Source organism: Sphingomonas sp. Leaf208 (assembly GCF_001421415.1).
Taxonomy (GTDB): Bacteria; Pseudomonadota; Alphaproteobacteria; order Sphingomonadales; family Sphingomonadaceae; genus Sphingomonas.
Window position 1 is genome coordinate 1 of the sequence record NZ_LMKH01000038.1, and the last position, 57671, is coordinate 57671.

The 57671-nt window shown below is 56.6% G+C and carries 45 protein-coding genes and 1 pseudogene; 31 read left to right on the plus strand and 15 right to left on the minus strand.

What is annotated here, in order from left to right; translation table 11 throughout:
• Together ASE69_RS20170 and ASE69_RS20175 are read left to right on the plus strand one after the other, a co-directional pair.
• Positions 1 to 385: transposase domain-containing protein (locus ASE69_RS20170; protein ID WP_156362436.1), on the plus strand; the 385-nt coding region annotated here is incomplete at its 5' end.
• Positions 386 to 417: 32 nt separating this feature from the next.
• Complete coding sequence (locus ASE69_RS20175) at positions 418 to 1035, plus strand: IS3 family transposase (RefSeq protein ID WP_056490763.1); 618 nt, start codon at positions 418 to 420, stop codon at positions 1033 to 1035.
• Positions 1036 to 1231: 196 nt separating this feature from the next.
• Here the strand turns inward: ASE69_RS20175 and ASE69_RS20180 are convergent, their stop codons facing one another.
• Positions 1232 to 2791 (minus strand): TolC family outer membrane protein, encoded by a 1560-nt coding sequence (locus tag ASE69_RS20180; RefSeq protein WP_056490766.1) that lies wholly within the window; start codon positions 2789 to 2791, stop codon positions 1232 to 1234.
• A 144-nt stretch (positions 2792 to 2935) separates the two neighbouring features.
• Here ASE69_RS20180 and ASE69_RS20185 point away from each other — a divergent pair, with 144 nt between their 5' ends.
• Together ASE69_RS20185 and ASE69_RS20190 are read left to right on the plus strand one after the other, a co-directional pair.
• Entirely contained in the window at positions 2936 to 3511 is a 576-nt protein-coding gene (locus ASE69_RS20185) for a polysaccharide biosynthesis/export family protein (protein ID WP_056490768.1), read from the plus strand.
• Positions 3459 to 4955, plus strand: coding sequence for an outer membrane beta-barrel protein (locus ASE69_RS20190; protein WP_162236901.1), 1497 nt, complete (start codon positions 3459 to 3461; stop codon positions 4953 to 4955). The genes ASE69_RS20185 and ASE69_RS20190 overlap by 53 nt, the downstream gene beginning before the upstream one ends.
• 124 nt (positions 4956 to 5079) lie before the next feature.
• On the opposite strand, the gene ASE69_RS20195 is transcribed toward ASE69_RS20190, so the two are convergent.
• From ASE69_RS20195 to murB, 5 genes are all read right to left on the minus strand, one after another.
• Positions 5080 to 7209, minus strand: coding sequence for a GumC family protein (locus ASE69_RS20195; RefSeq protein WP_156362437.1), 2130 nt, complete (start codon positions 7207 to 7209; stop codon positions 5080 to 5082).
• A 50-nt stretch (positions 7210 to 7259) separates the two neighbouring features.
• Positions 7260 to 8570, minus strand: coding sequence for an HlyD family type I secretion periplasmic adaptor subunit (locus ASE69_RS20200; RefSeq protein WP_056490777.1), 1311 nt, complete (start codon positions 8568 to 8570; stop codon positions 7260 to 7262).
• Between the two features lie 68 nt (positions 8571 to 8638).
• A complete protein-coding gene (locus ASE69_RS20205; RefSeq protein WP_162236903.1) occupies positions 8639 to 10438 on the minus strand; it encodes a type I secretion system permease/ATPase in 1800 nt (599 codons plus the stop codon).
• A gap of 62 nt (positions 10439 to 10500) precedes the next feature.
• Positions 10501 to 11817: a UDP-N-acetylglucosamine 1-carboxyvinyltransferase gene (locus ASE69_RS20210; protein ID WP_082453281.1), complete on the minus strand. Its 1317-nt coding sequence runs from the start codon at positions 11815 to 11817 to the stop codon at positions 10501 to 10503.
• Positions 11817 to 12854, minus strand: a complete 1038-nt coding sequence (murB, locus tag ASE69_RS21610; protein WP_200924213.1) for a UDP-N-acetylmuramate dehydrogenase — start codon at positions 12852 to 12854, stop codon at positions 11817 to 11819. Before murB ends, ASE69_RS20210 begins: the two co-directional genes overlap by 1 nt.
• A 1424-nt stretch (positions 12855 to 14278) precedes the next feature.
• Between murB and ASE69_RS23110 the strand changes: the two genes are divergently transcribed.
• The 4 genes from ASE69_RS23110 (at position 14279) to ASE69_RS20235 (ending at position 18965) form a co-directional block, all read left to right on the plus strand.
• On the plus strand, positions 14279 to 15733 hold the full coding sequence (locus ASE69_RS23110; protein ID WP_056490790.1) for a sugar transferase: 1455 nt from the start codon (positions 14279 to 14281) through the stop codon (positions 15731 to 15733).
• Between the two features lie 313 nt (positions 15734 to 16046).
• On the plus strand, positions 16047 to 16526 hold the full coding sequence (locus tag ASE69_RS23525) for a PilZ domain-containing protein (protein ID WP_082453283.1): 480 nt from the start codon (positions 16047 to 16049) through the stop codon (positions 16524 to 16526).
• Between the two features lie 157 nt (positions 16527 to 16683).
• Positions 16684 to 17985: a UDP-glucose dehydrogenase family protein gene (locus tag ASE69_RS20230; RefSeq protein WP_056490793.1), complete on the plus strand. Its 1302-nt coding sequence runs from the start codon at positions 16684 to 16686 to the stop codon at positions 17983 to 17985.
• Positions 17982 to 18965, plus strand: coding sequence for an NAD-dependent epimerase/dehydratase family protein (locus ASE69_RS20235; protein WP_056490795.1), 984 nt, complete (start codon positions 17982 to 17984; stop codon positions 18963 to 18965). Before ASE69_RS20230 ends, ASE69_RS20235 begins: the two co-directional genes overlap by 4 nt.
• Positions 18966 to 19033: 68 nt before the next feature.
• Here the strand turns inward: ASE69_RS20235 and ASE69_RS20240 are convergent, their stop codons facing one another.
• Together ASE69_RS20240 and ASE69_RS22290 are read right to left on the minus strand one after the other, a co-directional pair.
• Positions 19034 to 20956, minus strand: a complete 1923-nt coding sequence (locus ASE69_RS20240; protein WP_056490800.1) for a M10 family metallopeptidase C-terminal domain-containing protein — start codon at positions 20954 to 20956, stop codon at positions 19034 to 19036.
• Positions 20957 to 21090: 134 nt separating this feature from the next.
• The gene (locus ASE69_RS22290; protein WP_156362438.1) at positions 21091 to 21447 is read right to left on the minus strand and encodes a hypothetical protein; all 357 of its coding nucleotides are present in this window, start codon (positions 21445 to 21447) and stop codon (positions 21091 to 21093) included.
• Between the two features lie 386 nt (positions 21448 to 21833).
• Here ASE69_RS22290 and ASE69_RS23115 point away from each other — a divergent pair, with 386 nt between their 5' ends.
• The 4 genes from ASE69_RS23115 to ASE69_RS20265 all read left to right on the plus strand — a co-directional run bounded on the left by ASE69_RS23115 (position 21834) and on the right by ASE69_RS20265 (position 25760).
• A complete protein-coding gene (locus tag ASE69_RS23115) occupies positions 21834 to 22766 on the plus strand; it encodes a hypothetical protein (protein WP_235519012.1) in 933 nt (310 codons plus the stop codon).
• A gap of 25 nt (positions 22767 to 22791) precedes the next feature.
• Positions 22792 to 23631, plus strand: coding sequence for a metallophosphoesterase family protein (locus tag ASE69_RS21625; protein ID WP_235519014.1), 840 nt, complete (start codon positions 22792 to 22794; stop codon positions 23629 to 23631).
• A gap of 909 nt (positions 23632 to 24540) precedes the next feature.
• On the plus strand, positions 24541 to 24804 hold the full coding sequence (locus tag ASE69_RS20260) for a hypothetical protein (protein ID WP_056490811.1): 264 nt from the start codon (positions 24541 to 24543) through the stop codon (positions 24802 to 24804).
• Between the two features lie 185 nt (positions 24805 to 24989).
• Positions 24990 to 25760 carry a hypothetical protein gene (locus tag ASE69_RS20265; RefSeq protein WP_056490814.1) on the plus strand — a complete coding sequence of 257 codons (771 nt, stop codon included), beginning with the start codon at positions 24990 to 24992 and terminating at the stop codon, positions 25758 to 25760.
• Between the two features lie 59 nt (positions 25761 to 25819).
• Here the strand turns inward: ASE69_RS20265 and ASE69_RS20270 are convergent, their stop codons facing one another.
• A complete protein-coding gene (locus tag ASE69_RS20270; protein ID WP_235519016.1) occupies positions 25820 to 26854 on the minus strand; it encodes a site-specific integrase in 1035 nt (344 codons plus the stop codon).
• A 551-nt stretch (positions 26855 to 27405) separates the two neighbouring features.
• On the opposite strand from ASE69_RS20270, the gene ASE69_RS20275 reads away from it, so the two are divergent.
• The gene (locus ASE69_RS20275) at positions 27406 to 28671 is read left to right on the plus strand and encodes a sugar transferase (RefSeq protein WP_156362439.1); all 1266 of its coding nucleotides are present in this window, start codon (positions 27406 to 27408) and stop codon (positions 28669 to 28671) included.
• A 16-nt stretch (positions 28672 to 28687) separates the two neighbouring features.
• Here ASE69_RS20275 and ASE69_RS20280 read toward each other — a convergent pair whose 3' ends face one another.
• A complete protein-coding gene (locus tag ASE69_RS20280; RefSeq protein ID WP_056490819.1) occupies positions 28688 to 30220 on the minus strand; it encodes a glycosyl hydrolase family 28-related protein in 1533 nt (510 codons plus the stop codon).
• Between the two features lie 156 nt (positions 30221 to 30376).
• Here ASE69_RS20280 and ASE69_RS20285 point away from each other — a divergent pair, with 156 nt between their 5' ends.
• A complete protein-coding gene (locus tag ASE69_RS20285) occupies positions 30377 to 31507 on the plus strand; it encodes a glycosyltransferase (RefSeq protein WP_056490822.1) in 1131 nt (376 codons plus the stop codon).
• Positions 31508 to 31539: 32 nt separating this feature from the next.
• Here the strand turns inward: ASE69_RS20285 and ASE69_RS20290 are convergent, their stop codons facing one another.
• From ASE69_RS20290 to gmd, 4 genes are read right to left on the minus strand one after another with little or no spacing between them, the layout of a single operon-like run.
• Positions 31540 to 32634, minus strand: a complete 1095-nt coding sequence (locus ASE69_RS20290) for a glycosyltransferase family 4 protein (protein WP_162236904.1) — start codon at positions 32632 to 32634, stop codon at positions 31540 to 31542.
• A 20-nt stretch (positions 32635 to 32654) separates the two neighbouring features.
• Positions 32655 to 33914, minus strand: a complete 1260-nt coding sequence (locus ASE69_RS22450; RefSeq protein ID WP_162236905.1) for a hypothetical protein — start codon at positions 33912 to 33914, stop codon at positions 32655 to 32657.
• A gap of 58 nt (positions 33915 to 33972) precedes the next feature.
• A complete protein-coding gene (locus ASE69_RS20300) occupies positions 33973 to 34824 on the minus strand; it encodes a GDP-mannose 4,6-dehydratase (RefSeq protein ID WP_056490832.1) in 852 nt (283 codons plus the stop codon).
• A complete protein-coding gene (gene gmd / locus ASE69_RS20305) occupies positions 34824 to 35861 on the minus strand; it encodes a GDP-mannose 4,6-dehydratase (protein WP_056490836.1) in 1038 nt (345 codons plus the stop codon). The genes ASE69_RS20300 and gmd overlap by 1 nt, the downstream gene beginning before the upstream one ends.
• A gap of 261 nt (positions 35862 to 36122) precedes the next feature.
• Here gmd and ASE69_RS20310 point away from each other — a divergent pair, with 261 nt between their 5' ends.
• The 15 genes from ASE69_RS20310 to ASE69_RS20370 all read left to right on the plus strand — a co-directional run bounded on the left by ASE69_RS20310 (position 36123) and on the right by ASE69_RS20370 (position 52694).
• Entirely contained in the window at positions 36123 to 37616 is a 1494-nt protein-coding gene (locus tag ASE69_RS20310) for an oligosaccharide flippase family protein (protein WP_056490839.1), read from the plus strand.
• 53 nt (positions 37617 to 37669) lie between these two features.
• Complete coding sequence (locus ASE69_RS23290; protein WP_156362440.1) at positions 37670 to 38233, plus strand: acyltransferase; 564 nt, start codon at positions 37670 to 37672, stop codon at positions 38231 to 38233.
• Positions 38234 to 38506: 273 nt separating this feature from the next.
• Entirely contained in the window at positions 38507 to 39436 is a 930-nt protein-coding gene (locus ASE69_RS20315) for a glycosyltransferase family 2 protein (RefSeq protein WP_056490842.1), read from the plus strand.
• Positions 39437 to 39448: 12 nt separating this feature from the next.
• Positions 39449 to 40594 carry an NAD-dependent epimerase/dehydratase family protein gene (locus ASE69_RS20320; RefSeq protein WP_200924214.1) on the plus strand — a complete coding sequence of 382 codons (1146 nt, stop codon included), beginning with the start codon at positions 39449 to 39451 and terminating at the stop codon, positions 40592 to 40594.
• Between the two features lie 286 nt (positions 40595 to 40880).
• Complete coding sequence (locus ASE69_RS20325) at positions 40881 to 41171, plus strand: hypothetical protein (protein ID WP_056490849.1); 291 nt, start codon at positions 40881 to 40883, stop codon at positions 41169 to 41171.
• A 110-nt stretch (positions 41172 to 41281) separates the two neighbouring features.
• Positions 41282 to 42649 (plus strand): O-antigen ligase family protein, encoded by a 1368-nt coding sequence (locus ASE69_RS20330; protein WP_056490851.1) that lies wholly within the window; start codon positions 41282 to 41284, stop codon positions 42647 to 42649.
• Positions 42650 to 42681: 32 nt separating this feature from the next.
• Positions 42682 to 43398: a polysaccharide biosynthesis/export family protein gene (locus ASE69_RS20335; RefSeq protein ID WP_235519018.1), complete on the plus strand. Its 717-nt coding sequence runs from the start codon at positions 42682 to 42684 to the stop codon at positions 43396 to 43398.
• 14 nt (positions 43399 to 43412) lie between these two features.
• Complete coding sequence (locus tag ASE69_RS20340) at positions 43413 to 45638, plus strand: GumC family protein (protein WP_056490858.1); 2226 nt, start codon at positions 43413 to 43415, stop codon at positions 45636 to 45638.
• A 9-nt stretch (positions 45639 to 45647) separates the two neighbouring features.
• The gene (locus tag ASE69_RS22300; protein ID WP_156362441.1) at positions 45648 to 46907 is read left to right on the plus strand and encodes a hypothetical protein; all 1260 of its coding nucleotides are present in this window, start codon (positions 45648 to 45650) and stop codon (positions 46905 to 46907) included.
• 332 nt (positions 46908 to 47239) lie between these two features.
• A complete protein-coding gene (rfbC, locus tag ASE69_RS20345) occupies positions 47240 to 47815 on the plus strand; it encodes a dTDP-4-dehydrorhamnose 3,5-epimerase (RefSeq protein ID WP_056490861.1) in 576 nt (191 codons plus the stop codon).
• An 11-nt stretch (positions 47816 to 47826) separates the two neighbouring features.
• Positions 47827 to 48882: a dTDP-glucose 4,6-dehydratase gene (gene rfbB, locus ASE69_RS20350; RefSeq protein ID WP_056490864.1), complete on the plus strand. Its 1056-nt coding sequence runs from the start codon at positions 47827 to 47829 to the stop codon at positions 48880 to 48882.
• The gene (rfbD, locus tag ASE69_RS20355; RefSeq protein WP_200924215.1) at positions 48879 to 49802 is read left to right on the plus strand and encodes a dTDP-4-dehydrorhamnose reductase; all 924 of its coding nucleotides are present in this window, start codon (positions 48879 to 48881) and stop codon (positions 49800 to 49802) included. The genes rfbB and rfbD overlap by 4 nt, the downstream gene beginning before the upstream one ends.
• Entirely contained in the window at positions 49799 to 50668 is an 870-nt protein-coding gene (gene rfbA / locus ASE69_RS20360) for a glucose-1-phosphate thymidylyltransferase RfbA (protein WP_056490867.1), read from the plus strand. Before rfbD ends, rfbA begins: the two co-directional genes overlap by 4 nt.
• 182 nt (positions 50669 to 50850) lie before the next feature.
• Positions 50851 to 51918 (plus strand): mannose-1-phosphate guanylyltransferase/mannose-6-phosphate isomerase, encoded by a 1068-nt coding sequence (locus tag ASE69_RS20365; protein ID WP_082453291.1) that lies wholly within the window; start codon positions 50851 to 50853, stop codon positions 51916 to 51918.
• Positions 51919 to 52256: 338 nt separating this feature from the next.
• On the plus strand, positions 52257 to 52694 hold the full coding sequence (locus tag ASE69_RS20370) for a hypothetical protein (protein WP_056490871.1): 438 nt from the start codon (positions 52257 to 52259) through the stop codon (positions 52692 to 52694).
• A 43-nt stretch (positions 52695 to 52737) separates the two neighbouring features.
• On the opposite strand, the gene ASE69_RS23245 is transcribed toward ASE69_RS20370, so the two are convergent.
• Positions 52738 to 54120 carry a DUF4214 domain-containing protein gene (locus ASE69_RS23245; protein WP_082453292.1) on the minus strand — a complete coding sequence of 461 codons (1383 nt, stop codon included), beginning with the start codon at positions 54118 to 54120 and terminating at the stop codon, positions 52738 to 52740.
• Positions 54121 to 54285: 165 nt separating this feature from the next.
• Here ASE69_RS23245 and ASE69_RS21640 point away from each other — a divergent pair.
• Together ASE69_RS21640 and ASE69_RS22305 are read left to right on the plus strand one after the other, a co-directional pair.
• A pseudogene (locus ASE69_RS21640) lies at positions 54286 to 54485 on the plus strand (transposase); the annotation flags it as partial.
• A 562-nt stretch (positions 54486 to 55047) separates the two neighbouring features.
• Positions 55048 to 57669: a M57 family metalloprotease gene (locus ASE69_RS22305; RefSeq protein WP_156362442.1), complete on the plus strand. Its 2622-nt coding sequence runs from the start codon at positions 55048 to 55050 to the stop codon at positions 57667 to 57669.
• Positions 57670 to 57671: the final 2 nt, after the last annotated feature.

The window sequence follows — 57671 nt, forward strand, 5'->3', positions numbered from 1 at the left end:
GCGCAAGGGCGATCTGGCCAAGGCCATCAACTACATGCTGTCACGCTGGGACAGCTTTGCCCGCTTCGTGTCTGACGGCAGGATCTGCATGACCAACAATCCTGTCCTGAGCGAAGCCGAAGGGGCCGCGGAACGCCGGGTGAGAACCGTCGCGGTCGGGCGCCGGAACTGGACCTTCTGCGGCTCTGACCGCGGCGGTGACCGTGCGGCCGCCATGTACACGCTGATCCAGACCTGCCGCCTCAACGATGTCGACCCACATGCTTGGCTGCGCGAGGTCATCGCGCAGATCTCCGACCATCCGCAGAACCGACTTCACGAGCTATTGCCGTGGGAATGGAAAGCTTGGCAGCAGCGCCCCGAAGCCATCGCGCAAGCCGCGTAGCATCAGTCGCGCCAAACTAGCACGCTCACCGAATGCATACCATGAAAGTGCATAGGCGGCTGCTACAGCGGAAAGGCGAAAGCCGCGAGGAACGGCGTCACGATGGCCGGGTCGCCGACGACCTGCGCAACACCCGCCAGTGCTCCGTCGGGTTGGAGATCACCTGCAACAATGATGAGAAGGAGCGTGTCGCCTTCGCGCCCGTCTTTTGCGACCGCGGGGCGATGGGCCACGTCGCAACAACGGGCGGCATTACTGCCGAGGACGGCCAGGACCTGATGGTCGCCATGGTCAAGCATCGCTACGGACAGGTGTACCGCGTGTCCGGACCAATTGAGTGGCTTACCGATAACGGCAGCTGCTACACCGCTCGCAACACTCACGCCTTCGCCCGGGGCATTGGACTGATCCCGCGTACGATACCGGTTGGCAGTCCTCAATCGAACGGCATGGCGGAGGCGTTCGATCGCACCCTCACTCGAGATTATGTCCGCGTGAACCCCAGGCCAGATGCGCAGAGTTTTACCAACCAACTGCCCGGCTGGTTCGCGAGGTGCATCCGCATCGTGTTGCTCGCTATCGTTCACCCCGCGAGTTCATCGCGCAAACCTGCGAGCCCGTGTCAGGCCTATGGGGGAGCATCATCTTGAACGACGTCCCACAATGGAAGCTAACACATTCAATTCCACCAGAAGTCGTGAAATTGTTCGCCATTCGACATGCCTATAAGAGTGATTACAGTAACACAATGATACCAGCGCACTTTGACGGCCCCCGCCGCCCGCAACTATGGCGGACAGAGCGACGGCAGCGTTCTTCACCCAAACCGCGGCTTCTCCATTACCTTCACCGGCGAATGCTGGGTGGCTCCGTATCGGGGATCGGCGCCCGCCCGCTGGGATCGACGGGATAGGACGTCGCCAGCGCCCCTTGCGGAGGCGCGGCTGTTGCAGGCGCAAACTGCGGTGTGCCGGGGGGGGCGGAAAGCACCGGCGCTGCACGAGTGTCGCCGTTTGGTTTCTGGAGCTTGTCGAGTGGTTGCAGGATTAGTTGAAACGGCCCGATCTGACTACGTCGCTGGCGCTCCAGATTGTTTGCGGGATCATAGGCTGCGGGTACGTTGGTGAGCGCAGCTGCCTGCAGTCTGCCAAGATAGGCGAGTAAGTTTGCCTGACCAGCGTAGTGGTTGTACTCGGCATTAGCGACGATGAGCTGGGCATTGAGAAGCCGCTGTTCGGAATCTAGCACCTCAAAATTTGATCGGAATCCCTCTGCAAACCCGCGACGCACGCCTTCTAACGCACTTTGTGCCGCAATGGATGCTGCGCGCCCGGCATCCAGCTGCTCCTGCGCAGTAATCGTTTGATTCCAGCTCGTTAGCACGGCCTGATTGACCTGCCGGCGGGTATCCTCAATCTGGAAGCCGAGTTGCTGTGCCTGTGCTGTCGCCGCCCGTACCCGCGATCCGATCACGCCCGACGATAGGAGCGGCATGCTGAAGTTTACCGCACCTGACACGGCACGCCCTAGATCACCGGTTTGGTAAGTTACTGGGCTAATATAGCCGTAGCTACCCTGCAACGAGATCGTTGGCGCACGTTCCGCCCGCGCCGCAGCGACGCGCTGCCGTCCGGCGCGTTCGTTGAGAATAGTCTGCCAAAGGGACGGGCTTTCGGCATTAGCTGTTCGATAGGCTGCGTCGATTGTCGGGGGGAGACCAGGGAGCGGAGCTTCCACGTCTAATACACCTGGCGTCCGTCCGACGACCGTGGTGAACCGCGCGCGGCTCTGCTCGAGACTGGCGCGCGCTTGCGCCAGCGAAGATCGGATGATCAGCAACTGTGCTTCCGCTTGCGCGATGTCGGTACGCGTCAGATCACCGCCCCGTTCACGCGCCCGCGCTTGGGCAGCCTGACGTTCGTAGGATTGGACCGACCGCTCCTGGATGCCAACGATGGCAGCGTCGCGTCGCACCGAGACGTACGAGTCTACCACTTCCAGCAGGATAAAGTTTTCAACCTCGCGCAACCGCTCGCGACCGGAAAGGATGTCCGCTTCGGCCGCCGAAACCTGCGCTGCAGTGCGCCCACCGTTAAGTAGGATCTGTTGAGCACTGACGGCAAAACCCATAGTCTTACGGGTGTTGGTACCGAACCCTTGGGCAAACAGGCTGCGCTGACGCTGTTCGTCGTAAGCAAAATTGCCGACAAGCGTTGCGTTCAGACGATACGGCGATGCCGCTTGGATAAGTTGCTCGTCAATTGACCGAAGTTCGGCGCGCTGCGCTTCAAGCCGAGGGTTGTTGCGATACGCATCCGCAATCGCCTGTGCCAAGCTATCCGCCTGTGCGGCGGTCGCCATCATGCACGCAGAGGCGGCAAGCGCCCCGAACCATGCCCGTTTCATTGATGCCCCGATCCTATTCCCTGTCTATTCTGACACGTTTACCATCGCCAACCGCACTTGCCAACGAGTGTTGAGAGCAGGAAGCCCGTGCTGGCGCGGGCGTGATACTCTCGATATAGGCACATGACAGGGTAGGAGACGGCAATGACGGGTAAATTTGGACCGGCAGCGATTCTGACGGGCAGTTTCGTGCTGATCCTCTCAAGCTGTTCGGCATCCCGACCGCCAGCGCTGCCAAGTGACTTGGCGGCGAAGCCTGCCGATGTCTATCGTCTGGGACTGGGCGATAAATTGCGTGTGAACGTTTACGGTGAGCCCGCGCTTAGCGGCGAATATCAAATTGGCGGCAGTGGCGCGGTGACCATGCCGTTGATCGGCGATGTTCGCGCGGTCGGATTGAGCGCTCGGGAACTTGAGAGTGCGCTCATCCAACGTTATACGGCGGGTTATCTTAAATCGCCGAAAATCGCGGTTGAGGTATACGATTTCCGACCTTATTTCATTCTTGGGGAGGTTCAGCGCCCCGGTCGCTTCCCGTCGACCGAAGCGACCACGGTGCTCGGTGCGATCGCAACTGCGGGCGGGTTTAGCTATCGCGCGAACAAGAAGCGCGCATTCCTGCGCCGAGCTGGCACCGACCAGGAATATGAGATTGATCTGGCCAAGGATGTCCGAATTCTTCCAGGTGATGTGCTTCGAATCGGCGAGCGCTATTTTTAATCGGCCGCCACATCAGGGGGAAAGAATTACGATGTGTAAGCCGATCGCAATCTCGGCGGCAGTCGCCCTGATCGGGCTACCGACCGTCGCCTTGGGCCAGACCGCCGATTCAAGCCCGGGCGCACTGACACTTCCAGATCCCGGCACGCCCGTAGCGACCGACCGCAGTTCCGACACGCTGATCGGCATTCCATCGCTACGCCTGCCCCGCGGTGATACATTGACCAACGGAGGCGACGGTCCTGTCGTCGGTGTCAGTTCCGGTCGTCGTGGTTCCACAGTAGCAACTCGCGCACGACCTGATTTCGATGCCGCCGGCATACCGGTTGGAGGCTTCACTTTGTTCCCGGTGGGAAGCTTGGCCCTGACGTATGACGGCAACGTCTTCAATGGCCGGCAGAACCAAGTCAGCGATATCGCAGCAAATGCGAGGCTTGCAGCAGTGATGCGGTCCAACTGGTCGCGCCATCAAGTCCTCCTCAGCGGGTTTATCAACGAGCGTGCCTATGCAACCTATACGTCCGAAAGCGGTGTTACTTATCGCGCTCGCGCGCTGGGGCGTTACGACATTGGCATCGATACTAAGGTGACAGCCGAAATAGGCCGCGAACGAATATTTTTGCAACGGACTGCGCTAACCGAGGTTCTATCGACTCGCCAACCGATTCGCTATGACTTGACGTCAGGCGCTCTTGGTATAAGCCGTGAATTGGGACGATTGCGTGCATCAGCGCAAGGTTACGCCGCTCGCTATGACTATAACGATGCTGAGCGCATCGACGGCACCCCTATCGCACAGCAATTTCGCTCCTACGATTTGTACCGCGGTTCGCTACAACTAGGCTACGCTTTGGATACAGGGCCGGTTGTTTTCATTCAAGGCATCGCGGATGCTCGCCGCTACCGTTTCCCGGCACCCCCGATTGATCGGGATTCTAATACGACCGAAATTTTAATCGGCCTGTCGAGCGACATCACGCCGCTGCTACGGGGCCGCATCGGAATCGGTTATATTCACGCCGATTTTAAGCAAGCGACCATCGCAAGTAGGGGGGCGCCGAGCTTCGACGTCGACTTGGATTATCTCGCTACAGAATTAACCACGGTTCACCTGTCAGGACGCCGCTACTTCCAGAACGTGTCGCTAGCGGTGTCGCCAGGTGTGCTAAATACCGAGGCTACGCTTGGCGTAGATCATGAGTTGTTGCGCAATCTGATCCTTTCAGGCGAGATTTTATACAGACAGACCGACTTCATCGCGTCGGGTGGCAAAGGCTCTGCCCTAGGCGCAGAAGGGAAAAGTCAGCTCTACATCAATCGTCGGTTGCGGGCCAACGCAGGGTTAGGCTATTTCTACAGTCGTCGCAGCAATATCATTGCCAGCGAGATTCCGCGCAACGTCGGCCAAGTTCAAGCTACCATCGGCCTTTCGTTTGCTATGTAGACTTTAATAAGTGATGTATTTTATCGCTCGAGTCGCTCTTCAGCCCTAACAGATTGTAATCTCTGCTATCAATTCGAAGCAATGCCGGAATGGCCGACACGTATGGCTATGTCGGCCTATTTCCTTAAGCGTAATACTGTTTAAATTTGTTGTAATACATCATTTCGTCACCGTAACCGGAACGCGCCTGCTCTTTCATGTTAACTAGGGTCAGCGCTGCGCCCTGAACATGGGCACCGGCACGCCCCAGCATATCTAGCGCCAGTCGCGATGCATTGGCCGGGGTATGCCGCCAGCGGGTAACGAACAGTACGCCATCAGCCATAGCTGCGACCACACGCGCTTCGGCGAGGGGCAGGACTGGTGCGGTGTCGAGCACAACCAGATCGAACTGATTACAAAGGTCGGTAACGAGCTTTTGCATTACCGGTGCGACCAGTAGATCATAATCAGACGTCTTGGACGTGCCTTGGGCCAGAATATAGGCACCGGAGACTGTGTCGCGTATCAGAGCTGCATCTAAAGCTATCTCGCCCTTCAGAACCTCTGTCAGACCGCTGTTGACTTGGCCAACCATTGTACGGCTCGATGCACGACGACGTACGTCGCAATCCACCAGCACGACGCGTTGCCCTGCCAACGCAGCAGATCTGGCGAGGCAGATCGCTGTTGTAGTCTTTCCCTCTCCCGGCAAAGCGGATGTAACCGCCAGAGAGCGGATGATCTGGTCAGCGTGACCAATGCGCAAGGCACCGCGGATCGACCGGAATGCCTCTCCAAAAACGGATCCGCCGTGCTCAACGAGGTAATTTGCCGGACCCATTGGATCGTTCCGGGGCATTGATACACCAGGAACGGTCTTGAGGTCAGGTACGCTGCCCATCACTGGAACACCTAGCTCCGTCTCGACATCCTGTCGCGACTTCAAGCCGTTTTCAAAAAACTCTAATACGAGCACTAACAGAGCTGCGGCGAGTATGGCCGCTAATAGGCCACCGCCAGCGAATAGCGTTAGCATGGGCGAGGTTGCTGAATTGGGCACCGTTGCGCGTGAGATGACATAGGCATTGCTCTGATCGGTGCCTTGACCGGCAACCGATTGACGGTAACGATCTAGCAGCGTCTGATAGAGACCGCGCACCGAGTCCGCGTTGCGCTGAAGCTCTGCAAGCTGAACAGATGCCGCATTGCCGGCGGCCAAACCACCCTCCGCACGGCTCAACGACGAACGAATGGCAGAAGACCTGCCGCTCGCGACTTGGACGTCACTTTGTGCACCCGAGCGCACCCTGCTGGTTTCCGCAGCTATGCTGCGGTCGATATCTGCAAGCTGCCGCTCGATTTTGGCGAGGTCGGGGTGAAGCGAACCATAGCGACCAGCCAGATCAGCGCGCTGCGCACTCAACTGAGCCTGCTGGCTCCGCAATTCACGAAGCAGGTTGCTGGCCTCACTTTGTGTCGAGGAAGACCTCAGCGCGGATAAACGTGCCTGGGCAGCCGCTTGATCGGCCTGTGCGCCGGCAAGCTGGGTATTAAGTACCGAAATCTCCTGCTGGACGGCGGTGCTGTCCTTTTGCACGTCGATCAGATTGGTCGCTGCACGGTATCGCGCGACCGCCGATTCCGCCTGTATCACCTGGCCGCGCAACTGAGAGATGCGATCGGCAAGCAATTTGCCTTCTCTCCCGCGCGCGCCTTCCTTATCCCCGCGCTGGTCGAGAATATACTGGTCGACTACCGCGTTCGGAATGCTCGCCGCAAGCTGCGGATCGGTGGAATCGAAACCAACCGTTATCGCATAGGACAGACCGGTACGTTTGACCTGCAAGCCACCACGCACCTTGCTAATGGCAGCACTCCGTGCACCAACGGTAGTCACCGGCTGACCGCCCGTAGGACGCGCGACTGTTGACACTCCAAGTCGATCAACGACTTCTTCGGCAAGACGTGTCGATGTAAGAACCTGTACTGCCGTATCGACGGTAGGCGAATCCGTGGGCAGTGAAGCTTGCGTATCCTGCCCAGCCATGAGCTCATCGACACGCCGGTCAAGCGCCAATACGGCGCTTGCCGTAAATCGCCGTGGTGCTGCGACATATGCGATAGCGGTGAGCGCTAGAACAACCAGCATCGCCCCGACGATCCACCATTGGCGACGGCGGATCGTAGCGAAAATCCGCTTCAGATCTATCAGCTTGGCGCCGGTTTCCCGGTCAAACTGTTCGTCTGTCACATGTGAACCCGCCATATCCATCTTGCTTCCCTTACGCTTTGGCACCAGCCCAGACACACTCGCGCTCACTCTTAGCGCTCGTGCAGCGACCGAGAGAAGGTTTCGGTCAACGGATCAAGCATATATTGCAGCGCAGTACGTTTGCGCAGCTTGATCAAGACCGCCACCGGTACACCTGCCCGAATGCCGGTATCGTTACCACGTACCGCCTCCAACTGAGCGAGCTGGTCCTTTGGAACGACAATCTCGGCAGTGAAAAAGTTTCGGCCGCTCTGCTCGTCATGAAGACTGTCAGCAGAGACGTTCTGCACGCGCCCTAGCAAGATAGGAAGATCACGCTCATGCAACGACAGGAAACGGACTTCCGCTTCGACACCCTCGGTAACGCCGTCGATATCGCTTGGCTGAAAATTGGCCTTGATGATGAGCGGTGCGGCATCTGGAACAATGTCCATGATCGGTTGCCCAGCCTGAACTACCCCTCCGCGCGAGAAAATCCGCAGGCCAACAACTCTACCGGAAACGGGGGCGCGGATGACCGTTCGCTCCAGTTGTTCCTTAGCCGCGATCAACTTGGGCATCGCTTCGTTCAGCTGAAACTGCGTGTCACGCAGCAGGGCAGCGCTGTCCTCGACATATTTACGCGACGTGGCGATCACCTGTTCGCGTGTCTGACCGATCTGCTGGCGCGCCGCAGCTGCACGTGACGCATAATCGGCGTCGGCACCCTGCAACTGTTGAATCGATCGTTCAATTGCCCGCACCGAGTTACGTGATACATAGCCTTCGTCGGCCAACTTACGGGTGCTTTCGAGCTGTTGCTGAAGCGACTCGCGTTGGGCGATACTAGCCCGCGATTGCGCGGTGTAACCGACCGACTGGCTAGCAACCTCGGCCTCTTGCTGCCGCAATACCGCACGGTTCGATGCAAGCGAATTACCGCGCGCGTTGACCTGCGCTAACTGAATGCGCTTGGCTCGGTCGACCAGTTGCACATCGTCTCCCGTGGCCTGCGCGAACGTCGCAGGCCATTGAATGGCGCCCCCACGGATGTCGGCTTCTAATCGGGCCCGCTGCGCCTGAAGGTCGATCACGCTACCTGCCAACGCACGCTCAGTCGCAGCGACCTCAGCCCCCTGCAAGCGGATCAAGACTTGGCCGTCCTTGACGTGCTGTCCCTCGCGCACGTCAAGCGCCTGGACAATCCCGCCGTCCCGGTGTTGAACGGTCTGACGATTGCCCGATACCGATACTTGGCCTTCGCCTTGTGCCGCTGCGTCGAGCCGCGCGAAGGCAGCCCATCCGCCTAGTATAACGAAAAAAACAATTGCAACGATCCAACCAATCCATAGCGCATCTCGCGGCGAGTCCTCGAGAGCCATTCGCTCACGGATCGTCTGTCCTATCGGGGCGACACCGCCCTGAACATGCGGAATAATGGTACCCGAACTCACTGCTGCACTCCTTCGGACTTGGGCGCATCGCTTTCATTACTTATTTCAGGCACACCTTCGGTTTGGCGGCCTGATGGCGCATTAGCGTCCTCAACGCCGGCGGGACGGGGTCGCGTCAGCTCATCCTTCGGACCGAACATCTGCACCTTGCCATCGCGCAACAACAGGATCTTGTCGACGGCCTGGAGCAATCCGGTGCGGTGGGTGGACACCACTACTGTCGCACCTGCCTCTTTAAGAGTACGCAGTGTCGCCATGAGACGTGTTTCGCCGCTCGCGTCGAGGTGCGCATTGGGCTCATCGAGAAACAAAATCTTGGGGGCCCCGAACAACGCGCGGGCTAGCGCCACGACCTGGCGTTGTCCCGCCGAAAGCCCACCCCCTTCACGCACGCTGAGCTGCGTCTCGTAGCCTTGGGGAAATTGTAGGATCAGTTCGTGTGCGCCGGCGAGCATGGCCGCATGAACGACTTTCTGGTCGAGGTGCTCGGTCGGCGTTTCGGAGAACATCGAGAAGCGTGAGATGTTGGAGTGGACGTTGGCAGGAAACAAGGTTGGGGTCTGCGGCATATAACCAACGTTGCGACCTAGTTCGTCGCCGTTCCAATCCGACAGGCGCGCGCCGTCAATCCGGACTTCGCCGCGATCCGGTTCGAGTGCCCCCGCTAGAACGCGCAGCAGGGTCGATTTGCCAGCACCGCTAGGCCCGACTAACGCGACGATTTCTCCAGGCTGTACAGTGAACCGGATATCAGACAGTAGTTCGCGATCGCTTCCCGGCGCGCGCACCGAGATGCCGTCCACCTCTATTAGACCAACTGGCGCGGGAAGGGTGGTACGCGGCACCGTTATGTCAGGTAGACGACAAAAGTCGTCCAGTCCGCGATAGGCGTTGCGCGCCGACAGAACGCTTTTCATCGCCCCTAAAATCTGTTCGACCGGCTGCAGCGCACGACCAAGGATTAGCGAGGCGGCAAAGATCGAGCCTGCAGAAATACTCTGATGAATCGCTAGATATGCGCCGAGCGCCAGGGCCAACGACTGGAACAGCATTCGCAAGAATTTGGTTGTGGCAAGGAACAAGCCCGAACTCGACGCAAGATCACCCTGTCTCCGGACAAGGTCGGCACGTTCGAGCAAGTGGCGGGTGACAAGAGAACCCCGCATTCCGAGCGCTCGGACCGTTTCGGAAGCGGTAATCGAATAATCCTGGCTTCTATACGCCGCACTGGACCGCACCGTCGTTTCTGCGACAGCCTTGCGTGTGGCGAAATCACTGGCAAGCGCCACCGCAACCAGCAAGATCGACGCTACGAGCGCCAGCAAGCCAATCAGCGGGTGCAAAAGGTATGATATAATAATATAAATTGGTGCCCAGGGGGCATCAAATATTGCTACGATTGCGGGGCCAGTCATCACGCCGCGAAGGGTATCAAAGTCGCGCATGGCCTGCGCCCGTTGAATTGGGGTCGCACCGCTGGCCCCCATGATCCGGTGAAGAATATTGGGGGCGGCCTGTTTCTCAAGCCGGACGCTTGCGCGTAATAGCAACCGCATGCGCACCGCATCCAGCAACGCAAAAACGATTAGCGATACCGCTAGGATCAGCGTCAGCACCAGTAAGGTCGCATCACCTCGGGTCGGCACCACTCGATCGTAAACCTGAAGCATATAAATCGACGGCACCAAATACAGGACGTTAATTAGTCCCGAAAATAGTCCCGCCTGGATGAAATGCCGCCGGCACGCCCGCAGCGCGGCTCGCAACGGATTGGAATGAATAAGATAGTCCGACACCGTAATGCAGGCCTTTGCTAAAGAAACGGGGTTGTTAGAACTGTATTTGGAACCGTTGACGATCAGCCGCCGTATTGCATATTGGCTCCGAGTGCCTTGGCCTTTGCCAGGAACTGGTCATAGCCGCGTTCGATCTGCCAGGCGTCAGTAATACGGGTCGATCCGTTCGCGACCATCCCAAGCAACGACAGCGCGGACCCGGCCCGCAGATCGAGCGCACGCACATCTGCACCGTGGATAGCGCTGGTACCCTGAATATGAGCTGTTCCGCTGCGGACATCGCTAGCGATGCCCATCTTCGCGAACTCCTCTAAATAGGCATAGCGATTTATGAAGCGGAGATCGACGATCCGAGACTCACCGCGTGCGCAGGCCCCCATAGCCGCGAACAGCGGCTGCATGTCAGAATTGATGCCGGGGTAGGGACCGGTAGAAATCTCGACGGGGTAAGCGCGCCCCGAACGGACGATCGCGGTGTCACCAGCGCAGAAAACCTTGGCACCGCTCTCGCGTAAGAAGATCAGTGGTACTTCCAGATCACTAGCCGGGAAGTCGTGGATCTCGATGTCGCCGCCCGTAATAACCGAACCGATCAGCCAAGTCATTGCCTCCATATTGTCGGGCATTACGCGATGAACGATGCCATCAAGCTGTTCGGCCCCAACGATTTCTATCGATTCTTGACCATAGACGGTGATCTTCGCACCCATCCGCTCGAGAAACCGGGCAAGATCTAGAATCTCGGGACGAATATGCGGGTTCCACAACCGTGTCGTGCCGCGAGCGAGGCTTGCAGCAATCAGGGCGTTTTCGGTCGCCCCGGTCGACCGCATCGGCAGCACGATATCTGCGCCGGTCAGCCCGTTCGGTGCTTCCGCGAACAGACGTTCACCCTCATACCATACTCGAGCTCCAAGCCGGGTCAGTACCATTTCATGAAGATCAGTCTTGCGGTCGCCTAGGTCGCAGCCGCCAGGCATAGGTACGCTGCCCGCACCCGTGCGAGCAACCAGTGCGCCCAAGATGAGCAACGTGTTGCGAATCGACCTGCCCTGCCATTCGAGATCGCTGGGCGGAACGGTTGCCTCCTCGATGGTCAGCGTGTCACCGTTCACCACGCACGTCTTGCCCAACGCCTCAAGCATTCCGACGTGCACGATCGCATCAAGCAGACTGGCGGGATAATTGTGGAGCACGATCCGCTCCGACGTCAGCAGCGATGCCGCCAGCAAGCGCAGTACACTGTTCTTGGCCCCGCTGACACGCACTTCACCGACCAGACGAGAGCGCTCGACACGCAGAATGCTGGAAAGCGATGCACTATCGTCGGTAATGACATCGTCAGAAGCTAGGTTCAGGCTAGCAATATTAGTATTCATCAGGATGTTCCCTGTGTTGTTTCGATAGCGAGCATGTCAGCAATTTCGTGCGCGGGACGCATTGTTCCGTCGGGCGCGAGGTGACGGACTTCTGCGATCATTGCTATGCCGGTTAATTCCTGTACCCGCCTGCGAGCAAGAGCGATCAATTCGAGCACGTCTCTAGAGCGTGCTCCCCCGTTATTGACAATGAAATTGGCGTGATCGGGTGACATCTGCGCGCCTCCTACCGACGCGCCCTTCAGGCCGGCACGCTCTATCGCCAGTCCAGGAGGGCCAATCAAGTTGTAGAGGGCCGGGTCGCTTACGAACACCGAGCCGCAATTGGCGCGCACACGTGGAAACTTGGCACGCCGAGCTGCTAGGATTGCAATTGCCTCTCGTCGCAGCGCATGGCGATCGCCAGGTTGAAAACGCAAGCGCGCTGACACTACCGTTCCGCCACTCGCCTGTAGCGTGGAACTTCGATAGGCGTAGCCCAGATCGGCATGCAGGATCCGCAACAGCGTCCCGTCGCGGGCAATGACGTCGGCGGACACGACGTTTTCGCCAATACCCCGACGCTGACTGCCGCCGTTCATCGTGACCAAGCCACCCAGCGTACCGGGAATACCTATTGCATGCGTGGCACCCGCCATGCCGCCTGCGATTACCTTACGCACGAAGGAGGGCACCCACAAACCCGCGCCCGCCTCAACGATGCCGTCGGCGTCAATAACGAAATTACCGAACGCACGACCGATGCGTACCACAACACCACGAAAACCGGCATCATCATATAACAAATTCGAACCATCGCCCACGATGACATGTGGAACCCCCGCCTGCGCGATAGCGGCAAGCACCCCGCGAAGCGTAGCGACATCGGGTGGCGTGACGACAACATCCGCCGGACCGCCAATTCGCCAGCGACCCAGCGTGGCCAACGGAACCCCGAACGCAATCGCATCGTCCGGCAGAAGCACCCTTAACGCGATCGACAATGGCGATTGCGGCGTGACGGTAGCGGTATTTGAGATTTCAGCCGCAATAATCACGAGCGCAACGTCTTAATATTCATGCCGATGCGCTCCCAAGAACAAAATTTTCCGACCGCATAGTCAGATGATACCCCTTACCGGTCTTGTCATTGTATCAGTTAATTTACTCCCAATATCACAGCCGCGGGCCGATTGTAATCGATCACGGTAGAGATTTTGTTGCGCTGCAGCACCTATTTTCATGCAGATTATGTCGTATCGGGGCTATACGGCGTCTACCATATCGGATAGTACCGTAATGGGACACTCGCCTGCTGCCAGTACTGGTAAGAGGGTCAGGCCCAGCGCAGTGAGAGGATGCACGATGAGCAGAACTGACGTTAACGGTCTTCATTCGGATGATATTATGACCGCCAAGGGCACCTACGCATTGGTCGGATCACTTCTGGTTGGTTTGATCCTCTGGGGTAGTATGCTCGCAATGGTCATCTGACAATCGGTGTGGCTGCGCGTCGGGTTTGCGCGCCTGCCATATCAATTGAGCATCTCAACTCTGAGTAAGGCTCATCTTGTGTAGCGAGCGGTGGGCGTCGGTTGGGCCACGGCAGGGAATGAAAAGCCGTCGTAGAACGATCAAATCGTCAGGCCGGAACGTGCGATGATCTCGATCGTCAGATAATCAAGGCGCGCGACCGATGCGTTAAGCTTTTGACCAGCATAGCCAACATCGGCGTTCAGCGTAGCGGGCGCGGTACGCGTCGCAGGATCGTTCGATCAAGCCGTACACCCGGTCGCGATCCTGAACATCGGCTTCATGTACCACGCCTTGGACCATATTGCCGACCGCGTCGTTCACGACGGCGTTTGTGTGCCCTCATCTTCTTACAGGCGTCGTATTCGCGAGGCCCACTTATCTTAGCGGTCATTCGCCAACTAGCTATCGATGACGCTTAGTAGCCCCCGGCATATGGCCTTCTGATATTCGCACCATGCCGCGATCACTGTGTCGATGACATCAAGCAGGCCGTCGTCGCGCTTCCAGTAGAAACGGTACCGCACGGTCGTGAAGGACGGAAAGTCCTTGGACAACTGCGCTCATCGACACCCCGTCGTCTCAATATACTGGATCGCATCCAACAGGCCCGCGCCTTGTGCTTGCGGGGCGCCCAACCCCGGAGGTGGGCCTCAGGACGGTCAGACGACAGACCATTCCTGGTGGGCGCAGTCGCTTACACAGCGAAACCTGCTTCTGTCATGCTGGGATCGGGCAAGCGATTTCTGTCGAGCTCATGCGATCATCGTGGTGTTCGCAACCCAAAGGCTGAACCACACGCTATTGAAATCGCTCAACTCAATTTTCGGCAAAGCCGTGACTCGGCATCTATCGGCATTCGGAACCGGTTGATCGTCAATCTGTTGGCCGTATCTCAACACTTAATATACGTACCCACGATAGTTTGTCCTGGTCGCATCAACCGCATATGGCGGGTGAGGTCGCTTCTCATGCGAACGTTAGGCAAGCGGAAGGCAAGGGGCGGGATTTTTTGAAAACCAATGGGGGGGTCATGCAGGATTTCACTGTCCTGCCGCGTCAGGCAGTGCCAGCACGACGTGAAGATATTCGCTTTCTGCTTTACGCCTCGCTGCTAGTGCTCGATGTGCTAGCGGTGGTCGGTGCATTCGAGCTCGGCCTGCTCGTGCGTTACGGTACCTTCTACTGGTATTCCGCGATGGACGTCGTGGTTGTAACCTTGCCGATCTACATACTCGCCGCTGCCAACAACGGCGCGTATTCGATCGAGGCCTTGCACCGGACACGAGTTGGCATCCTTCGCTCAGCCTCGGCGCTTGCCTTCGCCTTCGCCAGCTTTCTGTTTATATCTTATTACTTCCATCTTTTGCGATTCGAACCGCGCAGTGTGACTAGTATCGGTATGATGGGCAGCTTCGTCCTTCTCATCGTGCTTCGCCTCCTGCTGGCGTGCGTGATCAAATTTACGGTAGGTCACCAACTGACTGCGGACGTCATCCTTATGGACGACGTATCGATTACTGTTCCGCCGCATTACCACGTTATCGACATGACGAAGGCGGATCTTCACCCCAATATCCAAGATCCAATGATGCTGGATCGTCTTGCCCGCCACATTCGTCGGGCCGATCGGGTCATCGTTGCCTGCCGCCCGGAAAAGAAGCGTGAATGGGCGATGCTCCTCAAGGGGGTAGGCATTCATGGCGAAATCATCTCTAATGAATTCGACGAAGTCGGAGCGATCGGGATCGGTGCATTCGACGGTCATTCGACGCTGATCGTCGCAGCGGGGCCGCTGAGCACGCGTAACCGCATTATCAAGCGCTGCTTTGATCTCGCGTTCGCGATACCGGCCCTCTTGGTCCTTCTACCGATTTTCGTGCTGACCGCGCTTGTTATAAAATGCGACAGTCGTGGCCCGATCTTCTTCCGCCAACAGCGTGTCGGTCGCGGCAACGCGCTATTCGAGGTGTTCAAATTCCGCTCAATGCGCGTTGAGCAGTCAGATGCATCCGGCACAGTTTCCGCATCACGAGACGATGTTCGGATCACGCGGGTTGGTCGCGTCATCCGGGCGACCAGCATCGATGAACTTCCTCAGCTTCTCAATGTTCTATTTGGATCGATGAGCATCGTCGGGCCACGACCCCACGCCCTTGGGTCGCTTGCAGGGCAACAGCTCTTTTGGGAAGTTGACGAGCGTTATTGGCACCGTCACGCTCTCAAGCCGGGTATTACGGGTCTTGCTCAAGTGCGCGGCTTCCGTGGCGCGACACACGAACGGAGTGACCTCACTCGGCGGCTTCAGGCCGACCTCGAATATATTATTGGCTGGTCGGTATTACGCGATTTTGCTATCCTCATTTCTACCGTTCGCGTTGTCGTGCACCGCAACGCCTTTTAGGAATAAGCTTTGTAATGCCCTATTGTGATAGGGTGTATGTCATTTTAACTAATAGGCGGCACAGTGATTTAACGATCTTCCTGCATAGGAATCGTTATGGCACGCCCTTCAACTCTGGTCCGATTACCGGATCCACCGCCGCCGGATGGTAACGCCCTTCCTGGCGACCGCATCGACTTCGATGCTTGGCTTCTACCGCCGGAGCAGCCAACGCGAATGGGACAGGGGATGCACCTTGTTTCGGCTGCTGCCGGACCTGTGTTGTTCATAATAGCCCTTGCCTGTACCGTTGCGTGGATTGCCTAAGCCACCGATGCAGCATTCTGCATCGGCGCAGGACGCCGTTCCCTGTCGACGCGAAGACGATCGCGCCCCGATCCTGCAACCTAGCACCTTACGCATTTCGGACGCACCGCATGATGTGAGAGTGGAGGATCTTTCTCCTAACGGATTCGCCTTCTCAAGCACCGTTCCAATACCAATCGACACGATCGTCCATGTCGGACTTGCCGGCGCCGGGCGGGCCAGTGCGCGAATAGTTCGGCGAGCCGACACGGTTTATGGATGCATCTTTGAACCAGGCCTAACCTCGGCCCAAATCGAGGACGCCTTTACCCGATCGCCCAGCGATACCGTTACTACGCTCGCTGCGCGGGCATCAGCGATTGCCGACGATGGCGAGATATCGCAGCCGCAACTTCCGTTCGTGACTCGAATAGCACTATTAGCGCTCGCCAGCTTGATGGGCTGGCTTGTGTTCGCAACCGCTCTTCGCAGCCTGCCTTTCTCCTAGCATCCATGCGATCAACGTCATTCAGGCGGCAGGAGCCAAATCTCTAACACCACCGTTCTCGCTTGGTGCGTGCATTGGCAAATGTCCTATTATCGCGAGGCAGGTTCATCTAGGTACCGTCGAAACGGTACGTCGCTATTTTCAGGAGATACCAATCTTGCGCATTACCATGATCGGATCGGGCTATGTCGGCCTAGTATCGGGCGCCTGTTTCGCCGACTTTGGCCATGAAGTCGTTTGCATCGACAAGGACCAGCGCAAGATCGATGCGTTGCATCAGGGCAAGATGCCAATCTTTGAGCCGGGCCTCGACGACTTGGTTGCACGTAACGTCAGGGAAGGGCGGCTGACCTTCGGCACCGACCTGACCGACGGCGTCAAGAACGCTGACGCGATCTTTATCGGCGTCGGTACGCCGTCGCGGCGTGGCGATGGCCATGCCGACCTTACCTACGTCTATGCCGCAGCCGAGGAGATTGGCCGGGCAATCGACGGCTATACCGTAGTCGTCACGAAATCGACTGTGCCTGTTGGCACCGGTGACGAAGTCGAGCGCATCATCCGCGCCGCCAATCCGGGTGCCGAATTCGGCGTCGTTTCCAATCCCGAGTTCCTGCGCGAAGGCGCCGCGATCGACGATTTCAAGCGGCCCGACCGCATTGTCATCGGTTCAGAGGACGAGCGCGCGACTGAGGTAATGCGCCAGGTCTATCGGCCACTCTCGATCAATGCCGCACCGATCCTCGTGACCGGCCGTCGCACCGCCGAGTTGATCAAATATGCCGGCAACGCCTTCCTCGCGACCAAGATCACCTTCATCAACGAAATCGCGGATCTTTGCGAAAAAGTCGGTGCAGACGTGCAGGACGTCGCGCGCGGCATCGGCCTCGACAACCGGATCGGCAAAAAATTCCTCCACGCCGGTCCTGGCTATGGCGGCTCGTGCTTCCCGAAAGACACTCTGGCGTTGCTCAAGACCAGCCAGGATTACGACGCGCCGCAGCGGATCGTAGAAGCGGTGGTCGCAGTTAACGACAACCGCAAGCGCGCGATGGGTCGCAAGATCATTGCGGCTATGGGGGGCGACGTGCGCGGCAAGACGGTCGCGGTGCTCGGTCTTACTTTCAAGCCCAACACGGACGACATGCGCGACAGCCCGGCGATTGCGGTCATCCAAGCGTTGCAGGATGCCGGCGCTAAGGTGCAGGCGCACGATCCCGAAGGCGTTGAGCAGGCCAAGCTGGTGCTTCAGAACGTTGACTATCGCGATGGCCCTTATGAGGCGATCGAAGGCGCCGATGCGGTCGCGATCCTGACCGAATGGAACGCCTATCGCGCACTCGACCTCGCCCGCGTCAAATCGTTGCTCAGCGCGCCGATCATGATCGACCTGCGCAATGTCTATAACCCCAAGGATATCGAAGCCGCAGGCTTTAACTACACGGGTATCGGACGATGAGCAGATCAGACCCCGTCCTCGTCACCGGTGTGGCAGGGTTCGTCGGCCATGCGACCGCCCATCATCTGCTCGCCCGCGGCGAGCGGGTGATCGGCATCGACATCGTCAACGATTACTACGATCCGGCATTGAAAGCGGCTCGCCTCGCGACGTTCGACGACGTGGCAAATTTTCGCTTCGAAAAGATGGACATCGCCGACAACACCGCGGTCGCTGCGTTGATCAAGGCGGAAGGTGTGGTCCGCGTCGTGCATCTCGCTGCGCAGGCGGGGGTGCGCTACAGCATTGAAAATCCGTTTGCCTATCAGCATTCCAATCTGGCCGGGCATCTATCGGTGATGGAAGCCTGCCGCCACGCGCCGGGGTTCGAGCACCTCGTCTATGCGTCGTCCAGCTCAGTTTATGGCGACAAGCCGATGGGCGGGGCGGGATTTACTGAGGATGAGCCGGCTACCAGCCCTGTGTCGCTCTACGCCGCCACCAAGCGGTCGTGCGAGTTAATGAGCCAGTCCTATGCAACGCTCTACGCTCTGCCGCAGACGGGCTTGCGATTCTTCACTGTCTATGGCCCCTGGGGCCGTCCCGACATGGCCTATTTCTCGTTCACGCAGAAAATCATGCGAGGCGAGGCAATTGAGGTTTACGGCGAAGGCAAGATGGCCCGCGACTTCACCTATATTGACGATATAGTCGAAGGGATCGTCGGCTCGCTCGATCATCCTCCTGAGGGGGGGGGGCATCGCGTTCTCAACATTGGGGACAGCCATCCGGTCGGCCTGATGGAGATGATCGATTCGCTGGAACGTGCGCTTGGCCGTACCGCGGAAAAGGTCATGCGCCCGATGCAGCAAGGCGATGTTACGGCGACCTATGCTGACGTGTCAAAGCTGCGTGCGTTGACGGGTTACCAGCCGAAAGTGATGCTGGATGAGGGGCTGATGCGTTTTGCAGACTGGTATCGGGGCTATTACGGCAGCTAAGCCGCCGGTAGAATAGATAGATCGAAACATCAGGGCAGGGGCTTCAATCCCTGCCCTGATCACGATCATCAGAAGTGCACTGCGCCCGTACCGACCGCTGAGCCGACATTGCTGTAGACGTAATATTCGATACCGTTGTTGGTCACGGCGCCATCATATTCCAACGCGTTGATACCGGTCAGCCCGACGCTGCCGCCGGCACCTGTCAGATCCAGACGGCTGTCGGAACCGAACGTGATCTTACCGTCATTGTCGAGGTCGGCCAGTTTCGTCGTCGTAACGAGCACATCGTTACGCGTGAACGTGACGGTGTCACGGCCAAGGCCAGCGACCGGGTTGGCGGTGTCGAAGAAGAACACGTCCGTGGCGCTGGCAGTCGAACGACCGCGCAACACGTCGTTGCCAAAGCCGCTTTCGTAGACCTTCTGGCCGCTCGATGCGATCGGACGAACGCGGGCATCCTCATAATAGAAGACGCCGTCAACGTTGCCCATCAACCGCAGTCCGCTGCTACCCTGCGCACCAGAGAGTTGCACACGATCGCCATCGCTGGTGTCCAGCGACAGCGTCGATCCGCTCCAAGTGATGATACCATCACCGTTACCGTCAGCGATCGCCTTGGTCGTGGCGAGCACGTCGCCGCGCTGCCAGTCGGTGACACGGTCTGATCCAGACTTCCCCCCGGTATGCAACTCGAACACGTCGCGCCCCGCTCCGCCTGTCAGCACGTTGGCGACATCGTTGCCGATGATGCGGTCGCTGCCGCCCCCACCGATCGCGTTTTCGATTGTTGCACCATAAGCAATCGAGATATTATCGGTAAACAGGCCGTTCTTTAGTCCGAGCTGGTCCTTAAGGTCTTCATAGAACGCGTAGGTCGCTTCGGTACGGGGGGCGAAGCCCAGCGCAGCACGGTTTGCGTTAACTTGCTCTAGCGTCAAGAATTCTTCAATCCCGCCACCCGACGAGAAGGCGCCTTGATTGAGATCGATAACCGAGGGCGTGTTCCAGCCCGAGAAGTCGAGCGTATCATTGCCACCAGCATCCCAGATCGCGACGATTGGGCGCGTGTTGACCGCAAAGTCGTATACCGCGTTGCCGGCCGTAGCGTTGAACCCATAAACCGTGTTGCCGGTCCGAGTCGTCTGATCCGCGCCATAGATCTTCTGAATCGCGACGATATCGTGGATCAGCGGTGTCGCCGCATAAGCAAAATTGAGCAGAGAGAAATCAATATGCTGCGCGCCCGTCTCATAGGCGTCGAAATAGCTCATGATGCTGTATTGACGTGAATCCTGGGCATAGAACGCATCGTTGGCGTAGGTGATCGGATCGGGCTCGCCGTCACCGTCATTGTCGTCGAGCGCATCATAATCGCCGGGATGGCTGAGGCCTATCGCATGACCGATCTCGTGCACCATCGTTGTTTGCGCATAGTAGCTAGCGACCAGTGGCGAGAAATTCGACGCAACGCCGCCATCGATCCAAACGTCACCACCCAATCGGCCGGTATCTTCATATCCATCCGCCAGGCTTTCAGCATCGTAGATATTGCCGAACGGCAGATAGGCATATGCTTGTGCACCGCCGGTCGCGGTATTGCCGAAAGTGATGTCCGCCGAACCCGACTTAGTCTGCTGGAACGAAATCGCGACGAGGTCATCCCACAGCCCTATGGAACGCTGGGCAAGATCGGTCTGGCCGGCATTGAAGGCAGTGAAGTCAAAATATTCACTATATGCTGAAGTACCAGCAATATTGACATAATAGCTATTGCCGAGCTCGTCCTTGTTTAGCCAAAAGCCATAGTTGAGCACGCCATCGTTCAGTTCACCGTAATTGTTAGTATACCAATCATAACCGCTTCTATTGAGATATTCCCCGACTTGCGTCGCGCTCCAGATCGGCTTGTCGGCGAACGTGCTGCCCGCCTTGGGATCGAGCGATGCCGCAACCGGGTTAGGACCGTTATCGTCTTGATGATGGGTCAAACCAGCCGCGCACGATCCGCAAGAACAGCCATACGTGCCTACAGCGTCGAAAGATCCGTCCATGCTTATTCTCCCTGTTGTCATGGTACCTCACCCAGCGCTGCGGATTTACAGCCGCCACGCTCGAGCATATTTTATTTCAGCCGCCAGCCTCCTACGGACCGATGCGGCAGAATACGGGTCAGAAGATCGTCCAAGGCCGCGCTGGGTGCGGTAGGGTCCCAGGCGACGGCGTAGCGGGCGGGTCCTTCGGCCTCGTCGATCTCGACCGCCCGGCGCGCCAAAGCGACCAGGGTGCGACCGTTATCGGCAGGCGTGATAGCAAGAATGACGGTAGCGCGATCGGTTGGCGCTGCACCGGAGGCAAGTTCTACCGGGATCGCTGTATGTACGCGCGCGGCATTGACAATGGCATCGCACAACCGGGCATCTAATCCGGTCGAGCAGCTGAGGACGATCCGCGACACACCACGCCAGAGTGGTGACGGCATGGCTTGCGCCATCGCGCCTGCCGAAGATATGGCGATTACCAACCCGGACATCATAACCGAACCCAGCACGTATCTGCTGCTCCTAGCTTATGGTTAACGATGCTGACACCATCCTCGCCCATGTCAACATCATGACGGTAATCTATCGGCGTGATGACGGTATTTTTATGTTTCGTTCTAAACCGATTTTGTCGATCGTGGTGGATCGAGTCGAAAAATCGGTCTCACGACTCAGCAGGCTCCGCTCATGATCATCCAACACGCTCAGTGCGTTCGCAACGATTTCAGCCAATTGCGGTTGAGGTCGCAAGACCAAGGCAAACGGGTCTTATCGTAGATAAGGTAATTTGCCGTGTTTCATAAAAGCCTGCGATAAGGAGAGTTGTATGAAAGAAATGATGGCGACGTTATGCGGTGCAACGATTGCTGCTGGCATGGCAAGCCAGGCCGTTGCGCAGGAAAAACCGGATTTACCCGTCGCAAAGCAGTCCGTCAGTTACGATCCCGCCAGCAGTATTTCACCTTCCAGTGCCACAACAACAGTATCGCCCAGCAGCGTCCCGCAGGCGATGGAACGGATGGATGGCGACACTGTCTTCAACCTGTCGCTTGGCACGAGCTACGCCGAAGGAAAATTTGGTACCCGATCCGATACGACCATCTGGAGTTCCGCCCTGGGCGCGCGTTTGCGTTCCGGTGACTGGACGCTGTCGGCATCGCTGCCGTGGATGCGCATCCGCAGCCGTTCGACAATTTTCACCGGGATCGATTCGACACCGGTTTTGGTAGCACCAAACACAGCGGCACAGAAACGGACGATGAATGGCTTCGGCGATCTAACGCTTGGTGCTGCCTACACGATCGCACCGGCTGCATCGCCAATTGAGGTTCAGATGTCGGGCCGCGCCAAGATCAACACCGCCACGAAGGGAAGTGGCCTGTCGAGCGGTGAAAACGACTACGCGCTGGGTACTGATGTCTCACTGCCGATCGGACGGGTCACGCCATTTGCATCGTTTACGTATCGCTTCCTTGGCGACACCACTTTGTATCGCCTGCGCAACGGGCCAGCCGCATCTGCGGGAGCCTCGTACGCATTCGGACGTGACAGCGTTTTTGTTGCTTCCTATCATTACGCCCGGGCTGCGACGCGCTTGGTTCAGGACTCGCACGAACTGTTTGGTGGCGTATCGACGCGTGTCCCCTCGATGCCGCTGCGACTTACAGGCTTTGCTACCGCTGGCTTGTCGAACGGTGCGGCCGGCCTATCTGCCGGATTGGCCCTGTCGGTCGGGTTGGGGGATCGGGTCGGACGGTAGTGTCCGGCGAACAGGGGAAACAATCGTGCGTTTTTACAACAAGCCCGAAAAGACAGTACAGCGGATCTACGCGGTGGGAGATATTCATGGCCGGTTGGACCTGTTCAGCAGACTAATGAGCATTGTTGAGCACGATCAGGCCGTAAGGCTGCCGGTTGCGACTCAGGTGGTTCTGTTGGGCGACATCATCGATCGTGGTCCGGACTCGGCGCGGATGGTGCGCGGCTGCATGAATCTGACCGCCTCGACCCGACGCTTCGTGGTGCTGAAAGGCAATCATGAAGAGATGATGGTCAAGGCGTTGCGCGGCGATTTGACCGTTTATGCTAACTGGCTTGCGTTCGGGGGGCGGGAAACTTTGCGAAGCTGGGGCGTAGACCCGGCAGTGGTGGAAGGGCCTGCGACGATGGACAATTTACGGATTTCGGCTGACGTCGTTGGAGTAGAAGTAATCGATTGGCTGGACGAATTACCCTTACATCACCGGCATGGCGGCTATTTGTTAGTCCATGCTGGGATTAGACCCGGTGTGCCGCTGCGCAAACAGCGACAAGACGATCTGCTGTGGATCACTGACGATTTCCTGACATCGCGTGAATCGCATGGAATGACCGTCGTTCACGGCCATTCCATTAACGAAAGTGGCCCCGTCATACACGCAAACCGCATCGGTATTGACACGGGTGCCTATCGCACCGGCCGGTTGACCGCGCTTGGCATCGAAAATGGTGAAACATGGACGCTCAATACGATGGCGACTACCAAGGCAACTTCGGCAGCCGACGACGCCGCGTTCGAAACCTATTATAAGCGTGGCTTGGCTTGCAAGCCAGGAAGCGATCAAACAGCGGCCGGAACGATTTAATGTCGATCGTAGCTGCTTTTGGCGATCGGCGTCTGGACGCCGATTTGGCAGCTATTCTTGCCCTGTCCGGTAACGACATATCTGGGCGTCGGACTAGCCCCGAGGCGGCGCGATCGCTTAAGAGGTTCGCTCCCGCTTTCGCAGCGATTACGACGGTGCTTATTCTCGTTGCGTTCACCGCGACACGGACCGAGCGACAGAGCCAGCCAGCCTTGCAAGCTTCGAAACATATCGAGCGGCCCACCCGGATCGTCAGACATACGCTACCGGTGCCGGTGGCACCAATCGACGGACCAGCGCCAGCTCGATTGGCTACCACATCCATACTGTCATCTGGGCCAACGGACACGGACTCGGTAACGACGACATTGTCGAGAGTTCCGGACGTCGCGCGCAAGGCGCTGCGGGTGCGGAAAACCATACCGTCGCACCCGGCAATACCGAGGGCGTTCGCGGTCACAACGGTTCCGGTGCCGAGCGATACGGCTCTTGCACCAACTGTACCTGCAGAGCCGTCATTGGCGCCGGTTGCTAATCCTGGCGACCACTTACAGGTCGAACTCGCATCAACACGCGTGGCAAATGCGCCGCCGCTGCCGACATCACAAAAGGCGACATCTTCGTCCGTACGGCGCGCACGCCAAGACGGCGTAGATGCAGTCCGCTCGCTGCGTCGGCAATGATAATAAAACAGGCTAAGTATCGATCGTCGGTGCAGTCAATCGACTATCTGGCACAACCCTCGATCGCCGGGGACCCAACCGCTAGACCCCAGTCGCGGCACCGACGTAGCCCGCCGGTTTACGAAGCGTGATTATACGCCTATTCATAATAACTTGTGACCGTCCCCTTTCAACACAATCATGATGACCGGATCGGTGTCAGGGATCTGAGGAATGGAGAGGAAAGATGTCACGAGAGATGCTAGGCGCACTGGCCGGCTGGAAGCGTTGCGCATCGAAGGACGGTATCATATTAACGCTTCAGGTGGCCGGCGATACTGAGCACTACAACCGCGGTATCTTCATGCGGGTTCACCTTGCACTCAATGATCGTCAATTGCGGTCCTTAACGCGCGACCTGACCCGCGCCGCGACGGAACGGGGCGTTGATCTCTGGGCGCCCAATCCGTGGTGGAAGCTCTGGAAGCACACCCGCGCGGCACGGGACTGACGATACTAGTTCTGTTCGCCTGGCAAACCGAATCCCATAAACTGCGGGAACAATGGTTAAATATCTCTTCACTCTTTAACAGATAAATGTATCTTCCGCTGCCGGCCTCCTTCAGGGCTGGAAAAGCGACCGGGAAGCAGCGAGAGATACGTCTGACCTGTTCGCCAACGTAAAAGGCGGGTGATATGGGATTTGCGAACAACAGCACTCTGTTTACGTCAGGTAACCGAGTTGATGTGGACAATAATGGCACGAATGACAGCTACGATCTGGCGGAGGGACGGGCCAACCAGATTGTCATTGGTGCGAATAATACGGGTAACGACGTCTTTCTGAATTTTGGATCGCGCAGTACGCTGATCAGCCACACCAAGTTGTTCGAAGGCTTTGAGACTTTTGGATCAAACATAACAATTGATCTAGATCGTGATAACGAAATCTCCTCACACGGGAAGTCTGCCGCGCTTCCTGACTTGGCAAGCAGTGAGCTTCGCTTTCTTGGCAGCAAAACTGGTGACGACATGTTCGTCTACGCCGACGCTGCCACCGTGCGCCAGCTGAGCACGATGTTCTCGTCCGCCAAGATCGTAGACAGCAAAGTCTCAAACGAGAAATTCAACGCAGCCAAAGGCAGCTATGTTTTTCTGTTCGATACCGCCCTTGGCTTAAATCTCGGGGGTGACACTATTTCGCATTTCGGCGCAGACGATAGACTTGTCACGACGTCAGAGATTTACAACAGCCAAGACGCCGATCCGTTGGACCGGATCAATTTCGGCAAGAACAAGCTATTGGACCTTTCGGGCGAATTGCCCAGCAGCGTTGGCGATGTCGGAGCTGGCCATGGCGGACAGGTTTCACTACCGGGAATTGGAGGACTGTACCTCCTTGCAACGGAAATCGGATCGAACGGTGCTGAATATTATATCTATGGCTCGTCTCCGCACGTGAGCTAATTTTCAATACGATGTATTAATTGAAACTTAAGTTTAACCACAACATTATAGAGCCATATTTACAAGAATCGGTCGCCTGCGTGATTTTTGAACAGCTCGGCATTGCGGACATAGTCGGAGAGAACCTGGACTGATCTATGTCGACTGACTTCCTGTAACTTGAAAATCGTTGCGCCTTGCGCTGCACCTTCAGTAAGGAAGCCGGCACGCAGCGAATGGCCGGCGAACTGCGTCGGATCGTAGCCCGCCGCGGCGGCATAGTGCTGCACAAGCCGCGCAATGGCCCGATCCGACATAGCGTTCGGGGTCAGCGCATCTGATCGTGACAGCCGACGGAACAGAAAGCCGTCGCTATGGCCTGCTGCCGCCATCCAAGCGAGTAGCAGCGCCTTGGGTCGGATTCGCGACCCTTCGGGAATAGCAATAACCGCGCCATGACGCGCCTGATCTGTTTTTGAATGTGCAATCGTAAGCCGCAGCCCCTCTGGCACGAGGCCGACATGTTCGACACTGAGGGCAACAATCTCAGACCGCCGCAAGGCTGCTGCCATCCCGACTGCAAGTATGGCACGGTCTCGAATAGCACGCATTCCCTCGCCTTCTATAGTCATCAGCATGTTACGCAGCGCCGTTGCATCCGCTGGCCGCTTCTGACGTTTGGCGCCGCCATGTTCCGCACGGATCCCAGCGAGGACTTCGGCCAGACGTCCAGCCGTCGGAAGCGCTGTCGGCGCTGGATGCCCACCGGCGCGATGATAATAGCCAATCGCCGCGACACGGCGATGTATGGTTGACGGATTTAAACCCGCGGTTGCCTGGTCGCTTGCAAAGACAGCGACGATCTCAGGACTTGCCGGCAGCCAGGCTAAACCATGCGCGGTGCACCAATCTTTGAAAATTGCCCAATCGGACCCGTAGGCGCGTCGCGTCGCACTTGAACGAGCGGCTTTTGCATAAGCTGTCGCGCGTTCAATTTTATCATTGAGAATCGTGGGCAGCGACGGCTGATCAACGTGCACAAGTATACCTGTCTTCATGTCGACATGAAGATTTGTACTCAGGGTGGACTGACCTGGGAGTTTGATGGTGCTCACGTGAATCGTTTGCCACGTCGCATTTCAACGCACCACCCCTTATGTCCGAGAATGACACTTATCGGACATAGGGCCAGTCTCAGCGATATCGCTGGCGCAACGAAATATTGCGGTCTGATGAGGGATAAAGCTTTGCGATTAAATAATTTAAGGGCGTATGAACCAAAGGCTGAGGCGTTCGATGTCCGATATGATACCGGATAAGCAACTCTGCAGCCAGCTCCCCGAGGAAACTGCTAAGCCTCGCGCGGCGCTGTCGCGGAATCGATCAGGGGATAGAGATTTCACACGTATTCGATCGGTGGGTATGCCGCGTCCTCCGATCACACCGGTCGGACCAATTCAGCGAGAGTCCTTCATTGGCAAGGCGGCTTAACACTATGTGAGTGTCTATAAATCGCCATTTCCTTTGGTTTACTTTTTAGAAGCGCGACGTTAATAGAGCCTGAATATTTATATGTCGACTTAAGTTCTTATAATAACGACATAATTAGCCAATAATTCGTCCGCCCACCCTCAAAGATCTCTTCAATATTTAGGTGACTAGTACGGTGTCAAAATATATTTCGCAACGGCATAGTGCTGCGCAGAAACTGCGCTGGAGCGTACTGGCTGTACTGATATGTACTCTGATAACGTATTTTGCGCGCCTCGCCACCTCTCCCATAAGCGATGGCCCCGAGGTTCTGAATGTAACGTTGTTTGGAAGCATATTCGCATCACTGCTAGGCGTATTTTTCCTACGAAGTCTTAGTGATTACCCTGGTGTACAGGGCGTAGTTTATATAGTTCCATCATTTATATTTGGCTACGGCGTTGCCTTTTTTATATTTCTATTTGCACGCTTAAATTACTCGCGGTCAGTTTTTATAGCCAATCTGCTATTGTGCATTATTTGGTTTTTTCTTGTGCATTTTCGGGCGCAGCGGCGTGGTGAATTGTCCATTGGTATTGTGCCTACTGGAGCAGCGCTTCAACTCTCCAAGATAAATTCAGTCGGTTGGCGTGTATTGGACGGTCCAGATAGTGATGCGTCCGATCTAACCGCTATCGTCGCGGACTTGCGTAGTGATTTACCTGATGCATGGGAACGTCGTTTAACAGACTATGCGTTAAATGGCTTGCCAGTTTATCATAGCAAACAATTAATGGAGTCTCTTACTGGACAAGTCGAGCTGGAACATTTGTCGGAGAACAGCTTTGGGGGGCTTGCCCCTGTTTCTGCTTATATGACAATCAAACACACAATAGACTGGTTTTTTGCTGCTATCGTTCTTATTATACTATTACCTATACTTATAGCGTTAGCTATCGCCATTCGGCTGGACAGTCCTGGTCCTGCTATTTTTCGGCAAAAGCGCATTGGCTATCGTGGCCGTCCATTTACCGTTTACAAATTTCGCTCGATGACACCTCGCGAAGCGCCCGAAGACAATCGCGCTCAGGCGATGACGCAAGCTAACGACCAGCGCGTAACGCGAATTGGCCGCTTTTTGCGCACGTCTCGCATTGATGAGCTGCCGCAACTCCTGAATGTCTTAAAGGGCGAGATGAGCTGGATCGGCCCCCGCCCGGAGGCCGAGGTTCTTTCACGCTGGTACGAAACCGAAATACCTTTTTACCGCTACCGGCATATCGTTCTGCCCGGCATCACCGGTTGGGCACAGGTTAGTCAGGGTCACGTCGCCGAAGTAAACGACGTCCGCCTCAAGCTCCATTACGACTTCTATTATATCAAGCACTTTTCGCCTTGGCTCGACTTGCTTATCGTAGCTCGCACGATCAACACCATGCTGACGGGTTTTGGCGCACGATAGACGTCATCGTCTTTATTCATCGGGCTTTGGCCAGGTTGGCCAATGGCCCCGGGTCGATCATACTGGCATCACTAATGGTTGCATGATGAAGAGTTAGTTGATCACCAGGGGCCGCCTGCATGAGAAGCTCCACCGTCGAAAAGCTCGTGAACTCCACTGGTACGTCAACTTTAACGTAGGTTCCCACCCCGCTGGTTGCTGGCAACGTTCCGATGAAACGCCACGGTGACCGTGAGACTGTGCCACTTGTAAATCTTAGCTGCACAGGTCGGGTCGCCGCATAAAGGATTATCAGATAGGCGGCCCCTTGATGGCGGGCCTCGCTTGTGTTTGCTAACGGGGCAGCAACCCCTACCAAGGGATTAGGCCCGGTCACTGCGGTGCATCGGACCGCACGCGCATCTCCAACACTTTTTTCGGTAATGGCTGTATTATTGGCGGTCGCCTGCCAGTTGCGGCCCAGTGTGGGAGCAAAAACCCGAATAGGCATGGTGCCTAACACATCTCCCTGAAAAAACGGATCACCACCTAGCTTGATCTGGGTGTCGACGTCGCGAAACGTGACTTTGCCGGCGCCTTGCCCCGCTGAAGCAGGAACGGCGACGAGCCGGTCAAGCGTACCGAACTGCTGCCCACGCAGCGCGCTGCCCGTAACAGTGACCGTCCCGCCTAAGGGAACGATACCAAACCGGTCTACACTATGACCTACGAAGAACGTACCGCCCCGGATCGACACGGTTCCGCCACTTCTCAGGACATCACCACCGATTGCCTCACCAAGATAGCAGGTGTCGAAACTTGCTGTGGCACCCGGCGCGACCACAACGCCGTGACCGTCTCCAAATTCGATGTCGCACCCTTGAAAAAGAAGCGCATCGTTGCCGTCCTTGGCGGTTCCACCAGCCCCAATGTCTAGATGCACAGAGCGCGAAGCGGTAAAGCTGCACCCCTGCCAAATGCTGCTGTGATTGGCACCGCGCAGCCGCCAACCAACATCGGTCGCACGGGTTCGACAATTCATTCGGCGCCCCAGCCAGGAGTCCACCTCGTCTATCCCAACGTCGCATCTCTCCACAGCTAGCGTGTCGAAAACGGTGCGGTGACGGTAACGAAGGCGTACTCCCGCCTTGGCTGCCCCATTGCCGTCAAGCGTCAGACCGAACAGGTAAAGCGGACTGTCGATGATGTCGTGCTCTTCCTGCGCATTAAGGAGACATGTCAGCGGCCCGGCGGCTCGCAATATAGTGTGGCCGACCGGATCTCCGAGGAGACCGATATACCGTCCCCTCAGGTCAAGTGGCGTACTTAGGAGTGCCGTGCCCGAAGGCAGCACCAGCGAACGGCGTTGCTTTGCAGCCGCGTCGATCGCCCGCTGCAGCGGGACCGCATCGTCCGAGCGGCCATCGAACCGGACGCCGAACTCGCGTACGTTCAGTGCCTCGGTGGACAGCGCTTGAACCGTATCGCGTGCGAGCAGGGCTTGAACCGGAACGACCGTGGCGCCGGTTGCGGCGCGGAGCAGGTCACGTCGTTTTAATTGGTCTAACATGGCTGGCATATGCACACTCTCAGTAAGCGGTAAACCGTGGCGGCGGCTCTGTTGCAATCGGCGGTGGGCCTACATACAGCCGCCCCTCACCATCTATGCCAGCCAACCAGCGCCTGCGGTTGCGTTGTTCGATTAGATAAATCAAGGGTTGCCGCCATGTCTGAACCGCTCCGCGTTCTTCAACTTGCGAAGCATTTCGATCCCGACACCGGAGGCATCGAAACCGTGACGCTAAACATCAGCGAAGTACTGCTCCAGCATGGCATACAGGCGGACGTGCTGTGTACGGAAGTGAAGGGGCCATATCAGGAACGTGAGCGAGGCTATCAGGTGCGACGGTGCCAGGCTGACGTGGCGTTCGGCAACAAGCGCCTGTCCTGGCAATATATCACGGAGGGAAAGCGCCTAGAGCGTGATTACGATTGCGCGATCGTGCATATGCCGAACCCGCTGGCGGTGCTGGCCGCGCTTAGCTGGCACAAACCCCTTATCGTGCTTTGGCACGCCGACATCCCGCAGTTACCAATTCGCTGGGCAACCACGCCGCTCGATAATCGCTTACTGAAAAAGGCCGCAGCGGTGGTCGGGCCGACGCCGATCCATCTGGCTCAATCGCACCGGGCAGATGCAATTGAGTCCGGCAAAATTGCCATTATTCCTTATCCGTTTGATCGATCGCTCATTCCGGTCGCAACCTGCGCTACTGGTTTCGCCGAGCGATTGCAGGCATTCCGGCGCGGTCGTGCGATGTCAATTTCGGTGGGGCGACTTGTACCCTATAAGGGTTTCGAGGTGCTCATCGACGCAGCGCGCGAGTTCGGCGACGACTTATGCGCGATCATAGTCGGTAAAGGCCCTCTGGCCGACGAATTGGCCGCTCAGATTAAAGCGGCGGGCGTGGAAGATCACCTGATGATGGCCGGCGCGTTGTTGCCTGAAGAGCTCGCTGATGCGTTCGCTCAGGCAAGGATGGGCTGTATGCCGTCAGTCACCGCGGCAGAAATGTATGGTGTGGCGCAGGTCGAGAGCATGGCTGCCGGGCTACCGATGGTTTCCACGGAAATTCCTCGTTCCGGCGTTTCCTTCGTGAACAAGGACGACCAGACCGGGCTGGTTGTGCCTCTGCGTGATCCGCACGCGTTGGCGACTGCCATGTTGCGGTTGGCGAATGACGAAGCGCTTTGGCAAAGACTGCACGAAGGCGCCCTTCGATCAGTCACGGAGGAGCACGACCGTACGTCCGTGGGCAACCGTTATGCGCAGCTCATTCGGGATGTTTGCCAGTAGTCGAAGCCTTAAGCGCAACCCACGGCCTGAACTCACCCAAAAGATGGCGCCGCCCCGCCAAGCAGAATATCCAACATTTCACGGGCCGTCTTCTCCCACGTGAACCGCTGCTGATTCTGGAATCCTATTTGTCGCAACGCCTCTCTCGTCGTCGGGACATCGATCAACTCAGCGATCGCCGCCTTGATCTCGGTCACCTTCGTCGGATCGAAGTAAAGCGCGCCTTGGCCACCCACCTCGGGCAGGGCACCACGATCCGATGATATCACCGGTGCGCCAAAGGCTTGCGCCTCCAGCACCGGCAGCCCGAAGCCTTCGCATAACGAAGGAACCGCGACGCATAGGCATTGCCGGTAGAGCGTGCCGAGCTCCTCATCGGAAACATTACGTCGACGCACCACCCAGTTACTCGCATCATGCTGCCTGATGGTCGCTTCCAAAATGCCTTCGGGGTCCTTCCCGACATGAACCAGGGTGAGGTCGGGATATCGATGTCGCAGCTCGCCCACGGCAGCCACCAAGGGCCCGGGATTCTTGTTTCCCGTCAACGCCGCAACGAGAAGCACGAAGCGGGTAGGCGCGGCCTCGCTTGGAGGAAGCGAGAGCGGTCCCGGCAGCCGGTTGGCCATGGGAACGACGGAAATTTTGTCCGTGAGATCCGGGAAATGCCGCAGCAAATCGCGCATTGTCGACGCGGCGGTAGTCACCACTCGCGTACTCCTGCGGCAGCAGTATGCCACGAAGACCCGAAGATAAAGTCGCTGCGGACGTGGAAGAAGATCCGGGATCACCAAGAAGTAAGGGTCGTGGACCGTCGTGACGATCATCCGCGCTCCGCGGACGGGACCGGTGAACGCAGGATTTAGCACCGCATCGACCTTGTCGCGTCGCAACATTCGAGGCAGGCAAAGTTGCTCATTCAGAACGCGCGCTACACGACCATCCTGCCCCGCGACGGCTCGCAACTCCACGCCTTCGATTGCAACGAAATGATTTGCCGCAGATGGTCGGCAATAAACAAGTAAGCGATTGTGCCCGCCCTGCTCTCGATTAATTTGGGCAAACCATTGCACCAGTTGCACGGTGTAGTGGCCGATGCCCGACAGGCGTCCGGCCTCCACGATCATCGCATTGACGGCTATAACAGTCATATCGTCGAAACCAGTGCGCTTCCAACTTTGGCCCTCTGCTTCAATATCAGGTAAATCACCCCCGATATCATGAGCACGAAAGTCCCGGTAAAGTAGTTCGTTCCTCGAACAAACAGCTCTACCAAATATCCTATTATACATGCTCGAGCGAATAATTCGCCGTCTGGCATATCCCTCAGGCCATTTTTCGCCATTTTAAGCCCCGCAAATGCCTTGCAGACGAAATATAGGTAACTAAAAACAAGAATGCCGCCAATGATTCCCATTTCGCTTATTACTTTGGATAGCACAAAGCCGCCATCCTGCAGGTTCAGATCGAACCCCAACAGCGCGTTTATGCGGACCGACGCCGGTACATTGGTGTACACGACACCCAACTGCTGAAAGCCCAATCCCCAATTATGCGTCCGAGATATAGACTCTTGTAGCATTTGCCATCCTTGCACATAGACCAAGGACGACAGATTGGAGCTATTGGCCCAGTCGAAATCCAGTCTATCCGTATAATAGGTAAGATCCAGACTAGCCAAACTCATGATGATAACCCCGATGCCAACTGTAAACCACGATAGTGGCAGGCATACAACAGCGGCCAAACCACAGGCGGCAATGATCGTAAGGTTGCTAAGAAGGTATCCGAGCGTCAGAAATACGCCGAGAATAGCCAGCCTGACAGGGGTCGAAGTTCGTAGCAGCGTAAAAATGAGGAAGGCCGGCATCGAGAATCCGAGAAACGACGGCTCGGTATAAGGAAAGGTGGGCTTGGAGCCGAGAGTAGGTGATGGTGGCTGTAGCTGTAGAAGCGACAAGATTGCGATCAGGACGAACATTCCACACATGACCTTCACAATCATGTCGAGCTTGTTGTCGCCGCCCATCACGCCCTGACATACCGCGGGTACGGACAAAAGGATCAGCCCCATCAGTGCGATCGAAAGCAAGGCACGGCCAAAATCGAATCCGGGATCACCGTCGATCGCGTAAGCGATCAGCAGATGGGTCACGACGACGAAAACAACCGCGAGAGTGATGGCTAGAGCACTTTGAACGTCGCCAGCACTTAACTTTATCTGCCTCATTCCGACCAGCAGGATCGCGAAGACGGATATTAAAGCCGTCCCTGTGGCGAACGACAGACCCTGGACGAAAAATCCCAATGCACCCGGCACGAACAGCAGACCGGCGAGCAGGACGGCAGTCCAGAGTGATTGCACGGTCGTATGCGGCGACCGGCTTGCTGATTCAATAGGTATCAAGGTCGTCCTCGTCCCGCCATCGGCTTGCATTGCAAAAGTCTAATGAGCATTGATGACGTCAATTGCTTGCCGCTTCATACATCCACGTCAGCGTGTCGGCTAACGAAGGAATGGCCCAATCCGGCAGGGTGACACGCAGTCGGCCGGCATCGCCACCCAGAACGGCAACGTCATTGACCCGGACGAACTTGGGATTGACCACTATCTCGGGACAGTAGCCACTGATCTGCGTCATGATCGACAGAATATTGTCAATCGAATGGACGACCCCGGTACAAATGTTGAGCAGCTCGGGCGACGATGTCGCGATAGCAAGCCGTGCATAGGCATCGGCAACCGCCCGGACATCGCCGAAGTCGCGCTTCACGTACAGATTTCCGAGTTCGATAACGGGGGCACGGCGGCGAAAGTGGTCGACGATCTTCGACACCAAATAATCGGTATGTTGACCAACGCCGGTGTAGTTGAACGGCCGGGTTACGACGAGGTCCAGCCGATCGCGCCACCGCATCGCACCCAGCTCCATTGCCAGCTTGCTGACGGCATAATGGTTGGCGGGAGCGGTTGACGCGGTTTCCCCGATCAACCCTTCCGCGCCCGGACCATAAACTTGCGCACTGCTCGCCAGAATACAACGCAGGCCTGGCCGCCTGCGCGCGAGGACATCCAACAGATGGAATGTACCAAGCTGGTTTACCGCGTAAAAAGCCTCCCAGTCCGACTGATCGACGAAGGCCCGTGCCGCCAGGTGGATGAGCCGGTCACACTCCATCGTATCGACCGCTCGTTCTATCGCGGCCGGGTCACGAAGATCGGCGCGCAACGGCACACAGGTCGCGCCGTGGCGCGCGAGCGCGGCGGCAACGAAGCGCCCCGTGAAGCCGTCGGCACCAGTGACTGCAACCCGCATCAGAACGACCAGCCGGCCTTGTTGCGACGCATGTCAGCTTCCATCATCAGGCGGGCCAGTTCCTCAAGCTGAACTTGGGGCTCCCAGCCCAGATCCATTTTCGCCTTGGCAGGATCACCGATAAGTAGTTCCACCTCGGCAGGCCTGTAAAATTGCGGGTTCACACGAACCATCGTCTTGCCGGACTTGCGGTCGATGCCGATCTCGTTTTCTTCGCGTCCGGACCAGTCGAGTTCGATCCCGACATGGCTGAATGCCAGTTCGACGAAGGTCCTGACCGGCTCGGTCCTGTTGGTAGCCAACACGTACGTGTCGGGCGTATCGTGCTGGAGCATCAGCCGCATGCCTTCGACGTAATCTTTAGCATATCCCCAGTCGCGCTTGGCATCCAGATTGCCCAGTTCGAGCAGCCCGGCCTTGCCCAGAGCGATCTTGGCAACGGTATCGGTAATCTTTCGAGTCACGAATTCGCGACCTCGAAGCGGGCTTTCGTGATTAAAAAGAATGCCGCTGGTACCAAATATCCCGAAGCTTTCCCGATAATTGACCGTCAGCCAGTGAGCATAAAGCTTGGCCACGCCATAAGGACTGCGCGGGTAAAAGGGTGTTGTCTCAACCTGCGGAATAGCCTGAACCTTGCCGAACATCTCAGACGTCGAGGCCTGATAGAAGCGGATCGCCTTGTTAACGGTGCGGATGGCTTCGAGAAGATAGGCTGCGCCAAGCCCGGTGATCGTCCCTGTGGCGATCGGTTGATCGAAGGACACACCAACAAAGCTCTGTGCTGCAAGATTATAAACCTCGGTCGCCTCGGACGTCTCGATCAGGCGGATGGCCGACCCCATATCTGTCAGGTCGTATTCGACCAGCTTCAAATTGGGATGATCGCTGATCCCGATCTCATCGATCCTCCAAAAGTTGACCGAGCTTGTGCGCCGATACGTTCCATAAACCGTGTACCCGCGTCCGAGCAGGTTTTCGGCAAGATAGGCGCCATCTTGGCCACTGATGCCTGTGACAATTGCAGTTTTGGTCATTTCATTCTCTCTTTTACGCCAGCGCTCTTGGCGACATCCGGCGGCTTTCGATCAGGCGTGTAGCGAGGCACGCCAGCCATATCCAGCAGGGTCGTGCGATGCTCGCATGTTACAAAGCGGTCAGGGGTCTCGGTCAAACCGTGGGTTGAAGGTCGTTCGAACGGTCAGTAAGAGCCTCCGCTCGGCATTGCCGTCGTCATGCATCAATGCCTCCCTGCTTGCACGCGCTGAATCGTTTGCGCTGCACACACGAAAGATATCATGTCGCGCCTTGCTCGTAACGCGGTCTGGAACATTGTCGGTGGCATGTCGACGGCGATTGTCAGCGTCGCGCTGCCACCATTCCTGGCGCGGCTGATTGACCGCGATTCCTTTGGGGCTTGGGCTTTGGCGCTCCAAATTGCCGGCTACATTAATTTATTGAACTTCGGTATGCAGGTCATTGTTGGGCGCCTTGTCGCCCAGGCTGATGCGATGGATGACCGCAAACGACGCGATCGGGTTGTTGCTACATCATTCGTCACTTTGGCGGTTGCTGGCTTGATAGGCGTCGCTGTCTTAGCTGCAATATCGCTCAGACTCGACCTTGTGGTGCCTCAAGCACCTCAAACACTCCGGCCGCAGATAGCTATTACTATCGTGTTTCTTGCACTTGCATATGCGGTTCAGTTACCCGCCTCCGTCTTTGGCGGCGTGTTCATTGGGCTTCAGCGCAATAGCATGTATGCTAATGGCCTAATGGCAACTAGAGTTTTGACTTTCGTTGCAGTTCTAATAGTTGCATATATTTCGCAAGATCTGGTCATGATGGGAATCGCTTGGTTCGTTGCATCGATAGTCGGTGCAATGTACACAACCTATATATGGCGGCGCTATAGCCCACAGCCACGGCTTTCTATTTTTGACTTTAACAGATCAACTTTGTGGGAGTTAAGCCGTGACGGTTTTGCATTCACAATTTGGAATCTGGCTATGCTAATGGTTTCAGGTTTCCAGCTCCTGATTGTCGCCAGGGTCGACTTCGCAGACGTTGGCGCATTCGCTGTGTCTTCTTCTATAGCACTGTTTATTTCCGGTATCATGCAGGCTGTCTGCAGTACGCTGGTGCCCCATATATCAAGCCTCATGACGCTCGGTGAACACTCGCGCGTTGAACGCTCATTGCGGGATGTGACCGCAACAAGCGTCCTTTTATCATCGGCTATGTCGATTTGCCTGGTCAGCATCGCCAGTCCGCTGATGGGGCTATGGATGGGCAAGATATCTACTAGTCAAAGTGGCCTTATCCTAGTCCTGCTTGTGACTGCACAGGCAATACGGAATGCAATGATGGCCTATGTAATGGTCGCGATTGCACTGGGCCTTCAACGCCGCATGCTGCTTACACCGATCATAGAGGGCGCGTCGTCGTTGGGCTTGAGCTTGTTTTTCGGCCAAAGGATGGGGGCAGTTGGCGTTGCCGTCGGCATGTGTGGCGGTGCGGTGATCGGAACGGCACTCCTCGCCACACAGAACGTGGTTAAAAGGGCGGTGCCAAGTTTCAACATTGTCGGGTACGTAACACACGATGTCATTCGGCCGATCAGTGGTTTCCTTATCACTGCAGCATGCGCCATCGCGTTGACGCAGAATCATCACCAAAGCCTACTATATGTGCTAGCGATGATTGCATCCGGGCTTTTCGTCTCAACGGCCATGTCTTGGTACGAACTTAAGAGCGCAGCATCGCTACTCGTAAATTGGCGACGAACCTAATCTGTGCCTTATTTTTTGATAAGCGCAAAACTAAATGCTGTGTGGATAGATCAGTGAACATTGTAGGCACGCTCAAGCGATTCGTTAAACGGCATAGGTTTGTACCGAAAGGGGCAGATTTTGGCGTTGATTCCTTTGTTCGTCGCCCTTGGCTATGGTTTAATCGTGACGCTATTAAAGTCGGTAAGAATGTGTTTATCGGACGTGAAAGCGTCTTTCATCCTGTGACTAATTATGCCGGCGTAAGACACACCCCGTCTATTAGCGTCGGCGATGGAACTTATATCGGTGGCTATTGTCAAATTCACGCAATGGGTCGCATAGAAATAGGACCGGAATGCGTATTAAGCGAACATGTATATATTTCAGATATCGCCCACGGTATGCAAATTTTGCCAACGCCTATAATGGAACAGCCGCTCGAGAGTAAGGGGCCAGTTTTGATCGGTCGGCGTGTTTTCCTCGGGTATCGCGTTGCTGTGTTACCGGGCGTTGAATTAGGCGATCACTGTATAGTTGGAACCAACTCTGTGGTGACACGCAGCTTCCCAGCTGGATCCGTCATTGCAGGATCTCCAGCGCGACTTATGAAGATGCGCCCTGGCTTCGATGCTTGATTGCACTATTGTTGATGGGCTGGACTCCTTTGACGCAACTACGCGCGGGCGGAAAATAAACCGTGTTAACGATTTCCAGCGACACCATGTAGTCATATGCCACATTTATCGTGTCGAGTCCGGGTCAGCTATCATTTCCAATCTGACCATTGGGTGGAACTGCATCAACGGTGCGTGTTTTGCATTAGCACGGGACTTTCCTAATGATTTAATGGCTTCGTGTGCTCAGGCTAGGGCCATCAGATTGGGAATGTCTCACAGGGAAAACGCAGCATGATACGGATCGCCTTGGTCACAGTAACCTTTAATGGGGAAACGGTGTGGCCGGAATTCTATGCCAGCTTGGTAGCCCAAAAAGACGTCGACTGGCACCTGATCGTAGTCGACAATGCCAGCAAGGACGGTAGCGTTGCGGCCGTGGAAGCCGCAGCCATGGCCGACCCTCGTGTTACATTGCTCGCCAACACCGACAATATCGGTGTCGCGGCCGGCAATAATCAAGGAACCCGGCTCGCGCTCGAAATGGATTTCGAGCTGATTGCGCTGATCAACAACGACACCTCATTCGGTTCGGGGATGCTTCGTCAATTGGCGCATACGCTTGAACGGGAAAGCGTCGGCGCGGTGTCGCCGTTGATCCCGTTTTACGACGAGCCCGACCTATGTTGGTACGCCGGCGGGCATTTCAGCGGACCGCGTGGCATGCTGAGCCTGCATGACGGAATGGGTAAACCACTTCCTACTACTTCCCGCCCTTTCCAGACCGATTATGCTCCGACTTGCTGCGTCCTGTTCAAAGCGGATGTCTTCAGAACCGTCGGCTTGATGGATGAGGCATATTTCGTTTATTGGGACGATGTCGACTTTTTATGGCGTATGAAAAATTTGGGAGTCATTATTCTAGTCGATCCCAGCGCGGTGATGTTGCACAAAGTCAGTGTGTCTACCGGCGGTAGATTATCAGACTTCAGCATTCGTTTCGGCCATCGCAACCAAATTTACTTCGCGCGCAAGCATTTTGGGTCGCTTTATGCGAGCTATGTGTCCGCGTTCACCACGGTTGTGGGACTTGCCCGGATGGCTGTCGTCGGCGACACGTGGCACCATTTCTGTGTGCGCATGGCGGCCGTTGGCGAGGGGTGGCGCATGTCGTTGCCTCAGCCGTTGTCACTACCATCGAACAGTGATGAATCGATTCTTTGAAGAGGAATGCATGTGAGGATTCTAATCACCGGCGGGGCCGGCTTTATTGGGCGCCGCACTGCGGCTGCCTTGGTGAACCGGGGCGATGACGTCACTCTTTTCGACAACTTCTCGCCTCAGATTCATGGTGACGAGGCGTCGCAAAAAGAGCTCGCGGCGGACTTATCCCAGCGGGCAGAAGTGATCCTTGGCGACGTTCGCGACCGCGACGAGCTTACCAAGCTCGCCAGCCGGCACGATGCCGTTCTTCACTTGGCGGCGGAAACCGGAACCGGCCAGTCAATGTACGATATGGTTCGCTACAATGATGTCAATGTGACTGGCACAGCAGCCCTGCTTGAGGCAGTTACTTCGCCCAAATCCCGCATCAGCAAAGTCGTAGTTGCCTCCTCACGCTCTATCTACGGTGAAGGCGCCTACCGATGCGGTGTGCACGGCCTAGTATTTCCGGCCGATCGTTCACCAGCAGCTTTGGACATCGGTAATTTCGATCCACACTGTCCTGTCTGCGGGGAGCAGATCGCCGTCGCCCCAACTCCCGAACGTGCACCGCTGACGCCAGCTTCGGTTTACGCGGTGACTAAGCTTGCTCAAGAGAACCTGGTGCTCGCTGTGGCCAAAGCGCACGGAATCGCGGCATATGGCCTGCGCTACCAAAACGTCTTTGGCGCAGGGCAATCGCTGAACAATCCTTACACTGGTATCTTATCGATCTTTTCCCGAGAGATGCTTTTCGGACGCCCAATCGAGATTTTTGAAGATGGCCTAGAAAGCCGGGATTTTGTTCACGTGGATGACGTGGTGCAGGCCAATTGTGTAGCTTTAGCCGACACTGCCACCGGGATACGGGCGATCAACGTTGGCACCGGCATTGGGACCTCAGTCAATACGGTCACTGCCGAATTGGCTCGATTGCTGGACTATAAGAATGAGATTCGTATTTCCGGACGGTACCGTGCTGGTGATATTCGTCACAACATCGCGGACGTGACGTTGCTGAAAGCTGAACTTGGCTTACGGTGTGACATTAGCTTTTCGACGGGGTTAGAAGAGTTTGTTGTTTGGGCCAGAACAGAACTTGAGCGCGGGAAAGATAGCGATGGTTATGCAAAGTCACTATCAGAGCTAGCGCAGCGCGGCTTGATGAAGGGCGGCTGAGCGATATATTATCTGGCACTTTCGAGACTTATTCCTGACAGTGCCGGATAGCCTTTTTATTTTTCGACGTGCCTACCTAAGCAGCCCTTACTGGGTTGTCGGGATATATTAAAGCATACAACCAAATTCTATTCTTTATCGTCTTTCCAACCGATTTGACGATGACGCAATACCCAAGACACCGTATTGGCATACCATGGAACAGTTTGACGCATCTCGAACCCGATGGACCCCTAGCTGTCGACACGGCGCCGTCATCGCAATTCTTGCTGCCACAGGGATACTTTTGCTCGACACTGCAGTCGGCGCACAGACGCACACGGTGCGTGATACGGCAACCGCTTACGGCGCGCGGCTCAACGCGAAAGGAGAGCCTGCGGGGCTTAATCCCAACCGCATTAACAGCCGCGCCAATAGCCGGGTCGAGGCGCGCCTGAGTCTCCGCATCGAGCGATACCGCCCGGACAGCACTACCTATCCGGCCACCACCTACGCAGTGCAGCCAACCGACAACGCGCGGATCGGCACTGGGACGACACTCTCGCCCCTGTCTTCAACCACGTCGCGGGGCGAATGAGGCGTCATTGTCACCGACCTCTTCGCTGACAATGACGACGGCATGTGATCACCCTGATGCCCAGCTGCCGAAGCAGTTCCCTTCCGCCGTTCGATGATCTAGGAGCGGGCATGGCCATTTCACGTCAACGGGGCACACGTGTCGACCCCGGCCTCTCCTTCGTACTGCTGGTGGCGCTGCTTGCTATTTTATGGCTGGCAGGGGGAGCCTCGCGTGAAGATGTGACGGGGCAGATCGTCTCTCGCGCCGCGTCCTGGACGGCGATCATGATCGCCGTGTTGTTCGCGCGGCGCCCACGTATCGAGGAGGCGAGGGCGCCGGCGCTGGTGCTGTTCGCCGCAATTTTACTGTGCGTGGCGCAGCTCGTCCCAATGCCACCGGGCATCTGGCGCGCGCTGCCTGGCCGCGCGGCGTTCACCGAATCATTGGTGTCCCCGCCCGATCTGTTGCGGCCGTGGACGCTGGTCCCAGGCGCGACGGTAAACGCGCTCTCCTCGCTCGTTGTGCCGCTCGCAGTGCTGGTACTAGCAACCGGCGTGCGCGAGGAGCAGAAACGCTGGGTTCCTGTCGCGATGCTGGCGGTGATCGGCTTGGCACTACTGGTCGGCCTGCTTCAGTTCACCGGCGCGCAAATTGAGAACCCGTTCGTCAACGGAACGCCGGGTCTAGTCGATGGCATGATCGCCAACCGCAATCATTTTGCGCTGTTCCTAGCCATCGGGCTATTGATTACGCCGGTTTGGGGGGTAGGAGCTGGTAGTGCCTCGCGCGTGCGCGTGCCAGTCGCGGTTGGGGTCGTGTTGCTGCTAGTTCTTACCATATTAGCGTCAGGTTCGCGCGCGGGCATCGTACTTGGTGTAATCGGTCTTATGTTGGGGTTCGCGGTATCGCGGCGGGGAGTGAAATCGGCGCTGCGTCTTTATCCTCGCTGGACACTGCCCGCGATAGGTCTTGGGACTATTGCGCTGATCGCGATCTTCGTGCTCGCGAGCGTTGCCGCGGACCGAGCGGTATCAATCGACCGTCTCATTGATCAAGATACCGGAGCGGACATGCGCGCGCGGGGACTACCAACGGTTCTCGCGATCATCCGGATCTACTTTCCATTCGGGAGCGGATTGGGAAGCTTCGATCCAATTTTCCGGATGCACGAGCCCTTCGCGCTGCTCAAACCAACCTATTTTAATCATGCTCACAACGATTTCCTCGAAATTGTCCTTACGGCCGGACTACCCGGACTATTGGTCCTCATTTGCGCGATCGGTTGGTGGGCGTGGCGCAGCTTGGCAGCATGGCGGGGAGACTCGGTGCTGCCTAAGCTCGGCTCTGCAACGCTGCTGCTAATTCTCCTCGCGAGTATAGTCGATTATCCTGCGCGCACGCCGCTGATCATGGCGGTAGCAATGATCGCCGCGGTCTGGCTCAGCGGCAATCCTGCGCACAAAACACCTTTACCCTCGATAGGGCACAACCTATGAGCCCGCGCTCCGTCTCGTCCCCAAGAGTAACCATGCCGCGTATGCGTACGATTTGTCTCGCCCTAGCGGTGGCCGCTCTCTCCGGATGTGCCCACCAACAACCGATCGTCTCGACCGAACAACTCACCGTTGTTCAGGACAGCACGGCGTTCCCAGCTCCGGAACGTCGCGACCTTACCGCGGCGGACCGCCCATCTCTGATCGGTCCGCTCGACACGATCCAGATCGACGTATTCAATGTCCCCGACCTAAGCCGCGAGATACAGGTAGATGCAGGCGGCCAGATCGCGATGCCGCTAATTGGTACAATCGACGCGCGCGGGCGTACTGCGCAGGAGCTAGCGCAGACGATCGAGGCCGCACTGCGCGGTCGCTATGTCCGCAATCCCGATGTGACTGTGAACATCAAGAGCTCGGTGAGCCAGGTAGTGACGATCGACGGGCAAGTGGTAGAGCCGGGTCTTTATCCAGTCACCAACCAGCTGACGCTGCTACGCGCGATTGCGTCCGCCAAAGGGCTGTCTGAGTTTGCTAGACAGGAGGACGTGGTAATCTTGCGCACCGTGAACGGACGCAAGATGGCAGGTCTCTACAACATTGATGCGATCCGGCGTGGGGCCTATGCAGATCCGGCGATCTACGCCAACGATGTCGTTGTGGTCGGCGACTCCCCCGCACGACGCCGTTTCCGAGACGTAGTGTCCCTTGCGCCACTTCTCGCCGCACCACTAATCGCGATACTGCAGTAAGGTCTGACAAGCGCATGAACGTCATCCCGTCAAACCTGCAACCTGGAAACGTAACGAAAGCGGGATCACTACCCGCTTCGCGGCTAGCCGATAGTGAGCGCCCGCCGCTTGTGCAGCAATATTTGCGCATTATACTCCGCTGGAAGTATGTTATCATCGGTGTTACGGTAGCGTGTATCGTATTAGGTCTCATCATCACTTTGCTGATGACGCCAAAATACACCGCGACCGCAACCGTTGAGATTGCGCGCGAAAGCTCACAGGTCACTAACATTCAGGGTGTAGACCGCGATACCAGCATCGCCGACCAAGAGTTCTACCAGACGCAATACGGACTGCTGCGATCTCGTGCATTGTCAGAGCGCGTCGCCAGCCAATTGCGGCTTGTCGACGATGCCAATTTTTTCAAGATGTTTGGTGGAAAAGGTCAGAGTGCTGCATTTATACAAAAAGACGGTCGCTATACGGCGGCAGGACGCGCTGAACGGCAGCGTTTAGCGGGCGAAATCTTACTCCGGAACGTATCAATAAACCCTACGCGGTTGTCACGTCTGGTTGATATTGCGTTTGTTAGCCCACAAGCGGCTTTGTCGGCGCGTGTCGCGAACGCTTGGGCAGAGAACTTTATCCAGACCAACCTTGAGCGTAAAGTACAGGCGACTTCTTACGGCCGCAACCTGCTCGAGCGGCAGCTGCAACTGCAGAAGCAGCGTCTTGATCAGAGCCAGCGCCAGCTGGTCACGTATGCATCTGAACAGGAGATCATTAATCTTCCTGCACAGAATAGTGGGAGCAATGGTTCGGCTACATCCGAACGTTCCATCGTCGCGGACGATCTTGCCGCACTCAACTCTGCATTAACACAAGCGACGGCAGATCGGATTCAAGCCGAGGCACGTTACCGCGCAGGCGGGGGCGGCGGTGCATCGACCGAGGCACTCGGCAATGTAGCAATAAATAATCTGCGTCAGCGGCGTGCTGAGCTCGCTGCGCAGTACCAGCAGCTAATGGTGCAGTTCGAGCCAGGCTATCCAAGCGCACGCGCACTCAAATCGCAGATTGACCAGCTTGACAGCGCAATCGGACGGGAAGAGTCAAGGGTATCGGGATCGATCCAAAGCAACTACCGCGCAGCGACCGGACGGGAGGAAGCGCTTCAGGCGCGTGTCAACCAGCTTAAGTTGAGCTATCTTGATAATCGCCGACGTTCAATTCAATACAATATCTACCAGCAAGAGGTGGATACTAATCGCGCGCTCTACGACGGTCTACTACAACGCTACAAGGAGATTGGCGTCGCAAACGGCGTCGGCGTTAATAACATTTCAGTCGTCGATACTGCTGATGAGCCGCAGAAGCCTTCGAGCCCACGCTTCTTAATTAACCTTCTTGTGTCCCTGCTGGGCGGCCTAGCGCTTGGGGCAATCGCAGCTCTTGCTCTCGATCAGATGGACGAGGCATTCGCCGATCCCGGCGAGGTCGAGCGCAAGCTTGGACTGCCGTTGCTCGGCTCAGTACCCAAGATTGGCGACAATCGTGAGCCCCGCGACGAATTGCTTGATCGTAAGTCAGATCTCGTTGACTCTTATCTTGCTATCAACACAAACTTGAGCTTTGCGACTGAGCACGGCGCACCGCGCTCGTTCTCTGTCACCTCGACGCGTCCAGCAGAAGGCAAGTCAACGACCGCACTCGCGCTCGCGACAATGCTCGCACGGGCGGGCAAGCGGGTGATTCTAATCGACGGCGACATGCGCTCCCCTTCAGTTCATTACTTCGGCAACGTTGGACACGAGCGCGGACTTAGCAATTTTCTTGCAGGCGAGGATACAATAGAGCCACTCACCTTCCAAATGTCAGATCTTGGCTTAACCGCAATGTCAGCGGGCCCAATTCCACCTAACGCGGCGGAACTGCTAACTGGTAGTCGTCTTGCCACATTGATCGATCGGCTGCTCGGGCAGTATGATCATGTCGTTATTGATAGCCCTCCCGTCATGGGACTTGCCGACGCGCCCCTAATCGCGGCGCGGGTAGAGGGCGTCGTCTACGCAGTAGAATCTAACGGTATTCGCGCGAACCAAGTGAAGACTGCGCTGGGGCGCCTTGCGGCCTCTAATGTACGCATTTTTGGTGGTGTACTGACAAAATTCGAAGCGCGTCGTGCTACATATGGTTACGGTTACGAATATGGTTATGGTTACGGGCGCTCGAAAGACGATGCCAAGGACGGGATTTAAGAGCTCGGCATGCCGTCCAAATCGCCACGTCGTATTAGCCACAGGCACCGTCCGGCCAGCGATTGGGTGGGCCGCATTGCGCTCTTCTGCGGCGTAGCCGTGCTGGGGTATCAGAGCATTATCTTCTCCGTGTCACAGGTCGCCGCCAAGTCACGACCTGCATCTGCCGACGCAATCATTTCCTACGACGGGCGTTTGATTGCGGCGCATGCGGCGACGCTTCTGACTCCAACCGTGAATGCAAGCGAACGCGCCAAAGCAGCTGCACTATCGCGCGCGGCACTTCGAAACGATCCTACAGCTGTTTCAGCAGCAGCGACGCTTGGCCTCGTCACTCTTGCTCAGGGCGACGTAGCGAACGGGAAACGCCTACTTGCCTACGCGCAGATGCTTTCGCGCCGGAACTTCCAGACCCAATTGTGGTCAATAGAAGAAGCGGTCGGAAGAGGAGACGTTGCAGGTGCGCTGCGCTGGTACGACATCGCGCTACGTACAAAGCCCGACGTGAGCAACATACTTTTTCCTGTGCTGGCGGGAGCATCGCATGACCCCGCAATTCGTACCGCGCTAGTGCAAACGCTTGCGGGAAATCCGCTCTGGGCTAACAGCTACATTAATTTTGCGGCAGGGCAGAAGGACGATCCGAAGAGCACCGCTTCACTATTTGTAGATCTGCGTGCTCACGGGGTGACCATTCCTGCTTCGGCGCAGGCCGCAGTCATCAACATCTTACTCAATGCCGGCAATGTTGATCAGGCTTGGCGCTACTATGCCACAATACGCCCTGGCGTCGATCGTACACGTGCACGCGATCCACGCTTCGCCGCAATGCTCGAAACGCCGTCGGCGTTCGACTGGACGACACTAAGCGATAACAGCATAGCCATCTCTATTCAGCGAACACGTGAGGGCGGCATGTTCGAATTTTCCATGCCAGCAAGCATCGGCGGCCCCGTACTTCAGCAGATCCAGCTCCTACCGCCCGGTAGCTACCGCTTAGCCGGACACAGTGACGGCATCGCACAAGACGCGAACGCACTTCCCTATTGGATGCTGACCTGCCGTAGCAACGGGAGCGAACTTGGTCGCGTGCCTGTGCCCAATTCGGCACAGACACGCGGTATGTTCGTTGGAACGCTGACGGTCCCAGCAAATTGTCCAGTTCAGACTTTGACCCTTTTTGCACAGCCTTCCGACAAAATAGGTGGGACTTCAGGGCAAATCTATCGCGTTGCATTGACGCCCCTTAATGCTCAAGGACCAAGTTAACGATAGCATAAACTGAATATGTAGTGGCTTTAGTCGGCAGATTAAACTTTATGCATGGTTGGAACGTTGGTAGACGAACTTTCTCCGCCATGCCTGCGCAGTTAGAAGTTAACTACGCAGTGCACCACTCGTTAAAATTCCGATAAATTTACTGGTTATGACGACCAGATTGCCGCTGTACTTTGAGAGAGAGCAGCATATGGCTTATGATTGCGTGAAATTCTGATACTTATTTTTCCTTTACGGATTAATAACATTCAGGACACGGAATATTTTAGATCCTATGTCTGGTCGATTGTCTGGTGGATCGTAACCAGCTATTGAGCTGAGCGATGCCATTCTCTTTACCCGTTCAACTCATCCGTCCAAAGCGTTTCGGCGACAGCCGTGGCTGGTTCACCGAGGTCTATTCGGTGCCCGCCTTCGAAAAGCTGGGCATCACCTGCACGTTTGTGCAGGACAATCACTCGCTGTCGATACCGGCGTTTACCTTGCGCGGTCTGCATTTTCAGACGCCGCCCCGCGGCCAAGACAAGCTAGTGCGCTGCGTCCGCGGCACGATCTTTGACATCGCGGTCGACATCCGCAGGGGTTCGCCAACCTACGGCCAGTGGGTCGGGGCAGAGCTGTCGGCAGAGAACGGCCACCAGCTCTTCATCCCGATTGGCTTCGCGCACGGCTTCGTAACGCTCGAGGACAATTGCGAAGTCTCGTACAAATGCTCGGACACGTACGAACCTGACTCCGATGGTGGCATCCGCTGGGACGATCCCGCGATCGGCATCGACTGGCCGCTGCCCGCTGATACTTCTCCTGAACTGTCGGCGAAGGATGCGGTGCAGCCGTTGCTCGCCGACTTCGACAGCCCGTTCCCCTATGATGGCCGCCCGCTGGCGCCGCTCGCCTGAAGGACACACCCATGCGCATTTTTGTCACCGGCGGGGCCGGTTTCATTGGCTCGGCCCTCGTCCGCCACCTGATCGAGAACACCGAGCATGAGGTGTTGAACTTCGACAAGCTGACCTATGCCGGCACGCTTTCGACGGTCGAACGCGTCGCGAACTCGAACCGCTACCGCTTCGTTCAAGGCGACATCTGCGATGCACACACGGTCAAGGCCACGATCGCCGAGTTCAAACCCGAGATCGTCACGCATCTGGCGGCTGAGAGCCATGTCGACAGATCGATTGATGACCCCGGCGCGTTCGTCCAGACCAACGTCGTTGGCACGTTCACGATGCTTAGCGAAGCGCGCGCCTATTGGCTCAGCCTTGATGACGAGACCAAGGCGGCATTCCGCTTCCATCATATCTCGACCGACGAAGTCTACGGCTCGCTCGGCGATACCGGGCTGTTCACCGAGGAAACGCCGTACGATCCGCGCTCGCCCTATTCGGCGTCGAAGGCAGGCTCTGACCATTTCGTCTCGGCCTGGGGTCACACTTTCGGCCTGCCGGTGCTGATCACTAACTGCTCGAACAATTACGGGCCGTATCACTTCCCCGAAAAGCTCATCCCGCTAATGATCGTCAGGGCGCTCGCCGGGGCTGATCTGCCGGTTTACGGCAAGGGCGACCAGGTCCGCGACTGGCTGTTCGTCGAGGATCATGTTCGTGCGCTGCATGCGGTGTTTGAACAGGGCGAGCCCGGCCGGACCTACAACGTCGGCGGGAACAACGAGAAGCAGAACCTCGATGTCGTGAAGACCGTCTGCTCGATCCTCGACCGGCTTCGTCCACGAACTGACGGCCAGTCCTACGCGACGCAGATCACCTACGTTACCGACCGCCCCGGGCACGACAAACGCTATGCGATCGACGCGAGCCGCATCAAGAACGAGCTTGGCTGGGAACCTGCCGAGACGTTCGAGACGGGGATCGAGAAGACCGTTGCCTGGTATCTCGACAACCAGGGCTGGTGGGAAGCGATCGTCAGCGAGCACCAGGCCGACCAACGCCGTGGGCTTTCCGTATGAGCGACGTGAAGCGGATCCTCGTTACCGGCGGCAACGGCCAACTTGGCACCGAGTTGAGGCGATACGCGTGGCCCGAGGGCTGGGCCGTTACCGCTATCGACATCGACGAGCTAGACCTACGCGATACCGCAGCGATCACCGCTATGGTCGCCAAAGGTCATGACGGGCGACCCTGGGCAGCCGTGATCTCGGCTGGCGCTTACACCGCCGTTGATAAAGCCGAGAGCGACATCGTCACCGCTTGGGCTGTCAATGCGATGGCGCCAGCGGCGTTTGCTGAAGCTTGCGCTAAGGCCGGCATCCCGATCATTCAGGTCTCGACCGACTATGTTTTTGACGGTGCGCGCGATGGAGCGTGGGAAGTGACCGATCCGGTTGCCCCGCTCGGCGTCTACGGCGCGTCGAAGCTCGGGGGCGAACTCGCGGTTCGCACGTCGGGTGCACTGTATGCGATCGTTCGCACCGCCTGGGTGGTCAGCGCACACGGCAACAATTTTATCAAGACGATGCTCCACGTCGGCGCGACCAACTCAACTCTGCGCGTGGTCGACGACCAGCACGGCAGCCCGACATCGGCGACCGACCTCGCAGCAGCGCTCGCTACGATCACGATGCGTCTTGTGGAGGATCCAGCCGCCCCAACCGGGACCTATCACTTCAGCAACGCAGGTGCTGTGACCTGGGCAGGCTTCGCCCGCGAGATCTTCGCGCAGAGCGCCGCACGTGGCGGGGCCAGCACCGAGGTGCAGGGCATCACCACCGCCGAATACCCGACGCCCGCGACGCGGCCTGCCAATTCGCTGCTGAGTCATGACGCGATAGCTCGCGACTACGGCATCCATCCATCGGCGTGGCAAACCGCTCTCGGCAATATCCTCGATGAACTGCTTGGGGCATCCAACAAGGAGACACGCGCGTGAAGGGCATCATTCTCGCAGGTGGTTCGGGCACGCGTCTCCATCCGGCAACGCTCGCGGTCAACAAGCAGCTGCTACCGGTCTACGACAAGCCGATGATCTACTACCCGCTGTCCGTGCTGATGCTCGCCGGCATCCGCGACATCTTGATCATCTCGAGCCCCGAATATATCGGCAATTACAAAAAGCTGTTCGGTGACGGCTCGGCGCTTGGTCTGACCATCGCCTATGCCGAACAGCCCAAGCCTGAGGGCCTCGCCCAAGCGTTCACGATCGGCGCGGCCTTCATCGGCGACGAAAATGTGGCGCTGGTGCTCGGCGACAACATCTTCTTCGGTGCGCACCTGACCGACCTGCTCGCGAGCGCGGTCGAGCGCAAGAGTGGCGCAACGGTGTTCTCCTACCGCGTCGAGGACCCCGAGCGCTACGGCGTGGTCGAGTTCGGAGAAGGCGGCAAGGCAATTAGCCTTGAGGAAAAACCCGATGCCCCCAAGTCGAACCACGCGGTCACCGGCCTGTATTTCTACGACAACCGCGTCGTCCAGCTTGCTCGTGATCTAAGGCCGTCGGCACGCGGTGAGCTCGAGATCACCGATCTCAACCGCCTTTATATGGACGCCGGAGACCTGTTCGTCGAACAGATGGGCCGTGGCTACGCTTGGCTAGACACCGGCACGCACGACAGCCTTCTCGAGGCATCCGAGTTCGTACGCACTATACAGCATCGCCAAGGTATTCAAATAGCATGCCTTGAGGAAATCGCGTTTCACCAAGGCTTCATTACTGCTGACCAGGCACGGGTAGCTGGCGAAAGATTCAAAAAGACAAGTTACGGACGCGCGATATTAAATGCTGTTACTGGAGCTTAATTCTTTTTAGCGACTTAAATAAGTGATTTGATTACTCTACTTTTAATCGCTGCAAAAAGTTATAATTTATCGAGATATTTTGTTCTAAACTGACATATACTGCTAGATATTTGAATAATATGAATAAGATTCTGCCGTTACTTAGGCGGAGCATGTAGATTATTTAACTAATAGGAAAATGAATGACTTCAAAAGAGATTATTCCCGTCATTCTTTCAGGTGGATCGGGGACCCGCCTCTGGCCGATGTCCAGGCCCGAGATACCCAAGCAGATGCTGGCTCTCACAGCGAGCAAGACAATGCTGCAACTGACCGCGAGTCGAGCATCAGGCGAGCATTTCGCCGCGCCGATTGTGGTCGCAAATGCACGTCATGCGGACATGGTTGAACAGCAGCTTACGGAGGTCGGCGCTACACTACAGGCCCTGATTCTCGAGCCAACAGGTCGCAACACAGCGCCAGCGATCGCACTCGCCGCGATCGCGGCAGGTGGCAGCAGCGACGCACTGCTGGTGATGCCGTCCGATCACGTCATTGCAGATGTTACTGCGTTCCATGCGGCAATCGAAGCCGCGATGCCACTGGTTATGAAAGGGTGGCTGGTCACCTTTGGTATCGCACCCGATGCACCCGAGACCGGCTATGGCTGGATCCAGATTGGCGACGAACTACAACCCCGCGTTAACCGCGTGAAGCGGTTCGTCGAGAAGCCCCCGCTCGACAAGGCGCAGTCGATGCTGGCGAGCGGTGATCACGCCTGGAACGGGGGGATTTTTCTGTTCCTGGCCAGTGCGTATCTTGAGGCGCTCGCACAGTTCGATCCGGGCATCCTAACGGCCACCCAAGAAGCAATGCTTAAGGCAAGGACCGAGGGCTCGAGGATCTACCCCGATGCGGCGGCCTTTGCCGCGTCGCCCGACAGTTCGATCGATTATGCAGTGATGGAAAAGGCGGACCGTGTTGCGGTCGTGCCGGTCGCGATGGGCTGGAACGACGTCGGGAGCTGGGACGCGCTGTACGCAATCAGTGATACCGACGGTAACGGCAACGCGCATCGTAGCCACGGCGACGGCAATGTACTGGCGATCGACACGAGCAACTGTTTTGTCAGCAGCGATGGCGTCCGTTTTTCACTGGTCGGGGTCGACGATCTGATCGTGGTTGCGAGCGGTAACGACGTGCTGATCGTGCCACGCGGTCGCAGCCAAGAGGTAAAAAAGCTAATCGAGACGATTAAGTCACCGGTCTAATAGACGAAATCTCATACAGTCTATGGTTTGATCGATCTAAGCGATATTTCTAATATTTAGAGCAGCTTCTCACCGTACTTAGTCATAACGGGACTCCTCTCGTCGCGCTTTTTTTGAGTCATGGATACTGCCGGTGCAGGCAGCTGGTACAGATGACGAGAGCATTATCAGTGGATCGTTGAGACAGGGTTGTGGCAGCGATCGTAGACCGGTCTGTCGCGTCGACAGGCGGCGGTACGGATCGGTGTCAGCGGCGCGGACGCTGTCTTGTTGGCAACAGCTTCCAAACCAGCACGGAACGCTGCCACTACAGCAGCAAGGGTGATGATCGACGTTCGATGAGAATCGAGGCGCATGCGGCCAAGGACACCAAGACAGCACTCGCCGTGGTCGCTGCCAGTCTCGATACTATTGCGCCCACACCGCGCGAGCCCCGCCGGCGCAAGACCAACCGCGAGCGGCTTCCCGCGCGCCTGCAACGGATCGAGCAGGTCGTCGACATCGAGAACAAGGCATGTGGCTGCCGCGGCGGCGCTCTGTACGTCATTGGCGAGGATGTCGGCGTACGTGGTCGCGGCGCTCCCGTGACGTACTTGTTCCGCATGGCTTCCATCCATTCCAACGAAAGGATCGCACCATCAAACCGTGGGATCAGCAGCAGCGCTGAAGATCGTCGAGAGAAGCTGGCGATCCTACGCAATGCGTTTGCGCCGAATGGGCCGGTCCGCGCGACAGCCAAGCAACACAAAGTCGGCAGCGGCGCCTTTGCAATTTAGCGGTAGAATAGTAGCTTCCCTGCACCTCTCGTCAGTTAAGCCTCTAAACTGCTTCGATACCACCAATTATCGAGCTAGCTAGGTAATTGTAATGCTCTTGACTTTGTGAGAAATCTAATAACAGCGAAGCCTTACTGAATCCGTTATCTAACGCCGTAGTATAGTAGGTCTTACCACCGGCATCGGCTTCACGATCAAGCGTGTTCCGGTACATGTAATCAACAAGCTGACCGTTGCTGAGGCCGAGGGTCGCCTGCGTGAATTCGTTAGATTCAGCAAAGTCATTCGCCGCTTGCGCGAGTGTTAAGCTCCCGCTTTTCAGTAACTCAGCGTAATAGGTTAATCCGCCTACGTCCGGTTTCCGACCGGCGAAACTGTCATAAAGCAGCGCCACGGCTTGATAGCTGCTGTCCGTATTGAAATATTTTTCCGCAACGGCATGAGCAGTTAGATAGATATGTTCCGTTGATTCAGAGAAGCTGATCATTAAATCAACGCGTGACTCACCTTTGTCGAGGAGGTTGGTGTAGTAAGCCTTACCATCCGCGTCAGGTAAGCGGCCAAGAGAGTGCTGGTAGACATAATCGACAAATGCGCCATTCGAGAGGGCTCCAGTCTTTGTCCCGAATTCAGCACTATTCATGAGATCGGATGCAACAACAGTAATAGACACATCGTTATGTTCCAGGATTCTTGTGTAAAAGTCCAAGCCAATTTGATCGGGCTGGCGCTGCAATACAGCGTCATACAATCTAAGTATCTGAGCCGCCGGGGCATGGGACGCAAGATCTGGATCAATTATTAGCGAACCATCATTGAATGATACCCGCTCCACCCCCTCCAGTACATCGGTCCCATCCGGTCCTGTGACAACAAAGGCACCGTCCTTTTGCGAAACCGAATAAGAACGAAACAATCCATCAAAATGTGCCGTATCAAGACCAAACCCGCCATAAATTGCGTCATTACCCTTTCCGCCATAAATTAGATCACTACCAGCACCACCGTCAATCTCATCATCGCCATCTCCACCTCTTATTGTATCGTCACCGTCGAAAGAGTATATTCTATCGTTAAAGGCGCCGCCTTCAATGATGTCAGACTCTGAAAAAACCGAGGAAAAGAATGGTATATACTCGCCATTACTTATATAACTCGTAAAGTCTTTCGCTGAAAGAGATAAACTTTTTAACGAAAATGACAGACTGCCATTTTTGAACTCGTCTAAACTTGTTATAGTTCCTTCGATAGGAAGATTATCACTATCATATACAAGACCATTTCCCTTCACATCATCCAAGAAGTTAGAGAATATTATGGATAGAGAGCTTGAACTAGCGTCCTTTATCTCATATGCTAATGATGATGCTATAGCGGCCTCAAAGATATCGAGACTTCCGGCAATGCCGGCGGTTAATATAGCCATTTCAAGTCCCTGAATACTGCAAAAAATGATTTGAATAGATAACCGGTATTTATTAACGGATTACAAATGGTGTGATGGGTCGGTGTCTGAGCTCAAAATCTAATCAGGCTATCGATTTGAGGAGGGCTTCCTGATTCACAGAGCGCATGACGATGGAGGCGTTAGATGGCGTTGCTCTCGTTATCGGACGAGGCATGGAAGGCGATCGAGCCGCATTTGCCGAAGAACCAGCCCACACCTGTCGGGGCGATGACCGACGGGTGATTTCGGGCATTATTCACGTGCTAACGGTCGGCTGCCGGTGGTGCGACTGCCCAGTGGACTACGGTCCGTCGACGACGATCTATAATCGCTGGTCGCAGCGGAGGTGCGGCGCGAGCACCTTAATGCAGGCACGCAGCTGCATCTCCTCCCTCGGGATGAGGCCGGCCTTGATCGCGGATTAGTGGAGACGGGCTAGATCGTGACCAAACTCTCTCCATATCGTGCTCGCCAGGGTGCGCGCGCGGAGCAAGATTGCCTTAAACGTAAGCTCAAAAGACATTGCGGCAAGGTGAGTATAAGGAAGCCGGACCGTCAGCGCTCTTGAAAGAGGGCGATACGCCGCAACAATCGATGTGATTGAACGGATGGCGTTTGCGTTAGACGTCGATCCTGCGGTACCTCGCTAGGCAATACTTTTGAACGCACATAGCGGCGTGTGCTCCTGCGTGCAGTCAAAAATGGTTTCGCTGCCTATCAGGTCTCTGGTTCGAGTTCGCTCTACCTTCGCGGAAATATCGCAGCTGAGATCGATCCACTTACAATCGATGCGATCCAACACGCGGTGGTAATTCAGCTTTGTACGGAAATTTTCCCAACGCCTGCCATTACCTGATACTCTCTAGTATCGGTAATTTTTGATGCCGTCAGTTTGCCGGGGGGCTTATGGTTCAGGTTCGCGATTTTACTGCCTTGCTGTCGGGTAGCTCGGTGGTTGGAAAAATCGGCACTGGCGCCTTTGTCAGCTACTCCTTTACCACCAGCGTACCCACCTATCTGCAGGGAGTTTATTCATCCGAAGCGCTGGCTAGCTTCCGTGTCTTTTCCGACGCTGAGAAGGCTGCGTCTCGTCAAGCGCTGTCTGCATGGGCCGCGGTGTCCGGAATTAGCTTTCTCGAAGTGGCGGCGGGTGACGGCGACCTGAAGTTTGGCAACTACAACATGCAGTTGATGAGGCCAGGATCGGGCGGTTTCGCCTACTACCCTGACAATGGAGCCGGCTACGACATTTCCAGCGATGTCTTCATTGGTGATGGCTATGCAACTGATCAACACATCCTGCTGCACGAGATCGGCCACGCAATCGGCCTGAAACATTCGTTCGATGGCGATACGACGCTGGCCACCGATCTCGACAACTACGCCAATACAGTGATGAGCTACACCCCGGGTGGTGTGTCCGGTGACGTGCTAGGCCAACTTGATACGGACGCCATCCGCTACGTCTATGGCGATGCCAGCGCGAAGGGACGGCAGGTCGCCAGCTGGAACTGGGATGCTGCCAGCGTGACGCTTACCCAAAACGGCAGTGAACAGTCCGATACGATCAACGGTATCGGTGGCTCCGACATTATTTACGGACTGGGCGGCAACGACACGATCCTGGCGCGCGGCGGTTACAACCGCGCCTACGGCGGAGACGGCGACGATACCATCTCCGGTGCCAACGGAACTAATTACTTTGACGGCGGTATCGGAAACGACCGGCTGAATGGAGGTGACGGCGACGATACCCTCGTCGGCGGTGAGGGCGACGACACCCTTAATGCGGGTAAGGGCGTTAATTATCTCGATGGCGGTGCTGGTAAGGATGCACTGTACGGCGGTACCGGCAACGATGTCCTGATCGGCGGCGATGGCGACGATAGCCTGTATGGCGGCGGGGGTATCGATCGGTTCTACGGCGGGGGTGGTGCCGATACTTTAAACATTACCGTATCTGGATCACTGGACGGTTTCGTTATTGATGGTGGTGCCGGAACGGATCGAGCCTACTTCACTTTTTCTGATAATCAGGCGCGCAGCTTGTCGGCCTCCCTGCTTCATCTGAGCAGCATTGAGGCGCTGACGATCAACGCAGGCGCTGGCGACGACCGGATTGATGTCAGCGGAGTCGCCAGCATCTCGATCAGCGGTGGTGCCGGAAACGACGTGATCATCGCCGGTACTGGGACAGGTTCCGTCAGTGGCGGCGCCGGTGCAGACTTCATCACCGCCGGGTCGGGCTTCACCTTCCTGTATGGCGGGGCGGACGCGGATCGCTTTATCTTTCTTAGTGCAGCAGATTCTAACAATCGCACACAGGATCAGCTGGAAGATTTTCAGATTGGCGTCGACCTGCTCGACATTACCGGCTTCGCGCCGTCAAACGTCCGCATCCAGGCCTCGTCCGGTGGTGGCGCGTTCGTTTATGCCGACAGCGCAAGCGGCGGTTTCCAGATCTATGTACGCACCGGTATCGCGCTGTCAGACATCATCACTAGCGGACTGATGCTGAACGGCACCGGCGGTGCCGACAGGCTGGTCGGTACCGCCGGCGCCGACCAGCTTTTCGGCGGTGGCGGCAACGACGTTTTGTTCGGCGCAGCTGGCAACGACTATCTTGATGGTGGGACGGGAATCGATCGCGTCGATTATTCGGGTGTTTTCCGCACCTACGCGCCTTCCGTTGCGAGCGGTATCGCGACGCTTCACGGCTCGACGGAGGGGACCGATACACTGGTAAATATAGAATACATCACTTTCGCCGACGGCGTGTTCACGATCGACGCCGACAGCGTTGGCGCGCAGGTCATGCGCCTTTACGACACGGTGTTTCAGCGTCAGCCCGACGCTGTCGGCTTGGACTTCTACGTCGATCGTATCGAGGATCGCGGAGCTTCCATTGCGGCCGTTGCTTCGGATTTCCTCAATAGCAGCGAGTTTCAACAAGCGACCGGCGCTCTCTCGAACGGCGCGTTTGCCGACTATGTCTACCAGAATGCTCTTGGCCGTGTAGCCGACGCAGGCGGCAAGGCCTATTATACCAACCTACTCGATAATGGCGGGTCACGCGCTGATTTGCTGATCGGTTTCTCCGAATCAACGGAGCATCGCAGTCTCACCGCGAATACCGTGGCGCAGGGGTATTTTAATACGGACGACAACTATCAAGCAGTGGCACTGCTTTATGACAGTTTCGCTGGTCGGAAGCCCGACGCAAGCGGATTGATCTATTACGCCGAGCGCCTGAAGACAGGAACCCTCACGCTTACGCAGGCGGCCAATGATTTCGCCAGCTCTGCAGAATTTACACAGGCCACCAATGGCTTCAGTAATGGTCAGCTGGTCGACTATATGTACCGCAATACACTTGATCGTGAAGCCGATGCAGGTGGTAAAGCTTACTACACCACCGCGTTGGACAATGGCTTCGGCAAGGGAGCGCTTTTGCTCGAGTTTTCACAGAGCCAAGAGCATTACAATTACCTTGCCGGCTCGATAATCGCCGGTATCGATGTCCTGTAAAA

Coding starts and splice junctions, on each gene's coding strand:
- ASE69_RS20175 (WP_056490763.1), top strand. CDS start 418: ATGCATACCATGAAAGTGCATAGGCGGCTGCTACAGCGGAAAGGCGAA.
- ASE69_RS20180 (WP_056490766.1), bottom strand. CDS start 2,791: ATGAAACGGGCATGGTTCGGGGCGCTTGCCGCCTCTGCGTGCATGATG.
- ASE69_RS20185 (WP_056490768.1), top strand. CDS start 2,936: ATGACGGGTAAATTTGGACCGGCAGCGATTCTGACGGGCAGTTTCGTG.
- ASE69_RS20190 (WP_162236901.1), top strand. CDS start 3,459: ATGTCCGAATTCTTCCAGGTGATGTGCTTCGAATCGGCGAGCGCTATT.
- ASE69_RS20195 (WP_156362437.1), bottom strand. CDS start 7,209: ATGGATATGGCGGGTTCACATGTGACAGACGAACAGTTTGACCGGGAA.
- ASE69_RS20200 (WP_056490777.1), bottom strand. CDS start 8,570: ATGGCTCTCGAGGACTCGCCGCGAGATGCGCTATGGATTGGTTGGATC.
- ASE69_RS20210 (WP_082453281.1), bottom strand. CDS start 11,817: ATGAATACTAATATTGCTAGCCTGAACCTAGCTTCTGACGATGTCATT.
- ASE69_RS23110 (WP_056490790.1), top strand. CDS start 14,279: ATGGCGGGTGAGGTCGCTTCTCATGCGAACGTTAGGCAAGCGGAAGGC.
- ASE69_RS23525 (WP_082453283.1), top strand. CDS start 16,047: ATGCAGCATTCTGCATCGGCGCAGGACGCCGTTCCCTGTCGACGCGAA.
- ASE69_RS20235 (WP_056490795.1), top strand. CDS start 17,982: ATGAGCAGATCAGACCCCGTCCTCGTCACCGGTGTGGCAGGGTTCGTC.
- ASE69_RS22290 (WP_156362438.1), bottom strand. CDS start 21,447: ATGCCGTCACCACTCTGGCGTGGTGTGTCGCGGATCGTCCTCAGCTGC.
- ASE69_RS23115 (WP_235519012.1), top strand. CDS start 21,834: ATGAAAGAAATGATGGCGACGTTATGCGGTGCAACGATTGCTGCTGGC.
- ASE69_RS20260 (WP_056490811.1), top strand. CDS start 24,541: ATGTCACGAGAGATGCTAGGCGCACTGGCCGGCTGGAAGCGTTGCGCA.
- ASE69_RS20265 (WP_056490814.1), top strand. CDS start 24,990: ATGGGATTTGCGAACAACAGCACTCTGTTTACGTCAGGTAACCGAGTT.
- ASE69_RS20280 (WP_056490819.1), bottom strand. CDS start 30,220: ATGTTAGACCAATTAAAACGACGTGACCTGCTCCGCGCCGCAACCGGC.
- ASE69_RS20285 (WP_056490822.1), top strand. CDS start 30,377: ATGTCTGAACCGCTCCGCGTTCTTCAACTTGCGAAGCATTTCGATCCC.
- ASE69_RS20290 (WP_162236904.1), bottom strand. CDS start 32,634: ATGATCGTGGAGGCCGGACGCCTGTCGGGCATCGGCCACTACACCGTG.
- ASE69_RS20300 (WP_056490832.1), bottom strand. CDS start 34,824: ATGCGGGTTGCAGTCACTGGTGCCGACGGCTTCACGGGGCGCTTCGTT.
- gmd (WP_056490836.1), bottom strand. CDS start 35,861: ATGACCAAAACTGCAATTGTCACAGGCATCAGTGGCCAAGATGGCGCC.
- ASE69_RS20310 (WP_056490839.1), top strand. CDS start 36,123: ATGTCGCGCCTTGCTCGTAACGCGGTCTGGAACATTGTCGGTGGCATG.
- ASE69_RS20315 (WP_056490842.1), top strand. CDS start 38,507: ATGATACGGATCGCCTTGGTCACAGTAACCTTTAATGGGGAAACGGTG.
- ASE69_RS20330 (WP_056490851.1), top strand. CDS start 41,282: ATGGCCATTTCACGTCAACGGGGCACACGTGTCGACCCCGGCCTCTCC.
- ASE69_RS20335 (WP_235519018.1), top strand. CDS start 42,682: ATGCCGCGTATGCGTACGATTTGTCTCGCCCTAGCGGTGGCCGCTCTC.
- ASE69_RS20340 (WP_056490858.1), top strand. CDS start 43,413: ATGAACGTCATCCCGTCAAACCTGCAACCTGGAAACGTAACGAAAGCG.
- ASE69_RS22300 (WP_156362441.1), top strand. CDS start 45,648: ATGCCGTCCAAATCGCCACGTCGTATTAGCCACAGGCACCGTCCGGCC.
- rfbC (WP_056490861.1), top strand. CDS start 47,240: ATGCCATTCTCTTTACCCGTTCAACTCATCCGTCCAAAGCGTTTCGGC.
- rfbB (WP_056490864.1), top strand. CDS start 47,827: ATGCGCATTTTTGTCACCGGCGGGGCCGGTTTCATTGGCTCGGCCCTC.
- rfbD (WP_200924215.1), top strand. CDS start 48,879: ATGAGCGACGTGAAGCGGATCCTCGTTACCGGCGGCAACGGCCAACTT.
- ASE69_RS20365 (WP_082453291.1), top strand. CDS start 50,851: ATGACTTCAAAAGAGATTATTCCCGTCATTCTTTCAGGTGGATCGGGG.
- ASE69_RS20370 (WP_056490871.1), top strand. CDS start 52,257: ATGAGAATCGAGGCGCATGCGGCCAAGGACACCAAGACAGCACTCGCC.
- ASE69_RS23245 (WP_082453292.1), bottom strand. CDS start 54,120: ATGGCTATATTAACCGCCGGCATTGCCGGAAGTCTCGATATCTTTGAG.
- ASE69_RS22305 (WP_156362442.1), top strand. CDS start 55,048: ATGGTTCAGGTTCGCGATTTTACTGCCTTGCTGTCGGGTAGCTCGGTG.